Genomic DNA, 57671 nt, shown 5'->3' with positions numbered 1-57671 from the left:
ATAGCTCTGCTTAATGTTTTTAACTACATTTTCGGTGCGTTCAGCATGCGTATCACTAATAAACAATTGTCCAAAACTTTTATTATCTACCAGTGAAACAATTTGGGAAACCCGATGTTCATCCAGCTTGTCAAAAATATCATCCAAAAGCAGAATGGGTGTGGTTCCGGCCTGTGCCTTTATAAAATGGAATTGGGCCAGTTTTAAGGCAATGAGGAAAGATTTTTGTTGCCCTTGGCTCCCAAATTTCTTGATTGGATGCCCAGCAATGGTGAACTGTAAGTCGTCTTTGTGAATCCCCATACTGGTGTATTGCAAAACCCGGTCTTTCTCGACGGATCCTTTCAGCAACTCCAACAAACTTTTATCTTTTAATTGACTTTCATAGGACAAATTGATTTGTTCATCCTTTTCTGAAATATGGGCATATTGTTCCTTAAAAATGGGAAGAAATGATGCTATGAATGCCAATCTTTTCTCATGGATGTTGGTTCCCAATTCGTGAAGTTGACCGTTGTAAATGGATAAGGTGTCGGGATCAAAGGTATTGTTGGCCACAAAATACTTCAGTAAGGAATTTCGCTGTACCAAGACCTTATTGTATTTGATCAAGTCTTGCAGATATTGTTTATCCGATTGGGAAATGACCCCATCCATGAATTTTCTTCGGGTATCGCTGCCCTCAATGATCAAATCCCTATCCGAAGGTGAGATGATTACCAAGGGTAAAAAGCCAATGTGTTCCGAAAATTTTTCATAGGCTTTACCGTTGCGTTTGATGACCTTTTTCATCCCCCGTTTAAAACTACAGATGATTTTTTCTTCACGTTTTTCCTTTTCAAACTCTCCGTCAATTACAAAAAAATCGGTACCGTGTTTAATGTTCTGGGTCGTTACTGGGTTAAAATAACTCTTGCCAAATGCAAGATGATAAATGGCGTCCAGAATGTTGGTCTTTCCAACCCCGTTATCGCCTACCAAACAATTGATTACGGGGTCGAACTCCATGTTTTTGGAATCGAAATTCTTGTAATTAACTAAGGATAAATGCTTTAAAAACATGAAAAGCTAGTGCAATAATGTGTTTGGGGCGCTATTGAGACCCATAAAAGATTCCAAAAATAACGAATAAATTGCCTTTTGGTTTTGGATAAAAACTTTATTTTTGCGCGATTAATTTAATGAAGAATGGCAACATACAAGAAGCGAGGCTTTAAACCAAAAAATAAGGCTGAAGAAGTATCCATAGACGAAAACAGCACAACGGCAGAGGTGTTTAGCACCTTGGACGAAAGTGCTTCCAAAACGGAGGCTTGGGTACAGAAGAACCAAAATTTCATCTTGGGGGCCATTGGAGTTATTGCCATAGGTGTATTGGGATACTTGGGTTACAACGAGTTTATTCAAAAACCGAAAGAAGCTTCTGCTGCCAATGAACTTTTTTATCCGCAGCAGTATTTTGATCAAGCATTGGCCAATGAGACCGCCCAGGATTCTTTGTTTGGGTTGGCCTTGAACGGTGCGGAAGGGAAATATGGTTTTTTGGATATCATTCAGGAGTATAAGGGAACCAAAGCTGCAAATTTGGCCAAATATTCTGCTGGAATGACCTATTTGAACCTACAACAATATGATGATGCCATTACCCAATTGGAGGATTTTTCTTCCGATGATGCTGTTTTAGGTGCCATGGCCAAAGGTGGAATTGGGGACGCTTTTTCCCAGTTGAACCAAGAAGAGGATGCCTTGGGTTACTATGAGAAAGCCATTGCACATAGTACCAATGAATATACCACACCTCGATTTTTGTACAAGGCGGGTGTATTAGCCATGAATCTTGGCCAAAAAGATAAAGCCATCAGTTTCTTTGAGCGAATCAAGGAAGAGTTTGAGGGTTCGCAAGAAGCCAATGGCATAGATGTGCTTATTGGTTTGGCCCAAAACTAACAACATGGCCACTGAAAATAAGAATCTTTCGATTTACGATAAATCCAAAATCCCAAATGCGAAGTCACTTCGGTTTGGGATTGTTGTTTCTGAATGGAACGAAGCGATTACGGAAGCCCTCTATAAAGGAGCTTTTGATGCATTAGTTGACTGTGGTGCGCAGCAAGAGAATATTATTCGTTGGAGCGTCCCTGGAAGTTTTGAACTGACATTCGGTGCTAAAAAAATGCTCACCACGGAAGAGGTAGATGCTGTAATTGCCATAGGAAGTGTCATTAGGGGGGAGACCAGCCATTTCGATTTTGTTTGTAGTGCCACGGCCCAGGGAATCAAAGACCTTAATGTTGCATACGATGTTCCGGTCATCTTTTGTGTACTTACCGACGATACGCTACAACAGGCGGAGGATAGAAGTGGTGGTAAACACGGGAACAAGGGTACGGAAGCGGCTATAGCTGCTATTCAAATGGCAGTGCTGGGGAATTAGCCAAGACTTCAAATTCAAGTTCTTTCAATATTTAATTTTCAGTTTTCAATGTTGAATGCTAAATGGCAAGTATTCCCATTCAAAATCCAGAATTAATCCTTTAGTATTATTCTTGAAGCAGCAAGCACCAAGCTACAAATTGTAATTTACGGTTATCCATTTTTCATTTTCAATTTTCAATTCCACCAAGCACGTATTTCCAATAATCCAACCATCCAATTGTCCAACGGTCAGTTCGAGCGCAGTCGAGAACTATATTAAATTCTAAGCACCAAACCCCAGACTACAAACACCAAACTACAAATTCTAATAGTCCAACAATCCAACAATCCAAAAATCTGGTTGCACTTGAACTTGTTTTTTGATTTTGAACTTGATCATTTCCCTTGTTAACATTTTTTGGCATACGCCCCAAGCCATGTTTTTCGATTTTAAGTACCTTTGAAGTTACACCGAAAAGGATGCAATGCGAAATTTTCTAAAACTTAGAAAAAACAAGACGTTTGACTACTCGCCACGTTATTACAAGGGAGAAGGCAGTCCTTATAAAATTGAACATAAACTTGATAAATTCAGAAGTACGGCGCATACACAAAGAGGGATAAAAAGTAAGGTGACTTCCGCAATGGATGATTTGAAAACACAGGGGGATAGAAATCTAAGAATCCGATTCCTAATAATTGTTGCCGTATTAATATTGTTGTTTCTCTACATCATCGACTTTGATTTATCCATATTCCTGAATCCCTAATGGCGGACATCATTAAACTTTTACCAGACCATGTTGCCAATCAAATTGCAGCAGGGGAAGTGGTTCAACGCCCAGCTTCAGTGGTCAAGGAATTGTTGGAAAATGCCATTGATGCCGGAGCTACCCTGATCAAGTTGATCGTGAAGGATGGAGGCAAGGCGCTTTTGCAAGTGGTAGACAATGGCAAAGGTATGAGCGAAACAGATGCAAGGCTTTCTTTTGAACGCCATGCCACTTCCAAGATTTCCTCGGCCCAAGACTTATTTAACCTTCAAACCAAAGGGTTTAGGGGTGAGGCCTTGGCATCCATCGCTGCTATTGCCCATGTAGACATGTTGACCCGAATTGAGGACATGGAGGTGGGAACCCATATAAAAATAGAAGGCAGCAAAGTAGTTTCCCAAGAAGTGGTGGCTACTCCCAAAGGCACTTCCATATCAGTCAAAAACCTATTTTTCAATATCCCGGCTCGGCGCAATTTCTTGAAATCGAACCAAGTGGAATTGAGACATATTACGGATGAATTTCATAGAGTGGCCTTGGTACATCCCAATATCGAGTTTCATTTTTACAACAACGGTTCCGAGATTTTCAATTTGCCCAAAGTCAATTATAGACAGCGAATTGCCCATGTTTTTGGGAGTAGGATGACCGAGCGTTTGGTGCCAGTAGAAGAGGAAACTGAGGTGGTAAATATCTCTGGTTTTATTTGTAAACCAGAATACGCCAAAAAGAGCAGGGGAGAGCAGTTTTTCTTTGCCAACAATCGATTTATAAAAAGTCCATATTTACATCATGCAGTGGTTGTCGCATTTGAGGGACTGATCAAACCGGATGCTTTTCCAGGTTATTTTATTTATTTGGAAGTGGATCCCAAGTCCATCGATATCAACATACACCCTACCAAAACGGAAGTAAAATTTGATGATGAGCATGCACTGTACGCCATGCTTCGTTCCACCATAAAACATAGTCTGGGTCAGTTTAATGTGGCCCCAATTCTGGATTTTGAGCACGACCCCAATTTGGATACGCCCTATGCCTACAAAGAAAAAGGAGTGGTTTTGCCCAAAGTCACAGTTGATGCAGACTTTAATCCTTTTCAGGATACCCTTAAAACCACAGCGGGGAAACCCGCTTTTCAAAAACAAAGCGCTAAGGGCTGGGAGAATTTGTACCAAGGTTTGGATATTGAGGAGACCGGAAGTTTCAGTAGTGTTGAAATTGAAACAGATACCGTTGTCCAGAGGGTAATGTATTCCGAGGATGAGATGGAGACCCAAGCGGGAACAACCTTTCAATTGCAGCGGAAATATGTGGTCAGTACCATAAAATCAGGGTTGTTGGTGGTTCATCAGAATCGGGCTCATGAACGTATTTTGTTCGAAAAATTCTTGGGGGAGATTACTGTTAAGGAAGGGGTAAGCCAGCAGCTACTTTTTCCTTTGGAACTTTCATTTTCCAACCAGGATTTGGACATTTTGAAAGAGGTACGGGAAAGTTTATATAATGTTGGATTTGCCTTTGAAGACTTGGATCAGGAAACTGTAAAAGTGACAGGGGTGCCAGTCTTGGTGTCTGAAAGTGGGATTGGCACGGTATTGGATCGCTTAATTGCGGATTATAAGGAAGGGTATCAGGAAGGTTCCATTTCACAGGCAGAGTTATTGGCCGAGGCACTTTCCCGAAATTTGGCGGTAAAGACCGGGGAAGTATTGGACCATGAATCGCAATTGGCCTTGGTGAACAATCTTTTTGGTTGCAAGGAACCTACCTTGAGTCCCAGACAAAAACAAATATATACCATCATCTCCGAAGGGGATATAGATAAAAAAATAAATTGATGTTAAGACTTACTGGCACAATTAAGCATATTATAATTATCAATTTTCTTGTGTGGATTGCTACTTTATCATTTGGGAGTTATGGTGAACCATTCAATTCATTGTTTGCGCTCCACTTTCCTTTTAGTAAAGATTTTGAATTTTGGCAGTTGCTTACCCACATGTTTATGCATGCATCCTATGTTCCAGATGGTTTAAACGGATTTAAAATTTATTTTCCACATATTTTAGGTAATATGTTCATGCTTTGGATGTTTGGTAGTGCTGTGGAACAAAGTTTAGGAAAGAGGAGATTTTTATTTTTTTATTTATCTGCAGGATTGGGTGCCGCAATAATTACATTGGGGTTCGATTTCTTCAAGTATTTTTCGATTCTTTCCAATCTAACGGTTGATTTAGATTTAAACGTGATAAAGCAAATTCTAAGTATTGATGCTAGCAACGGTAATGGATATATTGTAAGTGATATTTTCCTGGAAAAATTGAGGCCAATTGTTGAGGCTAACGGAATTCAACTAACAGGTCAAGATTTTCGAACCCTATTCGAGTTAAATGCATCTGGTTTGGGATTTAAATCAATGTTAGGCGCATCAGGGGCAATGACTGGTGTATTGGTAGCTTTTGGAATGATGTTCCCCGAATCCAGATTGATGTTAATCTTTTTGCCTGTGCCAATAAAGGCCAAATATTTTATACCTGCGATTATTGGATTGGATTTGTTTTCGGCCATAACGGGTGTATCTATTTTTAGTCCAAGCAATACCGCTTATATAGCTCATTTAGGAGGCGCTTTTTGTGGATTTATCATGATGTGGTACTGGAAAAAGAATCAGTTCAACCAAAACCGATGGAACTAAAAAATGGCAAGCGGAGGACTTAAATATTATTTGGCCCGGCTTAACATAGCAGAAAAGCTTATTGGAATCAATGTGCTCGTGTTCATTGCTTCCGGTTTACTGGCCGTGCTGATTGGAATTCCCAAGGATGCTGTGCTCAATTGGTTTGAACTTCCTGAAGATGTCAATGAGTTCATCACCAAGCCTTGGACCTTGGTCACCTATTCTTTTTTTCATGGAAGCTTGGGGCATATTTTTTGGAATATGCTGCTGCTCTATTTCTTTGGAAGGATTTTTTTGAACCTTTTTGACAACCAAAGGTTTCTCAATGTGTACTTTCTTGGAGTCATCTTTGGAGGGTTATTGTTTATGCTGGGATACAATATATTTCCTATGCTGTTGTCAACAAACGCCATTTTAATAGGTGCTTCCGCCGGAGTCTCCGCGGTTTTGATTTTTGTTTGCGCATACATTCCTTCGCGTGAGGTACGAATCATATTTTTCAATATTAAACTCTGGCAATTGGCCGTTTTTGTGGTGTTGAAAGATGTTATCTCCTTATCCATGGGCAGTAACGTTGGCGGGATGCTTGCGCACTTTGGAGGCATTTTATTGGGCTATGTTTATGCTACTCAACTGTTAAAGGGGAATGATATTGGATCTGGGTTTACCAAGCTTTGGAATGGGTTGGCTCAACTTTTTAAACCAAGGGAAAAGAAGGCTCCACTTAAAACCGTCTATAAAAAGAAGACTTCCAAAAACAAGACCAAAGTTGATTATGACAAGGCTGCTCATCAAAAGAAAATAGACGACATCTTGGATAAAATAAGCAAATCGGGCTACGAGAGTTTATCCAAGGCCGAAAAGGATTTTTTGTTCAAAGCAGGTAAGGAGGATTAGACTATGGGCAAACTTGCTAAAATCTTTGGAAAACTCTTTTTCGTTTTCAACATGTTAATGGCATTCATGCTGCTGTTTGCCAGCTTGATTTCACTTTCTTCTTCAAAGATTTGGACCCCCTTCTCCATATTGAGTATTGCGGTTCCTGTTCTTTTCCTTATCAATGTTTTGTTTGCGGTATACTGGCTCTTCCGACGTAAGAAAAAGATGTGGGTATCCTTGGTTGTCCTCATGGTCGGATTTTTTACGTTTGGAAGTTTTTTCAAACTGGAAAGTGGGGAGGTCACAAACTCAAGGGAAGAGCTTAGGGTTATGACATTCAATGTCTGGCGTTGGAATAAGAATGGATGGATCAAGAAGCCTAATATTGGAGATAGTATTATTGGCTTGATCAATAAAGAAAAACCAGATGTTTTATGCATTCAAGAGCATACTCGAGTATGGAGAAAGAAATTGGGCCGATATCCTTACAGAACCGAAACGCCATATTCAGTGGAAGGCCGAGCCACTCAGGCCATTTTCTCTGTATTTCCAATCGTTGGAAGCGGATCTCTGGATTTACCTGGTACGGCAAATAATATTATTTATGCTGATATCCAACGTAATCAAGACACGATTCGGATATACAATGTGCATTTGCAATCGTTCAGTATTGTTCCGTCCTCAGATGCTTTCTCAGAGGAGAAATCCGAAAGAAACTACAATAGATTGGTAAGGACGGTTGGCAAACAGTTGGATCAAGTAAAGATTTTCAATGAACATAAAGTGAAAAGCCCATATAAATCTTTGATTTGTGGAGATTTCAACAACACGCAGTTTTCCAATGTATACCGTACCATCAAAGGCGATATGAACGACAGCTTCCTGGAAAAGGGAAGCGGTTTTGGAAGAACGTATAGTTTGTTGGGTTTTCCCTTACGTATTGACTACATCCTTACGGACGCTTCTTTTGAGGTACTATCCCATAAAAATTTTGACGAAAAACTGTCCGATCATTATCCAATTGTGGCCACCTTACGACTCCAGGCAAATCATTAAGCAGTCCAACATGTCGGCAATAATATGAATGATCAAGGCCAGGCCGATAAGTCGTGTGGGTCTAAAGAAGGGTAGTATGCAATACACCAAAATAGCCCAATAGGTATGCAATGGATGAAAATTGATACTGCATCGGTTTGGATCAAATACGGGGTTGGCCCATAAATGATCTATATCTATGACGATTCCTGCCAAAAGGATAAGCGAGATTTTTAGTCTATCCTTTTTAAACCACAGAAAACCTATGAGAAAGGGAATCACGAAATGCACGCCATAATGGATAATAAACCTAAGCATCCAAAAAATTCAATGATAGGTTGTGTAGGTAAGGAGCTGCGTTCGTTCCCTCATTAAAAAGCAAATCCAGAATGCTCAGATTGGACAGAAAACCGTGACGTTCAGCAAACACCTGGGTGTACTCGGGAAATTGCTCCACAAAGGGTTTTTTGGCATTCACTAGAAAGCGCACGTCTTTGAACTCATTGGGAGACATTTCGAAATTTGAGGTTTGCGTACGAGGGAATTCAATCCCCAAACAGTCGGAAACGACCTGAATCGTACTTAAGTTAAACTCAAATAACGATTGTGCCTCCGTTTCAAAAAGAGGCTTTAAATCGTCCTCATAATACTCAAAAAACGGGGAGGTTCGATATGCAGTTTCCAGGGTGCGCCAATGTTGTTTCAACCAATTGGCAGAATGGTCCAGTTGCACCTCCCGGTACTTTTGTCTGCCTTCATTCCCTCCCACATGTTTTATAGGAATATTGAGCATATGCTTGCCCTGATCCGTGCAGATGTAGCAACGGTTTCTATAAGTTTGCTTTTGAAAGTTATCATGAGCTTCCCAAACAATATCCTTCTGGGCAAAAACCGCAAATGTGGCTATGCTTGGAAAATAAGAGGGATGTATGAGAAATTTGGACATAATGTGCTGTTGCCCTATATCAAATTAGCTTATTTCTAACGTCTAACCGTCTTAGTCCGATTTCTTTTTTCTTCGTTTGTTGACAAAATCGAGCACAAATAAACCCAATACCACTGCCACAAAATACCAGCGGTACGAAACAGGCTCTCCACTGCCTCCAACGGTAGTGAAAATCCTTTCCCAACGTGGGCGCCAATTAAAAAATCCGTCCTTAAAGTTGTCAAAACTCATCCATAGAAATACAGGTTTGCCCACTATATGATTGGCGGGAACATAACCCCAAGTACGACTGTCTTCAGAGCTGTCCCTGTTATCTCCCATCATCCAATAGTAATCCTGCTTAAAGGTGTAGGAATTGGCTTCTTGACCATTTATGAATACTTTCTGCCCTGTTACCTGAACATCATTGTTTTCGTAATCCCTAATAATCTTTTTGTAAAGGGGAATGGTAAGATGGTTGATTTCCACAGTTGACCCAGCTTCTGGAAGGTAAATGGGGCCAAAATTATCATTGTTCCAAGGATACAGATTGGGTTTTTGTGGAAAGGAACCTCCATACTTTCCTTTGGGTTCATTGGTTCTGACTACCGAATCTATTTCTTGGTTATTTCTGAGTTCGGTCACCATTTCATCTGTCATATTGGCTAATCTGGATAAAGGCCTTTCCTCGGAAAGCGACAACCTCAATTGCCTTATTACCTCTGTTGGAATTCCCTTCTCATCCGTGATGATTTCAATTTGACCTTTTGGATTTTTATAGGCTCCCCGAATATAAGGGGACAGGCCATTGGCCTGGGCCTCGCTCAGGGAATTTGCAAAGTACTTTCTGGTGTAATCAGCTGCATCAACAGCTTCCAACGCCCTTGTGGAAACACCTTTTTTGGAATAGATCGTATAGAAGTACATTACCTTGGCGCGATCCGAAAGCTTTAGTTTGGTACCATTGACATGCACAAAACCATCAATCACTGACAACGAATCACCAGGGGTTCCTACACATCGTTTTACGTAGTTTGATTTCTTATCAATGGGCTTTTTTACCGCTTTTTCCGCCCTAAAAAACTGATAAAGCGTATCCGATGGCAGGCTAAACACCACAATATCATTCTTTTTCACCGTATTGAAACCCGGTAAACGCATGTACGGCAATTGCAGCTTGTTGATCCACGAAGTTTTGTAGGTTTCAGGATTTACGTCAGCCAGATAGCTCCGCTTTCTTACCACTGGTAGCGTATCATGTACCATAGGTGCGGCAAGCGTGGTCATGGGAACACGGGCCCCATAATGAAATTTGCTCACAAAAAGGAAATCCCCGATCCGAAGGGTTCGTTCCAAAGACCCCGTCGGAATCACATAGGGTTGGATAAAATAAGTGTGCACAAAAGTGGCCGCAACAATAGCAAAAACAATGGAACTTACCCACTCACCTAAACCTGTCCTGGGTTTTAGGCTTCGGTTTTCAATATAGCTTACATCTTCTGCATAGTTGATATAATAAATATAGAATCCAAGGGTAAGTATAACAGCCCAAGTATCCAGGAGCTTGTTTTTTCCAAAACTTCGGATTGTTTCTACCCAGACCACCGGGAACATCAATAGGTTAATAATGGGTATGAAAAGCAATGGAACCCACCACCAGGGCCTATTGATAATTTTCATGAGCACAACACCATTATAAATGGGTATTGCTGCTTCCCAGGCTTTACGCCCTGCTTTTACATAGAGTTTCCAAGTGCCCAAAAAATGGATGACCTGAATGATCAAAATAAAGATGATCCACTGTGTTCCGTCCATAAAAAAGTTTATTTGTGAGACTTAAAGTCTTGCTAGTTGTTACTTTGTTAAGTGAGATTTAACACATCTTTCATAGAAAAGATGCCCGTTTTTCCCTGAATCCATTCAGCAGCAATTACAGCTCCCAAAGCAAATCCCTCCCGGTTATGGGCGGTATGCTTTATTTCAATATCATCCACCGGGCTCTTGTATAAAATGGTATGCGTGCCTGGAACTTTGCCTTCCCTTTTGGACGTTATGGGAACTATATGTTCGCCATCCTCGTCCAATTTCCAATCTGCATAATTGGTATTCCCTATAATTCCTTCTGCCAGGGTAATAGCCGTTCCACTTGGAGCATCCAATTTTTGCGTGTGGTGGATTTCTTCCATCGATACTTTATACTGATCTAGCCCCTTCATAATTTTGGCCAGATAGGCATTCAATTCAAAAAATACATTTACGCCCAAACTAAAATTGGAGGCATATATGAAAGCGCTTTGGTGTGTTTCACATTGAGCCACCGCTTGGCCAAACTGATCTAACCAACCGGTAGTCCCTGATATCACGGGAACCTTATGTTCAAAACAGCTGGTAATATTGCCAAATGCTGCATCTGGGGTACTAAAATCTATGGCAACATGCATATTTTCAAAAGGGATGTCGGTGGTATCCACATCTACTCGAGCAACAACGGTATGCCCCCTATCTTGAGCTATTTGCTCTATCATCTTGCCCATTTTACCGTAGCCAAACAATCCAATCTTCATACATCAGAATTTTATGACCAGAGCCATGCCATAATTTGGGTCATTGGTCAGGGGGTTAAGGTCCAAGTAAGGTTTAAAGTCGATAGCCAAGTTCTCATCCACGTTGTATTGCTTCAGGTGGGCATCCACATTGGCATCAATAATGTTTAGGGCATACATGGCAATCGTAATCAACAATGCCAAATCCCGATCTCGTTGTGCACGCTCTTGGGCATCTTGAAGGGCTTCCAAGGAAAAATCAGGTCCTTCTCCATCACCTGTGATGTCGAAAAACTCATCTTCCAAGCCTACTCGTCTTCTTTTAAAAGCATCACGGGCCCTATTGTATTCCGTATTGTTAAAGGAATACACATATATTCCGGTACCTATGGCACCCCATACTATAGGGGCTTTCCAATACCGTTTGTTGTAAATCTGACCCAAACCGGGTACTATGGCGGAAAAAAAGGCTGCCTTGCTGGGCGCCAATGGATTTATTTTTCTTTTTTCATAGGTCACCTCCTCAATGGTAATACCTCTACCTTCAAGGTCTTGTGCCAAAGAGTCAATTTCCGAGGGATGCTCTTGAATCTGGTCATCTTGGGCAAAAGAAAAGCTGACAAAAAACAGGCAAGTGCCAAATAAAAGGAGGTTTTTAATCACCAATCAATAATTTTTTTAGACGCTGGAATTCTTCTTTGGAGTGGAACGGAATCACAATCTTTCCTTTTCCATTGGCCGAGGTACTGATGTCCACTTTGGTCGAAAGATGGGATTTCAAGGCATCAATTCCTTTGGTTACATAATTGGGGACTTCTTTTGAACTACTGATTTTCTTCCCAGAATCGATTCCTTCTTTGGATTCTTTGTAGGATTTGACCAAGCGCTCCGTTTCCCGAACGGATAAGCCATCTGACACAATTTTTTCGTAAATATTGATTTGGTCTTTTTTCTTGTCAATATTGATAAGTGCCCTTCCGTGGCCCATACTCACAAATCCATCCCGCATACCGGTTTGAATGATGGGATGTAATTTTAGGAGCCGAAGGTAATTGGTAATGGTGGAACGTTTTTTTCCAACCCGATCACTCAATTTTTCCTGGGTCACCTGGATTTCATCGATTAAGCGTTGGTAGGATAACGCAATCTCTATAGGATCCAAATCTTGGCGCTGGATGTTCTCTACCAAAGCCATTTCCAAAGATTCCTGGTCGTTGGCAATCCGGATATAGGCGGGAATGGTTTCCAAGCCCACCATCTTTGAGGCGCGGAAACGACGCTCTCCCGAAACCAGTTGGAATTTGTTGAAATCCAACTTACGTACCGTAATAGGTTGTATAATTCCCAATTCCCGAATAGAACTGGCCAATTCTTTTAGCGTGTCATCATTGAAGTTGGAACGCGGCTGAAATGGATTAACCTCAATGGATTCAATCTCCAGTTCAACTACATTACCAATAACCTTGTCCGCATTTTTATCGGAAACGGATTGAATGTCGTTCTCCGGATCTTTTAATAGAGCGGACAGGCCTCTTCCCAAAGCCTGCTTTTTGGTTGCTTTCGCCATTTAAACTTTCTCCTTGTTTTTCTTCAATATCTCATTGGCCAAGTTCAAGTAATTGGTTGCACCTTTGCTGCTTGCATCATATTTAATGATGCTTTCACCATAACTAGGGGCTTCACTTAGCCTGACGTTTCTTTGGATAATGGTATCAAAAACCATATCTGCAAAGTGTTTCTTTACTTCCTCAACTACTTGGTTGGAAAGCCTTAATCTAGAGTCATACATGGTTAGGAGCATGCCCTCTATGTCCAAGTCGTTGTTGTGTATTTTTTGTACGCTTTTTACCGTATTCAACAGCTTTCCAAGTCCTTCCAAAGCAAAATATTCACATTGGATTGGAATCATTACGGAATCCGCCGCCGTAAGTGCGTTAAGCGTTAATAATCCCAAGGATGGCGCACAGTCAATGAGTACAAAATCATATCGGTCACCCAACTCCTTAAGAGCTTCTTTTAGCATATATTCCCTATTGTCCTTGTCTACCAATTCAATCTCGATGGCCACAAGGTCTATGTGTGCCGGAATCAAATCCACATTGGGAGAATCTGTTTGGATAATTACATCATCCACACCAAGCGTGTGCTCCAATAACTGATATGTTCCATGCTCAACCCCATCAACATCAATTCCCAAGCCGGAAGTGGCATTGGCCTGAGGGTCCGCATCAATCAACAACACCTTTTTTTCCAGTACACCAAGTGAGGCCGCAAGGTTTACCGTAGTCGTTGTTTTTCCAACACCGCCCTTCTGATTTGCAATAGCAATTATCTTGCCCATTTCATAGTAAGTTAGGTGCTAAAAATACGATTATTTAAGACGCTAAAAAATGTATTTTGTTAACAGAGGGTGAATAACCTTAACATCTTGCGTTAAAGAAAGTTAAAGTTTTAATTGCTAATAAGTTAAGGGGTATTATCCTATTAAAATCTTTAGGATTTCAATAGCGGCATTGCTGATTTTGGTACCGGGTCCAAACACCGCTACGGCCCCATGTTCCATTAGGTGGTTGTAATCTTGTTTGGGGATAACCCCACCTACGATGACCATGATGTCTTCCCGACCATGATTTTTAAGTTCTTTGACCACTTCTGGCACCAAGGTTTTATGACCTCCGGCCAAGGAGGAAATTCCTAGGACGTGCACATCGTTTTCAACGGCCTGTTTGGCAACTTCAGCAGGTGTTTGGAAAAGGGGGCCAATGTCCACATCAAAACCAAGGTCTGCATAACCCGTGGCAACCACTTTGGCACCGCGATCATGGCCATCCTGACCCATTTTGGCTACCATGATTCTTGGTCTACGACCTTCTTCCAACGCAAAGTCATCGGCCATTTGCTTGGCCTTCTCAAAGCTTGTATCGTTTTTGATTTCCTTGGAATACACGCCTGTAAAAGATTGGATTTTTGCTCTGTATCGCCCAAAGGCCTTTTCCATGGCATCACTAATTTCTCCCAAGGTGGCCCTTGCTTTGGCGGCTTCTACGGCTAAAGCTAGCAAATTTTCACGATCACTTTCATTTTGCATGGCTTTTTCAGCCGCCATTGAAATACGCTCTAAAGCAAATTTTACCTCTTCTTCTTTTCGTGTTGACCGTAGTTGCTGCAATTGGGTAAGCTGTTGTTTCCTTACCTTATCATTGTCCACTTCCAAAATTTGGAGGTCGTCTTCATTCTCGAGCTGATATTTATTCACTCCAATGATCACATCTTGACCGCTATCTATTCGAGCCTGTTTTTTAGCAGCTGCTTCCTCAATCCGCATTTTGGGTATCCCCGCTTCTATAGCCTTGGTCATACCGCCTAATGTTTCCACTTCCTGTATCAGTTCCCAGGCTTCCAATGCAATTTCATGGGTCAACTTTTCAACCACAAGGCTTCCAGCCCAGGGATCTACCGTTTTGGTGATATGCGTTTCCTGCTGTAGATATATCTGGGTGTTTCTGGCTATCCTTGCTGAAAAATCAGTGGGCAGCGCAATGGCTTCATCCAAGGCATTGGTATGTAGACTTTGGGTGCCTCCAAATGCCGCCGCCATGGCCTCAATGGTGGTACGCGCAACATTGTTGAAAGGATCTTGCTCGGTCAAACTCCAGCCACTGGTCTGACTATGGGTTCGAAGCATCAAGGATTTTTCATTTTTCGGATTAAAATCCTTGACCAATTCAGCCCAAAGCATGCGTCCAGCCCTCATTTTGGCGATTTCAGTGAAATGGTTCATCCCAATTCCCCAAAAAAAGGACAATCGTGGGGCAAAATCATCGATTTTTAGCCCAGCCTTTATTCCAGTCCGGATATACTCGATACCATCAGATAAGGTGTATGCCAACTCCATGGCCGCTGGAGCTCCCGCCTCGTGCATATGATACCCGGAAATACTAATACTGTTAAATCGGGGCATGTTTTGACTGGTGAACTCAAAAATATCGGCAACCAATTGCATGGAAGGAGCAGGTGGGTAGATATAGGTGTTCCGCACCATGAACTCCTTGAGAATATCATTTTGGATAGTCCCGGAAAGCTGCTCCATGGATACTCCCTGTTCCAGTGCCGCGACAATATAAAACGCCATAATAGGAATAACGGCCCCGTTCATGGTCATGGATACGGACATTTTGTCCAAGGGAATTCCATCAAACAGCACCTTCATATCTTCAACGCTGTCAATGGCCACTCCGGCCTTACCTACATCCCCTACCACACGCTCGTTATCACTATCATAACCTCGGTGGGTGGGAAGGTCAAACGCTACCGAAAGCCCTTTTTGACCTGCTTCCAAATTCCTTCGGTAAAAAGCATTACTCTCCTCGGCTGTGGAGAATCCAGCGTATTGACGAATGGTCCAGGGCCTGCGTACGTACATGGTAGAGTATGGCCCCCGAAGAAAGGGAGGGATGCCCGCCGCAAAATCTAAATTCTGTTGGGGATCTGTATTGGTATTTGGATATTTTACATCCGCTAATTCAAGTTGGGAAACGTCTTTTCTACTCATCGTCCAATCGTTTTATTTCCATCTGTTCCGCTAGACGTCTAGCTATAATCGGCTCAATCAACGTCTTACGGGCATGGGTTTTTACAAACGGGTAAAGCTCCATATCCACCTTCATTCTGTCTTGGGGATTTTGGAATTTATTGGTCCCTAAAAGAACGATGTTCCCGTCGTCGAACAAGCCTTGTTCCTTGTCGGCACTTTCCTTGATTTTTCGCTGTATGTTGCCCTTTTTTAATTCATTTAAAAATCCCCCTGAACTTTCAATTTGTTTGAACAATGCCAAGGCTTTTTCTGCAAGCTGTTGGGTAAGCGACTCTACATAATAGGCGCCACCTGCCGCTTTGGCCCCTTCACCAAAATAGCTTTCATCCTTTAAAAGCAGGAGTTGATTCCTTGCTATTCTGTCCCCAAATTCATTGTCCTTATGGTAAATGGCATCGTAGGCTTGGTTAAGTATGGTATCCGCGCCACCCAAGACAGCAGACATACATTCGGATGTGCTACGAAGCATATTTACATTGTAATCGTACAGGGTTTTATTGCGTTGGGTGGGAAAAGCCAAAATATGACAATCTGAGGATATGCCGTACGTTTGGGCCAGCGTCTGCCACAACCATCGGAGAGCTCTTAATTTGGCAATTTCGAAGAAGTAGTTGCTTCCCACAGATACTTTAAAAGTGATGGGAAGTGATTCGCTTGATGAAGTTGAAGTGGTATTGGAAAAATGATTGAGATACTCGTTGGCATGGGCAAGGCCATAGGCCAATTGCTGAACCATGTTCGCTCCTGAATTTTGATAATGGGAAATGGCTACACTTAAAACACAACAGTTTTTATAATTGGACACCATGGCATAGACCTCTTCCAGCAGTTGGTGGTCCTTTTCCAAATTTTGGTACCAATTTCCGGTTTTCCCCAAATGACCAATGAGGTCTATGTGAAAGTAAACGGAGCTGGATTTTCCCTTCAGAAATTCCAGGAATTCCTGTATGACATTTTTATCAAGGGTTTCAAAGTTTAAATGCAACGGATGTTCTGATAAATCAATGCCTTGAAACAATGTGGCTACATCCAAATCCTGACCTGGAATGGTGAAAACAAGGCTTTCGGCACCACGTTCCAAGCTGTCTATCGCTTTTTTGTTGGCCAAAGAAAAATTTCCAGCGTAAATGGGCTGCCCAATCTTCCATTCCGATGGTACTATTGGTTGAAACGATTTTAGGTTTTCCAGGTCTTCCGAATGGTAATAAGGTTTAACCTTGATACCCTCCAAGGATTCCCAAACCAAGGTTTCATTATAATCTGCCCCTTTAAGATCATACTGGATTTTTTGCTTCCACTGTTTGGAAGACACTTGGGGGAATTCATCAAATAAACTGGGACTATTCATTTTTTTTGATCTTAAGACTATCCTCGTATTCAATAAGAAAAATTTCCTCGTTTTCTTTCTTCATATAGTATTTTTCCCGAGCAAATTTTTCCAGTTCTTCATTGTCGGAGAGCTTGTCCAGGATTTGCTTGTCATGTTCAATTTCCCCTTCCAAAAACTCCCTTTGCTTTTCCAATTTTTTGATTTCCTGATTCAATTCCCGATGAATTAATAAGGAGTTGGCATCAAAGAAAATCATCCAGATGGCAAATGCTGTCAGCACCAGAACATAAATGTTCCGCATAAATTTGAACCACTTCTTGTTGTACAGATCACGAATCAGCATATTAGCCTAACCTTTCATTAATTATAGTTCGAACCATGTCTACCGCTACCGTATTGTAGTGGTTGTTGGGGATGATGATGTCCGCAAACTCCTTGGAAGGCTCAATAAACTGCTGGTGCATAGGTTTTACCGCCGTTTGGTAACGCGTCAGAACCTTGTCCAGATCATGTCCTCGCTCTCTTATATCCCGTTGTAATCTCCGAATCAGACGCTCATCGGAATCGGCATGGACGTAGATTTTGATATCAAACATTTCTCGGAGCAATGGATTGCTCAATACCAAAATGCCTTCCACAATCATCACCTTTCTTGGATGGGTCAAAATGGTATCTTCCAAACGGGTTTCCTCCACAAACGAATAAATGGGTTTGTCGATGGATTTGCCCTCCCTTAGTTGCTTCAAGTGGGAAATCAACAATTCAAAATCTATAGAGTTGGGGTGATCAAAGTTGATTTGACCGCGTTCTTTCTTGGTCAAATGGGAAAGGTCATTATAGTAGGAATCCTGTGAAATAACACCCACCTCGTTATCGGGCAGTTCTTCAACAATTTGATTGACCACTGTGGTTTTACCACAACCGGTGCCTCCGGCAATTCCCAAGATCAGCATAATGATAATTTTAACCCCAAAAGTAAGCATTTGATACGTTTTTCAATCTGCCATTGCAACTGCATAGTTAGCCCCTTTTTGCCATTCCATGAATGATTATTGTCATGATTCCAGAAAGGAATTAACCATAGCTTTGCCTTGGAATACCGCTTTAATCTTATATTTATATTGACAACCCATGAGCACATTCTTTATGGACAATTCCTTTACTGTCAAGGTCGATGGAGACCTTGAATTTCAATTATCCAAAGACGATATTTCTTCTATGGATTCCCTAAAAACGGGGGATGGCACTTTTCATATTTTGAAGGATGGCATCTCTTATCATATCCAGATTCCTGAGACTAATGGCAATCGGCGACTGTATACCGTCAAGGTGAATGGCACTGAGTATCAAGCGGAAATTCAAACCCCATTGGACAAGCTTATCCAAAAAATGGGATTTGCTTCCAACGGTGCCAAAAGTATCAACTCCATAGCTGCACCCATGCCCGGATTGATATTGGATATTTCAATTGAAGAAGGCCAGGAAGTGGCTGAGGACGACCAGTTGGTAGTTTTGGAAGCCATGAAAATGGAAAACATTATTACATCGCCCAGAAAAGGGGTCATCAAAAAAATTGCTATTAAAGTTGGGGAAGCTGTGGATAAACAGCAACTGCTTGTAGAATTTGAATAAGTCATAACATGAAAAAAATATTAGTTGCCAATCGCGGTGAGATTGCCCTTAGGGTAATGCGAACCGCTAAAAAAATGGGAATACGCACCGTGGCGGTCTTTTCTACAGCTGATAGAAATGCGCCTCATGTGAGGTTTGCTGATGAGGCTGTTTGTATAGGGGAAGCACCTTCCAACCAATCCTATTTACGGGGAGATAAAATCATCGCTGTGGCCAAAGAGCGTGATGTGGATGGAATACATCCGGGATATGGGTTCCTAAGTGAAAATGCAGATTTTGCAGAGGCTGTAGAACAAAATGGAATTACGTTTATCGGCCCAAAATCAAAAGCAATTCGAATCATGGGAAGCAAACTTGCCGCCAAGGAAGCGGTCAAGGCCTATAATATTCCAATGGTTCCGGGTATTGATGAAGCCATTACCGATGTGGCAAAGGCCCATGAAATTGCTAATGAAATTGGATATCCGGTATTGATCAAGGCTTCTGCTGGTGGTGGAGGTAAAGGAATGCGTATCATAGAAAAAGAAGAAGACTTGGAATCAGGAATGGAAAGGGCCATTAGTGAGGCCACTTCTGCTTTTGGTGACGGTTCTGTTTTTGTGGAGAAATATGTCACGTCTCCGCGCCATATCGAAATTCAGGTTATGGCGGACACCCATGGAAATGTGCTGCATTTCTTTGAACGGGAATGTAGTATTCAAAGACGGCACCAAAAGGTTGTGGAAGAAGCCCCGTCATCCATTTTGACCCCAGAACTTAGGGAGGCTATGGGCGTGGCGGCCACCAAAGTGGCAAAAGCATGTGATTATATTGGCGCTGGTACCGTGGAATTTTTAATGGATGCCGACCTTAATTTCTATTTCTTGGAAATGAACACCCGATTGCAAGTGGAGCATCCGGTTACCGAGCTCATTTCGGGAGTTGACCTTGTGGAGCTGCAGATAAAAGTGGCTAGGGGAGAAGCATTGCCCTTGAAACAGGAGGATTTAAAAATTCATGGACACGCTATGGAACTAAGGGTTTACGCCGAAGACCCCCTAAACGATTTCTTGCCCAGTGTGGGAACACTGGAAACCTATCAATTGCCGTTTGGTGAGGGCATTCGGGTAGACAACGGTTTTGAAGAAGGAATGGATATTCCCATTTACTACGACCCTATGCTCTCCAAGCTCATTACCTATGGAAAAACCAGGGAGGAATCCATAGAACTGATGCTGGAAGCCATACGGGATTATAAAGTGCAGGGTGTGCAAACCACCCTACCTTTTGGTGCCTTTGTTATGGAGCATGAGGCATTCCGCTCTGGGAATTTTGATACTCATTTTGTAAAAGACCATTATTCGCCAGAGTTGATTTTGGAACAAAAATCCAAAGAAGCGGAAATGGCTGCGATAATGGCTTTACGCCAATTTTTAGATGATCAAAAAATTGTTCAACTACCTACAAACTAATGCATATGGATTCCAAAATAAAAACGCTTAACGAAAAGCTGGCCGAAGCCCATTTAGGCGGCGGGGAAAAACGTATAGAAAAACAACATCAAAAGAAAAAACTAACCGCGAGGGAGCGAATCCATTACTTGCTTGACGAAGGCTCATTTGAGGAGATGGGCATTTTGGTCACGCATCGGACTACTGATTTTGGCATGGACAAGGAGCAATATTATGGCGATGGGGTGGTCACTGGATATGGAACCGTTCACGGCAGATTGGTCTATGTATATGCCCAGGATTTTACGGTTTTTGGTGGGGCCTTGTCTGAGACCCATGCGGAGAAAATCTGTAAGGTGATGGATTTGGCTATGAAGGTAGGTGCTCCCATTATCGGTTTAAACGATTCTGGAGGTGCGAGAATCCAGGAGGGGGTACGGTCTTTGGGAGGCTATGCGGATATTTTCTATAGAAATGTCCAAGCTTCAGGAGTTATACCTCAAATTTCGGCAGTGATGGGCCCCTGTGCGGGAGGTGCGGTGTATTCGCCGGCCATGACAGATTTTATTGTAATGGTGGAAGAAACCAGCTATATGTTTGTTACCGGACCAAACGTGGTTAAAACTGTGACCAATGAGGAAGTAACTTCGGAAGAATTGGGTGGGGCCACTACCCATGCGGTTAAATCCGGGGTGGCGCATAAGACGTCGACCAATGATGCATCTTGTTTGGACGATATAAGAAAACTGTTGGAGTATCTACCTCAAAACAACAAGGAAACTGCAGCGAAGCTGGATTGCGAGCTTGGGGAAGAATTGAGAGAGGAACTCTCAAATATTGTTCCTGACAACCCAAACAAACCTTGTGATATGCACGATGTGATCAATGGTATTATTGACCACGATTCGTTCTATGAAATCCATAAGGATTATGCAGAAAACATTATTGTTGGCTTTGCTAGGCTAGGGGGCAGGAGTATTGGAATTATTGCCAATCAACCTATGTTTTTGGCTGGAGTTCTTGGCGTAAAAAGTTCCAGAAAAGCTGCCCGTTTTACCCGTTTTTGTGATGCCTTTAATATTCCATTGTTGGTTTTGGTGGATGTTCCTGGATTTTTACCGGGCACGGATCAGGAATGGTCAGGAATTATCATGCACGGTGCCAAGCTTCTCTATGCGTTAAGTGAGGCAACTGTGCCGCGGGTTACCGTGATTACTCGTAAGGCATACGGCGGAGCCTATGATGTGATGAACTCCAAACACATTGGGGCTGATTTTAACTTTGCATGGCCCACTGCCGAAATTGCAGTAATGGGTGCCAAGGGCGCCAGTGAGATAATTTTTAGAAGGGAAATTGCCGCAGCTGAAGACCCAGAGGCCAAATTAAAGGAGAAAGAAGTGGAATATGCGGACAAGTTTGCAAACCCATATAGAGCGGCTCGCCGAGGATTCATTGATGAAATAATCCTGCCCAAAAATACTAGAAGAAAATTGTTGAAAGCTTATGCAATGCTTGAGAAAAAGGAAGTAGCTGCCCCAAAAAAGAAGCATGGCAATATTCCGCTGTAATCCATATGCGCTTTATGTCTCGACTGCCTGTCTGTCTGCAGACACGGCGCTCGACCTGACATGGAAATAATTTCGAGTCACCTCAATAAAACCGTTTTACCCGTTTTTACAGATTCATCCGCGGCCAATACAATTTTTAAGCTATTTACCGCATCATTCAAATGGTTGGTAAGGTCACGGTTGTTTGCGATGGCATCCAACAGGTATTCTTGTTCCAGAAGACAAAGTTGGTCATGGTCAGGTTCATTCGCAGTGTTTACTATCTCGTCTTTTTTGGCAAAGTGACCATCCTCGTCCAAAGTACTGTGGTGTAGTTTTAAACTACCTGTTTTTGTATGCCCCTCAATATCCTCAGAGGCTCCCTTGTCTGCATCACTGATGGAAACACAACCCTTTGGCCCAATCACATCCTTGATAAAAAAGGCATTCTCGCTCATCATAGGTCCCCAACCTGCTTCATACCATCCTACGGAACCATCTTCAAATCGGACTTGCAATTGTCCGTAATTGTACATTTGGGTATCAACTTCATCGGATAAACGAGCGCCAATTGCGGAAACACTTATGGGATTGGAGCGGGTCATGGAGCACATGATATCCACGTAATGCACACCACAGTCCACAATGGGGGACATGGATTGCATCAATTGCTTATGGGTGTACCATTGCTCCCCAGCACTTTGCTGATTTAGGTTCATCCGCATCACCAATGGTTTACCCAAGGTTTGCGCCATTTGGACAAATTGGGTCCAGGTAGGATGAACACGAAGAATGTACCCAACTACCATCTTCTTCTTTTGCTTTTGAGCCAGTTCCACCAAACTCTGGGCCTCTTTCACCGTAAGGGCAAGGGGCTTTTCCACAAATACATGGGCGTCGCCTTGCAACGCCTTCTTCACGTAATTAAAATGGGTGTCGGGATAGGTATTGATGGAGACCACATCCGGTTTTGTCTGTTCTAGGGCCTGGTCATAATCGGAAAATGTTGGGATTCCGTTTAATTCTTGGGACAGCCGTTCCCGGCTTTTGGCACCACGACTAACCAATCCAACGATTTCAAATCCTTCCAATTTATGATAGGCTCGGGCATGGGAGGTTCCCATGTTACCGCAGCCCACTACCAATGTTTTTAATATATCCATCAACCTGTAGTTTAAATCAAATATAGGCATTAGCACACTGTTTTTGGAACCGCACGCGCCGACTAAGTGTTAGATTTTGGTTTGAACAACCAAGGATTGTGAAACCATAACTTTTGACTATAAACCATAACATTAATACTATCATAATTACTTCATTGGTTTCTTGAGGTTGCCTAATTTTGCCAAATGCAAAAAGAGACGCAAAAACCCAACTTCGAATTTATTGCCTTAATGGCCGCATTGATGTCTATTGTGGCCTTGGCCATAGACGCCCTTTTACCTGCGATTTCAAATATTGGGGAGGCCATACACAGCTATAGTTCAACAGATAACCAGCTGTTGGTGACCATGATTTTTTTAGGCCTTGGTGTGGGACAGTTAATTTTTGGTCCCCTCTCGGATTGCTATGGTAGAAAACCTGTGGTTTATTTGGGATTTGTTTTGTTTGCTATTGCCAGTGTAATCTGCGTTTGGGCCCCATCTTTGGAGGTAATGGTTTTGGGTAGAATTTTGCAGGGTATAGGATTATCAGCGCCAAGAACTTTGGCCATTTCTATCATTAGAGATACGTATAAAGGGGATTACATGGCCAAGATAATGTCATTTGTAGTCGCATTTTTTATTCTGATTCCGGTGATAGCACCGGCCATAGGAAAGCTCATTTTGGACGCTTTTGGATGGGAAGCTATTTTTTACATTCAGCTCTTTTTTGCCCTTGTGGTGGCCCTATGGTTTTGGAAAAGGCAACCGGAAACCCTAAAACCGGAATACAAGATTCCGTTCACTCGTCATGTATTTGTAGATGGAGTTAGGGAGTTTTTCAAGTATAGGGATACTGTGATTTTTACGTTTATTTCAGGTTTGGTGACTGGGGCATTCCTGGTGTACTTAAGTTCTTCCCAGCACATTTTTGAGAATCAATACGACCTTAAGGAGGCCTTTCCGTACATATTTGCTGGTTTGGCGATTTCCATTGGCTTGTCAACTTTTATGAACGGAACACTTGTAATGCGTTATGGAATGCGAAAACTTTCGGTGTTGGCACTTTCTGTGTTCTGTGGAATTGCCATTCTTTACGTGTTGCTATTTTGGGGAACACCCAACCCAAACATTTATGTTTTGGTTGGATTCCTTTCCATTCAGTTTTTCTGCCTTGGTTTTATGTGGGGAAATTATCGCTCCATCGCTATGGAACCCATTGGGCATATAGCTGGGATTGGTGCTGCCATAAATGGTTTTGTGTCTACCTTGTTGGCCATACCAATTGCCACTTTTATCGGAGACTTTATTGCTGAAAGTGTTTGGCCTCTTTTCGCTGGATTGGCCATTTGTGGAATAGCATCCTTGCTTTTAGTCCTTTCCACCAGAAAAGGCAGCCGGGTGGCATTGACCAACTAGGCCTGCGGGTAGAAAATTTCACCACTGCAGGAATCTATTTTTGCCCCTGTTACGGAGCTCAACACATTGGTTTTGCCCTGTTCTTTAAGAACACTCATTAAGGCAAAAACGAGTGCTTCCTTATAGGCAATGAGGGTTGCGGATGGCGCACTGACTTCTATGGTTGGCCCCAATTTTACTTGCAGCGTTTCTTTAAAGAAACCATTTAGCGCTCCCCCTCCGGTAACCAGCATTTTTTGGGTTGGTCCAGAGGCATGTTTCTGTGCTTCCAAAGCAATTTGTTCGCAATTGTGATGGATGAAGGTGTGAAGCAAATCGGCTTGGCTTGCCTTTGAAGATTCAATTAGGGGAACAATTTCTTCAGTGAACCATTCATAACCAGTGGATTTGGGATAGGGTAGTTGGTAATAGGACAATGCGTTGAGTTGCTCCAATAGCTGATTATCCAAGTGTCCAGATCGGGCCAATCTCCCATCTTCATCATAAGCCATTTCCAGCTTTGCGGTGATAAAGTTCAAGGGCATGTTGGCCAGACCAATATCATAGGCAATTCTTTGACCATCTTTTTCAAAAGACATATTGCTGATTCCTCCCAGATTAAGGCAAAAATCATATTCGTGAAACAGCAATCGGTCCCCTATGGGAACCAGCGGAGCACCCTGACCACCTAGAGAAACATCCTTGGTCCTGAAATCACAGATGACCTTCTTTTTTGAGTTATTGGCCAGCAACTGGCCATCTCCCAACTGGAAGGTGTAACCTTCATCAGGTCTATGGTGCGAGGTATGTCCATGACTTGCTATAAAATCAACATTCAAATTTTTTTCAGTAATGAACTTCAAGGCCTGTTCTCCCAACCAAACGCCATAATCCTTATGTAACTGCTCATGATCTTGTTCGGAAAGATGTATAGCATCCTTTAGTTGGTCTCGTAATTGAGGGCCATAGGAAACATCTTTTGTATTTTCCAATGAAAATTCCCATCCCTTCGCACCTTCCCATAAATGGCAAAAGGCTAAATCCAACCCATCTAGGGAAGTGCCCGACATTAAACCTAAAACCTGATACTTTTTCATATAGATGGTTTTAATTAACTGTGAGAAGCTGATTTCATCTGAAATGGAAGCTTTCCTTTGGCTTCAAATTTATCTTGGAAATGTTCAAAGGCCACTTCTTGGAATACTCTAAAATCTTGATAGGCGATGACTAGGTTCGAATTTGCTTCCGATTCGAGGATGTTGCATACATAAGGATTCCCGAACAGATAGATCAAGACATTTTTCTGTGCAATTAATTTGCGGATAAATTCCAGTATCGCAGTTTCAAATCCAAACACCCCCTTAGGTTTAACAGCTGGTGGAAACAATGCCAAAACCACATTTTCATTGGAAGCAACCAATTGCGTTATGTCCGTTAAGTTTTCAGATTTCACTTGATGGTGTTGTCTTTCCAAAGTGTTTTCAACGGATTTGGAAAACAAATTTTCAACAGGGCTACCAATAGAAAGGTTGAGAAATTGACCTGCTTTTAGCTTCTGGATTGTCGCTTCATCTCCATAGCATTCCGTCAACGAGAAATGTGCCAATTTTCGATTCAGCTCCTCGAACTCCATGGGATTTGATGCCTGTTTGGAACCGTTGCTCAAAAATGCTTTTTCCTTCAGTTGCCATACCCTTCTGAAGCTTTCTTCTATGCGTTCCGCGGTAGCAGCGTTCAATATTTCAGCTATACCCTCCGTTGGATTTTCGGTAAAACACATCATATCCATTCCAGCCTTGAATGCGGCGGCTTCCAAGGTTCCCTTTTCGGTATAATGTTTGGAAACGGCATGCATGTTCAATGCATCAGAAATGATCACTCCATTAAATCCCAATTCGTTTCGGAGAAGTTCTGTGATTATGGGATACGAAGTTGTGGACGGATTTCCCGATTCATCCAACGATGGTATCGATAAGTGTCCCACCATGACCGAATCAACACCTTCTTGAATGTGCTTTTTAAAAGGGAAAAGCTCATTTTCCATCAGGGTTTCCTTGGATTTGTCTATGACCGGAAGTCCCAAATGGGAATCCGTTGCGGTATCCCCATGCCCTGGAAAGTGTTTAACGGAATTTAGAACCCCAACGCTGGACATTCCTTGGATATAGGCTAAAGATTTGGAAGTAACTGTAACCCTATCATCACCAAAGGATCGATACCCTATGACCGGATTTTCTGGATTGTTGTTAATGTCGACCACGGGGGAGAGGTTCCAATGCACACCAGCATTTAGACAATCCAAACCAATATGCTTTCCAACATCAAACAGCAATTTAGGCTGTTCCTGAATAGCCCCCAAGGTAATGGCATACGGATATTGTGGTGTGTTTTCGATACGCATGGCTAACCCCCATTCGGCATCTATGGCAATAAGCAGAGGAATATTTGCTGCTTTTTGATACCGCTCGATAAGCTGCAGTAAACGATCGTAACTTTTCTCGTTGTGAACTACTTTCTTTTTGCCTTCAAAATTGGTCGCAGCACTGGCCCTGCTATGGAAGAAACATATGGCACCAATGTCCAGCGTATTGATTAAATACTCCAATTTTTGAACCTCCTCTTCGGTATCATTTATAAATGCCGCAGGCATAAACAATTGACCCACTTTTTGCTTTAAGGTGAGCTGGTTTTTGGCTTCTTCGTATTTGGGTAGTAGATCATTCATGGGATATGGCACTTTTCTTTCCGTAATCGGCAGGGTATTTTAAAAATTTGAGCAACAAAAATGCGGGTAAGGCTGCAATGACAACCCAAACAAAGAATCCATCATAGCCCAGCCATTCTTGGATATAACCGCTCAACATTCCGGGAAGCATCATTCCCAAGGCCATAAAACCGGTTGCTATGGCATAGTGGGAGGTTTTGGAAGCTCCTTCGGCAATATAGATGAGATAAATCAAAAAAGCAGCGAACCCAAATCCGTAACCAAATTGCTCCACCACAACGGTTCCCACCACAGCAACCAGACTGGAAGTTTTGGTAATCGCCAATAGGGCGTATAGGATATTTGGCAGGTTTAGGGATAATAACATGGGTAGCATCCATTTTTTCAATCCATCCCTAGAAATTAATATTCCCCCAATAATACCGCCCAAAGAAAGCATAATGACCCCCACTGTTCCATAAATGGTTCCTACGGCCTCTGTGGAATAAGCCAATCCACCGACTTCTTTTTCATCCAAAAGAAAAGGGGAGGCCATTTTTACCAATTGCGATTCTCCCAACCGATAGGTTAGTATAAACAACAAGGCGATGCCAATCTGTTTTTTTCTAAAAAAGGAAGCAAATACTTCCCAAAAGTTATTAGGCTTGTCCGAGTTTTGGTTGGGAGCTATTTCAAACTTGGGCGTAGCAAAGAAATTGGAAATGGTGAGAACAAGCATGAGAACGGCTGCGCAGATCATGGTGAGCGACCAGGCTTTGGTGTTATCCCCATATCGGTTTTCCAGAAAGCCTGCAAAAATGACCAGTAGCCCTTGCCCTGTCACCATGGCCAAACGGTAAAACGTACTTCGCATCCCGATAAAAAAGGACTGTTTTTTTTGGGTCAGACCTATCATATAATATCCGTCCGAAGCAATATCGTTGGTCGCCGAAGCAAAGGCGGCCATCCAGAAAAACGCAAGGGTAATCATAAAGAAAGATTGGGTTGGAAGCGATAGCCCAATTCCCAAAAATGCCAAGGAAACAAGCAGTTGCATGGCCAAAAACCATTTTCGTTTGGTACCATTTAAATCCACAAAGGGACTCCAAATGGGTTTCAAAACCCATGGTAAATAGAGCCAGCTGGTGTACAAACCAATTTCTGCATTCCCAATCCCCAATCGTTTGTACATTATTACTGAAACCGTGACAATTAGGATATAGGGAATTCCTTGGGTAAAATAGAGAATAGGTACCCAGACCCAGGCTCTTTTGTCTTTCTTTGCGATGCTCATCTACGTTAACTTCATTAGATTTTGACTTTATGGTGTTTGAATCAATACAACCTCACTTTCATTTCCATAAGCATCTGTTATGGTAATGCCTATAGGATTTCTTAAGTTTTTTACTTCCAAACATATACTTTGTTCCCTTTCGGATAAATACTTTTTCTGGCTCAGGATAGAATCCTCCCTTTCAAAACCACTTTTTGAACGATAGAGATTAAGGAATCTTGGTATGGAGTCATTGTGCGAAATGCAAAGTTCCAAGGTCTTGTTGTGCCTTTTGTAGGATGCCAGGGATGGTTGGACAATCTCCCTATTGGTTTTGATCAACCCAACCGGATTGTGAGAGGGTGATGGATAAAATTTACGCTTTAGGGTGTTTACGACCCTATCATGTTTGCCCATCAAAGATTTGGCACTAAAAAAAATGTTGCCATCAATTTTATCTTGATTTCGGGCTAGGATAAGTTGTTTGGGGATTTCGTTTCTGCGTTTCCAAGCTTTATCCGCATTATTTTTGATTTTGTAAGTACCATTTCCAATATACAAATTGGAGCCCTTTGAATTATTGGCCCACCACTGGGTAATAATTCGATGTGATGCAAGGGAATAGTCCATACTCCAATACACTTGTGGAGCCAAATAATCCAGCCAACCCTGGTCAGTCCAAAGAAGTGGGTCGGCATAAAGATCTTCATAAGTAGTCTGTCCCGCTTTGGTGTCCGAACCCTTAGGATCAGTATCCTTGTTTTTCCATACACCAAAAGGACTAATTCCAAATTGTACCCAGGATTTGTGCTTTTTTATGGTGGTATGGACATTCTTAACCAGAGAATCCACATTGCTTCGTCTCCAGTCTTCTAGAGATTGATTGGGCAGGCCATATTTTTTGTAGGTGATGGAATCGTTGAAGACTTCTCCTTTGATTTTGTAGGGATAGAAATAGTCGTCAAAATGAATGGCATCCACTTGGTAGTTTCGAACCAACTCGTTAATAATTGTATTAAATTTCTCCCGTACTTTGGGTAGGCCAGGATTGTAGTAATACTTCTTGCCGTACTTCACCATCCATTCAGGATGTTGATAAAAATCGTGCTGATCGGAAAGTGAAAGAGTGTCTAAATCAACGGTTGCACGATAGGGATTCAACCAAGCGTGAAATTCCATGCCCCGTTTGTGTGTTTCCCCAATCATCCAGTGCAAAGGGTCGTCAAATTCCTTTGGAGGCTTACCTTGTTCCCCTGTTAAATATTTGGACCAGGGGGAAAGTTGGGAGGGATAAAAAGCATCTCCAGCTGTCCGAATCTGAACAATGGCGGCATTAAAATTGAGGTTTTGGTAGAAATCCAAAATACGAATAAAATCCGCTTTCTTTTTGGCTGTATTATCATTGGGGTTTTTGGGCCAGTCAATGTTGGCTACCGTTGCGATCCAAACCCCTCTAAATTCAGTTTTAGGGGTGGGTGTTGTGGTTCTGAATACAGAACAGGAAAAGAAAAGAACTGGGAAGATTAAATATGCAATGCTGCGCATGGATAAAGAAAAAGGCCTACTCTTCAATAAAAGTAGGCCTTTTTATACGGATTATTTGAAATTGTATCGTACAAATCCTTCCATGGCTTCGTACTCTGCCATTCCCAGTTGGTTGTATTTTCTTGCGGTATCCTTATTACGCTCTTCGGCTCTCATCCAGAATTCCCTGGAATCATCGCCCTGGAACATCACCCCATCTTTTTGCGATTGGTGACAGAATATGGCCAATCTTTTTCGGAGCACTTGATCCGGACTCATGGGCACGGCCATTTCAATTTCGTGCGTGTCCCATTCGTGCCAAGCGCCTCTGTACAGCCATACCCAGCAGTCGTCCATATAGGATTCCTCCTTTAACTCTTCCAAGGCAGCAAACAAGGCATCCAAACAGGTTTTGTGTGTACCATGCGGATCAGCCAAATCACCTGCCGCATAAATCTGATGCGGTTTAATATCCTTGATAAGATCCACCATGATTTTCACATCGGCATCCGAAAGGTCATTTTTCTTGATAGCTCCAGTTTCATAAAAAGGAAGATCTAAAAAGTGTACGTTGGCATCATCCAATCCGAAGTAACGGGTGGCTGCGAAAGATTCCCCTCTTCTAATGTTACCTTTGAGTTTTCGTATTTTAACCGGGTCAAAGTCAGCTTCTTTTTTAGCCTTTATGGAATCGATTATGCTTTGGGCTTCCTTTGAAGGATTGATGGATTTGGCGATTTCTGCAAATTTTAAAGCTTCGGTATCCGAAACGGCGATGTTTCCTGATGTTTGATAAGCAACATGAACATCATGCCCCTGTTGCACCAAACGATCAAAAGTTCCTCCCATAGAAATGACATCGTCATCTGGGTGGGGGCTAAAAATGATGACCCGTTTACTTTCCGGTTGTGCTCTTTCAGGTCTATTGGTATCATCAGCATTGGGTTTACCTCCCGGCCATCCAGTTATGGTATGCTGGAGTCGATTGAACATTTTAATATTTAGATCATACGATTCTTGGGAGGTTAGAAGACCTGACATTCCATTATCGTTATAATCCTTATCAGTCAAGCTCAGAATGGATTTTCCGGTTTGTCTGCATAACCATACTATGGCCTTGGCGGTCAATTGCTCGCTCCATGTAAGGGACTCATCCACCAGCCACGGGGTTTTATGCCGTGTAAGTTCACTAGCCGCTCCTTTATCCAAAACAAATGTACAGTTGCTATGTTCTTGAAGATAGGTAGCAGGTACTTGGGAGGAAATCTCACCTTCAACAGTTTTTTTGATGATATCTGCTTTATTAGGCCCCCATCCAAGTAATACGATCCTTTTGGCGCTCATTACTGTGGCGATTCCCATGGTAATGGCCCTTCTAGGAACATTGTCTATACCCAAGAATGCGGGTGCGGCGTCTACCCGGGTAATGTGATCTAGGGTAATAACCCGAGTTGCTGAATTGTGGTGAGAACCTGGCTCGTTAAATCCAATATGTCCTGTTCGGCCAATGCCCAAAAGCTGAAAATCCAGTCCGCCAGCTTCCTTTATTTTTCGTTCATAATCCAAACAGTGCTCAATGATGGCATCACCAGTAACCGTGCCGTTGGGGATATTGACGTTTTTGGGATCTATGTCAATATGATTGAACAAGTGCTCATGCATAAAGTAATGGTAGCTTTGTCTATTATCCTTTTCCATGGGTAGATATTCATCCAGGTTAAAAGAAATGACATTGGAAAAACTAAGTCCCTCATCTTGGTGCATTCGAACCAGTTCGCGGTAAACTCGAATGGGGGAGGAACCTGTGGCCAAACCAAGGATACAGGATTCACCCTTTGCCTGCTTTTCCTTAATCAAGTCCGCAATTTCCTTGGCAACCACGGCGGAGCCATCTGCAGAATTATCAAAGATGATGTTGTGAATTTTTTCAAAACGGGTTTCCTCAAATCGTCCTGCTGGTTTGAATGAGATATCCACTTTTCCGTTTTTTACTGTTACTGTTTCCATGAAACCTAATTTTCGATGTGCTTAGTTACTATTATTTGCTGGTTTTGAACTGCAAAAATAGAAAATAAAATCAAAAACTGCTGTTTTTTGCAAGTATTTTGCAATATTTTGCTTTTTTTAATCATTTGGCAACATTAAATTCGAATTAAACAGCATAAAATGGGATTGTTTTTTTTACTTTTGATCTTGAATTAATACGCTGCTTGCATGCTTAAAGAGGAAAGACAGCATAATATTTTAAATGAAGTGGAGCTTCATAACCGGGTTCTACTTACCGATTTGGCTGAAAAACTGGATGTTTCCATAGACACGGTTAGAAGGGATGTCAAGGAGTTGGATGGAGAAAACAAGTTGGTCAAAGTTCACGGCGGGGCGGTTTCCACGGGATTTGCAAACCACAGCCCCACCAGAAATAATGTTTACGCCCTGGAAGAAAAGATTGTGATTGCCCAAAAGGCCACTTCCTTTTTAAAAGAGAACAGCGTTATTTTAATTGATGGAGGCACAACTTGTCTGGAACTGGCAAGACTGCTCCCCGCCAACATCAACTTGACTTGTTTTACGCTTAGTCTTCCTGTGGCCATGGAATTATTGGGAAAGCCCAATGTGGAGACCATCTTCATTGGAGGGATGCTGTCCAAGGATTCGCAAATTGCCATCGGTTCCAATGCCATTCATAATCTATCCCAAATAAAAGTGGATTACAGTTTCATTGGAACAGGCTATGTGGATTCGGCTTTTGGACTGACAGAATTTGACTGGGATATTGTCCAAACCAAGAAAGCGGTAATCCAGGCTTCCAAGAAAACAGTGCTTTTATGCATTTCAGAAAAATTGAATTCGCAGCACCGGTTTAAAACCTGTGATTTAAATATGATCGATACCATGATCACCGAACTGGAACCTGAGCATCCATTGTTGGAAAGTTTTAAAAACCAAGACCTATACCTATTATAATATGACAGATTACATTAAAATTACCGAGCGTTCTTCCAACCATGATCATTTGGAAAAAATGTCCACCAATGAAATTTTAGAGGGAATCAACCAAGAAGATAAGCGAGTTGCAGAAGCTGTTGAGCAAGTGTTGCCCCAATTGGCTCAACTTATTGATGGTATTGTGGAACGTTTTGAGAATGGCGGACGTCTGTTTTATATCGGAGCCGGTACCAGTGGTCGGTTAGGAATCCTGGATGCTTCAGAAATTCCTCCCACCTTTGGGATGCCGCATGATCGGGTTATAGGTCTAATGGCTGGAGGCGATGTTGCGATCCGTAAATCTGTGGAGCATGCAGAGGATGATACGCAACAAGCTTGGAAAGATTTAATGGAATATGATATCAATGCCAATGATTCTCTAGTGGGCATTGCAGCTTCAGGAACCACCCCGTATGTTTTGGGAGGAATTGAAGATGCCAAAAAGCATGGCATTCTTACAGGTGGGATTACCAATAATCCGGGATCACCTTTGGCCCAATTGGCAGATGTACCCATCGAAATCAATGTGGGACCGGAATTTTTGACAGGGAGTACGCGAATGAAAAGTGGTACCAGCCAAAAACTAGCACTAAACATGATTTCCACTGCTTTGATGATTCGGGCAGGTAGGGTGAAAGGGAACAAAATGGTGAACATGCAGCTGAGCAACAATAAGTTGGTGGATCGTGGGACCCGTTACCTGGTGGAAGCGCTGGGAATGGATTATGACGAAGCGCAAAAAGCTTTGAAAGAGCATGGCTCAGTAAAGAATGCTATTGAAGCATTGAAATAGCGGGCACTATTTAGGATCCAAACGATAGATTCCCTTTCCTTCTATTCCAACGTAAATAAAACCGTCCGGGGCCTGTCTCACGTTTCGAACACGGCCCATGCCATCCAGTAATTTCTCTCGATAGACTACTTTGTCGTTTTCAATCACCAAACGTTCCAAATACTGAAAGGCCAAGGAACCCACTAGTAGATTTCCACGCCATTTGGGATATTGCTCTGAGGATACAAAAGTCATTCCGCTAGGGCCGATGGAGGGTGTCCATTGATATACTGGTTGTTCCATACCTGGTTTGGAGGTTTCATCCGTAATTTTTGTTCCACTATAGTTGATACCGTAGGTAATCACTGGCCAGCCATAGTTCTTGCCTTTTTGTACCAAGTTGATTTCGTCACCTCCCCGGGGACCGTGCTCATGTTCCCAAAGCTTGCCAGTATTGGGATGAAGCGTCAAACCTTGCGGGTTTCGATGTCCATAGCTGTAGATAGCAGTTTTCGCCCCTGACTTATCTGCAAAAGGATTGTCTTTGGGAATACTGCCGTCATCATGGATACGATAGATTTTTCCACCATCCCTTCGGATGCTTTGCGGGTTAACATCCCTGTTTCCACGATCGCCTACTGAAAAGTATAGGTATCCTTCCCGATCAAATTCCAATCGGGAGCCAAAATGCTGTCCCTTGGTGGTGTTGGGTTCGGCTTTATAAAGTAGTTGGTGGTCTTTTAGTTGATTGCCTGAAAGTTTTGCTCGCGAGATTGCAGTGTTGCCACCCTTGCCATTTCCTTCGGAAGAAGCATAGGAAAAATAAATCCAGCCATTTTCCCGAAAATTGGGATGAAGTTCAATATCCATAAAACCACCTTGTCCACGGACATAAACGTCAGGAATATTTGAAATTTGAGTGGTGTTTCCATCCTTATAATGGAACAACTTCCCTGATTTTTCAGTAACAAGAATTTCCCCATTTGGCAAAAATGCCATGCCCCAAGGGTTTTGAATGTCCTTAATTAGCAAATGTGTAGTAAAATCAATGCTTTCGGGAAGATTTATGCCCTTATCGGAATTTTGGGCACAAGATGTATTAAGCATTACAACGAATAAATAGGGAAGAATGGCACTTTTTTTCATAATTTAACGTTGAAATTATAGATTTTATAGATGAACTGCGACTTTCTGTAGTCGAAAGATAAAGAGAATATATAAGTTTAGACAATTACAATCTAGAATATTAAGACCCCAAATCTGAAGTATTCTTCCATAACAAGACTTAACCTATGCTCCCACAGAAAACAAGGCATTTGCTATATGCCGTGCTGTTGGTGTTTATATCAATTTTTTGTTCCACAGTACTTGCAAAAACAGAGGTGAATAAAGTATTTGCCAAGGTGGTAGATGCCGTCTCTGGAACTAGCAAAGCAAAAACCGCTGAGTTGCCTGAGGTACAATCCTCGAAGGTTCATACTCACGATGTAATCACAGCTTCAGCTCCTATGTTCATGACGATCATTCAGGGAGCCAACGAGGAAGTGGTATGTCCCAATGATGGTAGTACCCTAGCCAAATTCTTCTTATGCGGTACCAGCGATATTAGAACTTTAACCCTAAGTCAGTCGGGAAGTAGTTATGAGTGGCAACAATTGGACACCAACACTTGTGCCCCAACCGTTGTTGACGATTGTCCTACTATCAATGCGGCCTGTACATGGAATACTGTAGGAACCGGAGCTACCTATAGCCTGTCAACTGCCGGTGAATTTAGGGTACGAGTGGATTCAGGTCAATATTTTTATTTCAAATCCACTTTGAACCCACTGGATCCCCAATTGATCCATGAAGATATCATCTGTGGAAATCCTGGTAGAGTGGAAGTTACCAACGTACCTGCTGGATATGAATATAGTATCAGTGGTGCGGCAGGACCATATCAGGACGATCCTTTCTTTGATGTTACAAGCGCTGGTAATTATATGGTATGGGTTCGTTTGAAAAATGTTTCCGCTAGTGCCTGTGTCTTCCCATCCAATACAGTTAATGTTCAAGATTTGGATATAACAGTAGATGTTACCGCCAACGATATTTTGTGTAGTGGTGAATTGGGAAGTGTGGATGTACAGGTTTCCGGCGTTCCAGGATTCTTTACCTACAGGCTGATCAAAAATGGGGTAACAGTAGATACGTTTGGACCCAATGCCACTGATAGCTATACCTTTGCCAATGTTGGTCCCGGCACATATTCCATTCGCGTGGATACCAATGACTGTTCTGAGACCGTGACCACGGTTTCTGGTGGTGGCCCCATCGAAATTGGAAGCGGTATTAGCCCATTGGATGTTTCCGCAACAGCTTCTGATAGTTTTGGTTGTGGAGCCGCTTCGGTAGATGTCAATTTAACCACTACAGGAGGGACTGCTCCTTACCGCTTTAGCGTGGATGGAGGTCCATTCAGCTCAACATATACAGGTTCGACAACTTTTTCGGTTACTTCCGCCGCTACCTATAATATTTTAGTGGAAGATGCCAATGGATGTCAAAGAACTGCCTCGGTAGACGTTCAAGATATCCCACCACCCTTGTTCAACTTTACAGAAGAAGATGCCAATTGTGGTGGTGCGAATGATGGAAGAATTACCATAAATGTAACCAATGGTTATGGTTATGAGATACAGTATAGTATTGACAATGGAGCCAACTATCAAATAAGTAATGTTTTCTCCAATTTGGCTCCTGGAACCTATGACATTGTGTTAAGGTACGAACAGGATTCATTTACCTGTACCACAACGCCACAAACGGCAACCGTGGGTACTCCTTCAACGATTAACGCCACTGCTACTCCAGATTCCTCTCCAACTTGTTTGGACGAAAATGGTGGCCAAATTACCATTTCAGGGGTTTCTGGTGGAACCGCTCCATATGAGTATAGTGTTGGTGCTGGCTTTGGATCTGGTAATGTATTTACAAATTTGGGTGTTGGGACATATACCCCTTTGATTAGGGATGCCAATGGTTGTGTACAACCTTTACCAGATATTGTTTTCAATACCCTGAATAAACCTACCGATTTAACCTTTACCATTTCCAGTTTGGATTGCATATCCACTACAGCCAGCGTTGGTCTTGTAGTAACAGGGGGGACAGGACCTTATACTTATGAAATTATCGCTCCTGCGTCAAGTGCAATCAATAACGGTAACAACGATACCTTTACCGGACTTGGATTGGGAACTTACACCTTTAGGGTTACCGACAATGAAGGTTGTTCCTATGATGAAAATTATGCCATAACCGATATCAGTTCTATTGCAGTTCAAGCCCAACAAACCAAAGTGGTTACCTGCGTGGGCGATTCTGATGGGGAAGGAAGGTATTTGGTAGATGGATTTAACACCACCTATAGTTATAGTATTGATGGAGGACCACTATTTACCGGGCAAAATGCAGGAATAATTCCTGTTACCGGTTTGGCGGCAGGTAATTACGTCATCTCTGTTACTGACGAGGATACCAATTGTACGGACACAGCTACCCTTACCATAGAAGAGCCCTCCACGGCCTTCGCCATTTCCAGTTTGGATGTAACCGACATGAGTTGTCAGAATGGAAATATTGGCTCTGTGCGAATCAACACTGTTGGTGGTTGGGGAGGTAATAGATATACGTTGACCCAGCCAGATGGATCCACCCGTGGTCCAAAAAATGGAAGGGTTTTTTCCAATCTTTCACAAGATGGTTTGTATCAAGTGAGCGTAACTGATGCCAATGGTTGTACCATTACGGATAGTTTTACACTAACCTCATTACAAGCCCCTGCTTTGACCTTGGATTTGGGTGCTTCCGATTTTTGTTATGATAACTTTAATGCAGCAACCTTAGTGGTCAATGCTACATTGGGCACGGCACCTTATCAATATCGTATCAATGGGGGAGCTTTAGGAGCTAGCAATACTTTTTCTGGCCTTACACCTGGCAATTATACAATAGAAGTGGTGGATGCCAATGATTGTAGAGATACTGTTTCTGCAACTATTGAACCACAGGTGATGGCTACAGCGGTTACCATTCAGGAATTGGACTGTGCAGGTCCTCCTGGACAGATTCAAGTGAATATAAGCAACGGATACACTTCCGGAGGAGACTATGACATTTACGAAGTCAGTATCAATGGAGCACCATATACCTCGGACAATAATAATATTACAGGAACCTCTTTCATCTACAATGTACCCAATGATGGTTCGATCGTATCAGACACCACCTATCAGTTTATGATAACCGATGCTAATGGTTGTACTACAGAATCTAACGTGATAACCATAACGCCACCTGAAACCATCGCTGGTTCTGTGGTAGGGACGGACACGCAATGTGGTGACCCCAGTAGTGGTATTGTGGAACTGATTCCAGATACTTCCCAGGGAATACCTCCATACGAATTCAGTAATGATAACGGAGCGACTTTTGGAACCCAGAACATTTTCTCTGGATATGGACCTGGAACACACGGTGGGTTTGTTATTCGGGATAGCCGAGGGTGTGTTAGCCCTGCTTACGATGTAACCATTGGTGGAAGCGCTGCCTTGGATGCCACGGCTACACCGTCTCCAGCAGTTTGCTCGGCTGGATCGGTATTGGGTTCCATCTCAACCACAATCAACAATGGCGTTGCGCCTTTTGACTATGTGTTACTTGATGTTGCTGGAAATTTAGTGGCATCTTCAATGGGAACCGCCAGTACAACGGTGAATTTCCCAAACCTTCCAGCCGGAAACTATACCGTGGTGACCACGGATTCCACAGGATGTGAGGACAGGGACCCTGTAATCATTGATCAGAATACACTGGATTTGATTCCATTAGATCCACCACCGGCCCTTTGTACCGATCCTTTCATATCTTATCGTGTACAGGCCACTGGAGGTACGGCTCCCTATGAATTTAGATTGGTTGGGGACCCAACTTTCGTTCTTGCCAATGTCAACGGGGTAGATATCCATGATTTCTCCGCAGTAGTAACCTTTGGAGTGACCTATTTTGTTGAAGTAAGGGATGCTTTGGGATGTACATACATTGAGGAAATAGACCCTATAACTGCTCCAAGTCCAGTAACTGTAACGGCTACAGCTACAACAGCCTCCTGTAACGTTGCGGGAAGTGGTGCAATTGATTACGAAGTGACAGGAATTGCAAGCCCCGCAGATTTAACCATTACTCTTCAAAATACAGATACAGGAGCCACAATTACAGGTCCGACCCCACACAATAATGTGGCAATTCCTTTCAATGATTCATTCACTGGTCTGGCACCGGGGAATTATCAGATTTTGGTAACAGACAACAATACTGGCTGTACGGGAAGTACCTTGGTTTTTATTGATTTTAGTTCCCCATCCATCGTTATTGATAGCAATGTACAAGCAACCTGTAATGCGGGGGCCTTTGTAACAGTAAGAGGTATTGGTTCAGGAACTCCATTCGGATATGCCTATGTGCCATCAGGAGACCCTGCTCCAACAGTATTTAATACGGATACTACTTTTGAAATTCCAGGGCCATACCCCACCAACTACGATTTCTATGTGCAGGATGCCAACGGCTGTACAGCTCTGACAACAGCTACCGTGAGCCAGGAGGCCGGAGTGCCCAACCCAACCATTGATGTCACTAATCAGTGTACGGCAACCAGTGGATATCAGATTGAAGTACTTTCTCCTATTTCAACAGGTTCTGGACTGCCACATGAAACCTATATGTATGATATTGGTAGTGGATACCAAACCAGCGTTAATTTTGTAGTTCCCAACCCGGGAAGCTACGTGATTACGGTAAGGGATGGTAACGGATGTACCAATACAGTAACTGCAGATGTATTCGATTTCTTTGCGATTACCGCGGATGCAACTTCATTCCCCACCTGTAATGCTGGTGATGGAGAGATTACCGTGAATACCACAGGGGGTAGTGGAAACTTCGAATTCCAATTGCGGGATGCCGGCACCTTGGCCAATGTAGGTCCGGCCCAAAGTTCCAACGTATTCACCAATGTAATGCCAGGGGATTACAACGTTTTGGTGACGGATTTAAGCTCTAATACTACCCCATTATGTTCCGATGAAGCCATTGTGAATGTTTCAACGGTGAATACTCCGGTGATTACCGCAACCCCAAGTACGGATATCTCCTGTAACGGAGCTGATGATGGTACGATTTCGGTAGAACTTCAACCTGGTTCGGATACGGATACTCCGTTGAATTATATTCTTTATGATGGTGCTAGCACAACCGTAATTGCAGGCCCACAACCATCACCTGTATTTGATAATCTTACTCCAGATACATATCAAGTGGAAGTGGTTTCGGATAGAGGTTGTACGGATCGTTCGGGAGACATCATTATAGCGGAACCCACATTGTTGCAAGTGGATGCCATCAATACGGAATTCAGCTGTAACCCTTCCAGTAACCAGTTTAGTACGGCTACCATTACCGTTTATACGGATACCAATGGGGATGGAACCGGAACACCTACAGGAACGGGACCTTATACCTATAGCTTAAACGATGGTACCCCCCAGTTTGATGGTACCAACTTCCAAACCAGTAATGTTTTTGAGGTGATCGATAATGGTACAAACCAAACCTTTATTTTGACCGCTAGGGACCAGAGTGGGTGCGAAGAGACCACCACGGTCAATATCAATACACCAACAGATATCACTTTTAGTTATAATGTTGGACCCATATCCTGTGATGCTTCCGGAAGTGGTGTTAACCCAGGATTTATCGAAATTATTGTCAATGAGGGACCAGGAAACTACGAAGTTGAGATCTTGCCATTGGGTTCCGAACCAGCCAGAAGTTCGTCTGGAACGGATAGGGTGACCTGGGACATATCTACCCCCGGAGACTACATCTTTGCAGTAACAGATGTGGGAAGTGGAGGTTGTTCGTATTTGACCTCTACCATCAACATGCCGGAATACAATACCATTGAAGCTGTAATAGCTGAGGTGCGACCGGTAACCTGTTTCAATGGAAACGACGGTGAAATCAGCCTGGCAATCAACAATTATAGCGGTACTTATAATTATGAAGTCTTCTCAAGGGATAATTCAGGGGTAGAAACCACCACCGGAGTGACCGGTAGTTTTGACACCAATGCCCCGATCAATAGCCCAGAGATTATTTCAGGACTTCCAGCTGGAAACCTGATAGTTCATATAGAAGCGTTGGATGACCCATATTGTGATGTGGTGAGTAATGTGGTGACCGTTAGATCTCCAGACCGACCACTTACCGTAACAGCGGTGCAAACCACTGAGGTAACGTGTAATGTTCCCGGATTTGGGGAAATTACGGCGACCGGAGACGGCGGTTGGGGAACCTATGAGTACCAATTGATTGCTCCGGATGGTGTTACCGTGTTGGTAGATTATCCCAATACCAATCCTATATTCCAAGATTTGTCAACGGGAACCTATACGGTGAACATCCGTGATTTTAGGGGTTGTGAGGAAAGTACAACCATAAACCTACCATTGCCAGTACCGATTTCCGCAGATATTCAAGTGGTTCAACCCTTGCGTTGTAACAATGACAACGACGGAATTATTGAAGCCTACAATATGGCAGGTGGACAAGGTCCAGGGAATTATCTATATCAATTGAATAGGATAACGGATGGAACCAATAGTGGACTTCAGACCATTCCAACATTTGCCAACTTGTCTGCCGGTGACTATACCATTACCATATTTGATGGTTGGAATTGTAGTTTTACCACAGTTCCCATAACCGTTCAAGATCCAGAAATTGTAGTTGCAGAATTGGTGGAGCTACAGCCTCCAGGTTGTGGGGATTTGGGTAGAATGCAATTAACGGTTACGAACCCAGAAGTTGGTGTGGATTACTTCTACCGCAGAGCGGGAACAAGCGACCCCTTTACGCCGTTTGGTGCAGGATTGAGCAGTGTTGAAATTGCCGCGGACATTACCATAGATCCCGGACCTTTCCAATACGACGTTCAGAATTCCAACGGCTGTCCGTCAGAGAAATCCAATCAGATTTCCTTGGATCCAGCAGCGCCTTTGGTTATCGCGCTTGATTTAACCAACGCAACCATCAATTGTGCTGGTGAAGCAACAGGTATTATACGATCCGAAGCATTTGGAGGTATCGGAAGCTATATCTATACCCTTTTGAACTCAAACACACCTCCAGTACCTACACCTTCAACAACGGTGAGGTCTGCGCAAAGCTCTGGGATTTTTAGGGACTTACTACCAGGTACCTATTATGTATATGCACAGAGTGGGGGATGTGAGGCCATATCCGACCCTATCATCATAGAACCAAAACCGCCATTGGTATTGGAGTACTTGGAAGCCGTTCCTGTAGCCTGTTACGGTGATACCAACGGACAGATTATTATCGAAGCCAGTGGAGGAACAGGGGCTATACGCTATTCCATTTCTGATACCTTGAGTGAGTTTTTTGAGGGGGACGACCCGGCCAATCCAAATAGAAAGACTTTTGATGATCTTTCACCAAGAACCTATGATGTAATTATCCAGGACGATTTGGGTTGTACCATAACACGAACCGTGGAAATAACCCAGCCGATGGAATTGATTGCGGCAGTGGCATCAACAACTCCTGAAGTTTGTTTGGGGGATATGGACGGTACCATGACATTGGAAGTAACTGGAGGAACTGCGCCTTACTTCACCAGTGTAAATTCCGCTGATGATGCTGACTTTGAGCAAAACGACACCTTGTTCTTTGATAATCTTCAAGGTGGTGAAACCTATGTGGTTTTTGTTCGGGATTCCAATGGTTGTCAAACTAATGTAACTGCAGACATTGGACTCGGTATAGAATTGATGGCAGAACCCATTGTGGAATATGGTTGCGAGGGGATTTTCCCTTATAGCACTGCCACCGTTTCCATTGCTGATGATTCCATGCTGAACGATTTACTCTTTTCATTGGATGTGGACGATATTAGTTTGGCAACGGAGCAAAGAACCTTTGGAGATCTTCCGGAAGGAGAACACACGGTTTTCATTTATCATCAAAACGGTTGTGTGACCTTTGTTGAATTTGAAATTGAGGTTTATGAGCCTTTGACTTTAGAAGTGCTTAAAACCGGCCCAACAGAAATTAAGGCTATTGCAACAGGAGGTTTTGGAGGTTATGAATACTTCTTTCAGGGCGAATCCTTTGGGGAGACCAATACATTTACCATTAATCAAGATGCCAATGTGAATGTTATGGTCCGTGACCGTAATGGTTGTGAAGCTAACTTTATGATGGCTTTTGATTTTGAGGGAATGCCTGAAATGCCTCCGTTTTTTACACCGGATGGAGATGGTATGAACGATAACTGGTACCCTAGAAATAGGGAGTTCTTCCCCAATATTGATGTGATTATCTACGACCGCTACGGTAGGGTAATAGCCAGACTGGACCAAGTTCAGAAGTGGGATGGTACCTATGAGGGACACCCACTTCCAACAGGGGATTATTGGTATGTGGTCTATGCCAATGATAGGGAAAAGCAACAATATGTAGGGCATTTCACCTTGTACAGGTAAGTGTAATCTAATTTTTGTTATATTTACTCATCTAAGACTCTGTTTGCAGAATTATTTTGATTGGAGTTATAACCTCGCCTCTTTTTATTCAATGTATATGCACAAAATAGCTGTTGGCCAGTAAATAGTTGGGCTTTATGGTTTTTGGGGTCTTGAAGACTAATCCAAATCTTAAATTCGGGACCACCATGGATTCAAAGAAATTTGACCTGCAATTACCCTCTTTTTTGCCTATCGAAACCAAAACATTGGAATATTCACTGTTTCTTTTGAATCTATATCTTAACGGGTATGGTGAGAAACACAAACCCTACAAAATCGATTACCACACATTGCTGTTGAGCTATCATTTTTGGGGAAAGAGGAATTTGGATGAATTTTGCCAAAATCAAACATTGAGCTATTTTTTGCTGCACCCAAATGATGATTCCGCTGAGGCCAGGGAAGCTTTTTACATTGAAATCAGGGAGTTTTTGACCGGGAATTAATTCCTTTCAAACTATCGCTTTAGTGTAAAATGACCTTTGAAAGACCGACCGTCCTCCAAAGAAACACTAAACCAATAATCCGAAGCGGGTAAAGGCTGACCATTCCAGCTGCCATCCCAACCGGGAGAGGCTGGATCTACTTGGGCAAGGAAATTCCCATACCTATCAAAGATATATACAATGGATCCGGACTGAATATCTCCGCTGATACCTTCAATTTGCCAATAATCGTTCACATTGTCATTATTGGGAGTAAAGAAAGCAGGATGCCCTATGACCGAGAATTGGAATTCCACCACTTCACAGCCATTAATATCCCTAGCGTAGGCCTTATGGATGCCAGGAGGTACATTGTCAAATACGTGACTTCGCTGGAAAGGGCCAAAGGGTGCATCCACCGAGAACTCAAAGTCCCCAAATTCTGCCAATTCCACAGTTGCCGTAGTTTGCAAACTGACCAATCCATCAACATTCACAGTTAAAATTTCTGGAGGTTCTATGGTTGTGACCTCCACCGTTTTGAAAGCCTCGCATCCTGTGCCATCTGTCATGGTCGCCTTTAGCGTATAGGTCCCTTCATCAGGAATATCAAAAGTTTGGTTGGTACTCAAAATATTTCCATCGGCATCTATCCATTCATAAGTATAAACGCCTTGGACATTTGTGGGATCAATGGAATATGGTAACTGATTTCGGCAGACCTCCAAACTAGAGTCCAAATCAAAAATTGGCCCTTCATCCACTACCAACGTAATATGCTGGCCAAGTCCAATACAGGCATTTTGATCTTCACTATCTACCCTTACCCAAAGATCCTGCCGACCAGGTGATAATGCGTTTCTATAACGCGTTGGGTCGATGGCTTCCAACTCAGACAAAGCATCCTCCGCCGAAGCGTAATAGCTCACCTCAAAATTGCTGCCTGGTGGGAACAAGGCAAGAATAGTGTTGGTGGCATTACTAAATTCAAAAGTTCCTATTCCATCCGTGTAGTTTTCATTAACATCATCATCGCAGGCCTTGACTTCGATATTAAAATCACTGGGAATGGCCGTGCTTACCACGCTTAAATCTAAAGTTGTAACGCCAAAACAACCTAATTCATTTTCAACTCTCACAAAAAGTTGCGAGTTTAAGGCATTGGAATAGGCCTCAGGACTGGCAACGGGACTGGATCCACCTCTTGCCCCACGTTCAGTATCATGAAAGCTAAAAGTGAGTCCCTCTGAGGCATTGATCAGGGAACCAGCTTCAAAGAGATTAAATTCCGAGAATCCGTCCCCATCGGGATCGCACTGGACCAATTGAGCTGGATTGGCCAATGGCAAAGCGGTTACCTCAACCTCCTTGGTATAAGATTCCACTTCTGCACCTTTGGTTATGGTGGCTGTAACAAGATAGGTTCCAGGAACGGCATAAACATGCTCGGGAGATTTATCCAAAGTGTTTAATACAGGGGATCCGTCTCCAAAATTCCAGGCAATGTTATCCGGGTCTGGGAGATAGTTGGTAGACAGCTTTGTATTGTCTCCAACACAAGCTTCCTCATATTCTACCCGAACTTGAAAATAGGACTGGACAAAGGAAGGAAGTCCCTTATGGCTACCACGATCTATGGGGAGACCATCTTCCACATAATTGCAGGCTGCCCCCAGTTCCTTTGGATTGTTGATCACTCCCAGATGTCGTCTTTGCACATGTGCTTGATAAATTTTACCGTCAATCGCCAATTGCAGGGCAGTAGGGTCAACAGGAGACTCGGCTATCCTTTGATAATCGTTGTTTCTCTCCAAATCTATCTGGACCAATATACTTCCATCATTATCATGGCCACTTGGAGGTACGTCACCATTGTTAAAACTACTGACTGTTGCATACAATTTTTTTGAGTCAGGAGAAAACTCAACTCCGTAAGCAAATACAAAGTCATCATCCATCAATTGTTGGGGATTGGAAACGGTTCCTGTTAAAATATCGAAATCAAAAAGGTACAGACTGCCTGGGGAGTGTCCACTGGGATCTATGTTGTTCATAAAGTTCGCCATGGCAAGCTTGGTTCCGTCGGGTGACAACTTTATCTGCCCTTTGGCATTTCCTGGATAGGCTCCCAAATACATCAGTGGACCTACTTGTGAAACAATGGGAGTTTCATTAACTCCATTTTCATCTACTTTAAAGGAATAGAATTTATCATGAAAATGTGCAATTACCCAATAAATATCCTCGCAAGGGTCCTTGATGGCGGTAAGTTTTTGAGAACATTTCAAAGCCCTTTCAAATCGGTTATCTGGATCATAAGTGATTAAGTGTGCTCCGCGACTACTAATAGTTCCCGGACCCGTCATATTGACCTCAAAAAAGTTGAGGCCACTCCCATTCCAGATAATGGTATCCACCGTTTCGTAGTCATCTGTTATAAAAAGATAGTAGAAATTTGGAAAGCCAGGCTTTGGTACAATTATCGAAGACTGGGTACTGAAGTTACTTCCTGATAGCGCCCTGCTACCCGGCATACGTCTATGCAACCTGTTGTACGCAATTTCCGAATCTGTATAAAAAAGAAGATTACCTTCGTCGGTGGCTATGGTAGCGCTGCCTTCATAGGTGTCCATATTACTTCCAATCAAGGAACGGGGAGTTAGGCTATTGAAATCGAGCCCTGCATATTGCCCAAAATGCCATATGGCTGCCTCCCTGTCTTGGGCGCACACCACACCAAACCAACATGCCATAAGCAATGTAAGTGCTCTTTTCATAGCGCAATCGGAGTATTATTCCTTCCGTATAGTGATGAAAGTAAATAGCTATCAACTCTAAATATAGTGATTTCAGTGTTTTGGGCATAAAGAGGTGGACAAAAATGGGTGTTCATCTGATTTTATAGATGAACAGAAAGGATTACCGTTTCAAAGTAAAATGACCCTTGAAGGATCTGCCATCTTCCAAGAAAACCGTGAACCAATAGTCCGAAGCTGGGAGCGGTTTACCGTTCCAACTACCATCCCAACCTTCGGAAGCTGCATCAACTTGCGCAAGGAAATTGCCATATCTATCATAAATGTAGACCATGGATTGGGATTGGATGTCCGCGCTTATTCCCTCTATCTGCCAGAAATCATTTACACTGTCATTGTTTGGGGTGAAGAAAGCAGGATGCCCAATTACGGAAAATTGGAATTCCACCACTTCACAGCCATTTATGTCCCTGGCATAGGCCATGTGCACTCCAGGAGGAACATTTTGGAATACATTGCTACTTTGGAAAGGGCCCAGCGGGTCGTCCAAAGAGAACTCGAAATTGTCAAAGTTTGCGAGTTCCACGCTTGCAGTTGTCTGCAAGCTGACCAATCCATCCACCTTAACATCCAAAATTTCGGGAGGGTCGATGGTGGTGACTTCGATAGTGCTGAAGGCTTCGCATCCTGTGCCATCCGTCATGGTTGCCATTAGTGTATAAGTTCCGGCACCTGGAACGCCAAAATTTTGGTTAGTACCCAAAATAGTACCGTCAGCGTCCGTCCATTCGTAGGTATAATTGTCCTGTGGATTTCGGGCACTTATGGGATAGGGTAATTGGTTCAGGCAAACTTCGATGGAGGGCTCCAAATCAAAAATTGGGCCTGCATCAATAGCTAGGGTAATATGTTGCCCAAGTCCAATGCAGGCATTCTGATCTGCCCCATCAACCCGAACCCAAATATCTTGTCTGTTGGGTGACCCCACATTGCGATACTGCGTTGGGTCTAAGGGATTGGTTTCTGAAAGCGCATCCTCCGAGGATTCATAATAACTTACTTCGAAATTACTGTTTGCAGGAAACAATGCCATAATGGTACCGGTGGCACCGCTAAAGTCAAAAGTTCCGATACCATCTGCATAATTGTTGTCCACCCCATCGTCGCAGGCCCTAACCTCCAATTGAAAATCACTAGGTATAGCAGTACTTACTACCCTTAGGTCCAGTGTGGTGACATCAAAACATCCCAGTTCGTTCTCTACCCTCACAAAAAGTTGGTTGCCCAATGCATTGGAGTACATTTCTGGATTGTCTATTGCAACAGAACCGCTTCTGGCGCTCCTTTCGGTATCATGAAAGCTATAGATTAGCCCTTCTGTAGCATTTATAAGGGAAGATGCTTCAAATAGGTTGAATTCAGAGAATCCATCCCCATCTGGGTCACACTGCACCAGCTCAGCAGGGTTTGCCAAGGGTAAAGAGGTCACTTCCACTTCTTTGGTATACGTTTCCACTTCCGCACCTTTGGTAATGGTGGCCGTAACAAGATAGGTGCCTGGAGCGGAATAAACATGCTCCGGAGATTTATCCAAAGAGTTCAAAATAGGAGATCCATCCCCAAAATCCCAGGCAATATTATCCGGGTCAGGGAGATAGTTGGTAGAGAGTTTTGTATTGTCTCCTACACAAGCTTCTTCATATTCAACTCTTACTTGGAAAAAAGACTGTACAAAAGCTGGAAGCCCTTTTTGACTAGCTCTACCCATTGGAAGACCATCTTCCACGTAGTTGCATGCAGTTCCTATTTCCTTGGGATTGTTGATTACACCCAAATACCGTCTTTGAATATGGGCCTGATAGATTTTACCATCAATGCCCAACTGCAAGTCAGTGGGGTCAACTGGTGAATCTGCAATTTTTTGATATCGGTTGTTGTCCTCCAAATCCACTTGGACCAACATGCTTCCATCATTAAAAAAACCACTGGGCGGAACATTTCCGTTATTAAAACTACTTACAGTGGCGTACAATTTTTTAGAATCTGGTGAAAACTCCACTCCATAAGCAAACACAAAATCGTCATCCATCAATTTTTGCTCATTGGAAACCACACCAGTTAATACGTTAAAATCAAAAACATACAAACTCCCTGGTGCATGACTTTCCTTGTCTACCCCATTCTGAAAATTTGCCATGGCCAAGCGGGTTCCATCTGGAGACATTTTAATCTGCCCTTTAAAGTTCATAAAGGGTCGACCGAGTTCTACAGCAGGCCCCACTTGTGAAACAACAGGTGTTTCGTTTACCCCATTTTCATCAATCCTAAAGGCGTAAAATGAATCCTTAAAATGAGTGACAAGCCAATAAACCTCTTCACATGGATCTTTGATGGCTGTAAGTTTTTGCGAACATTTCAATGCCCTTTCAAAACGATTGCTGGGATCATAGGTCACAAGATGATTGACCTCACTCCGAATGGATCCTGGTCCTGCCATGCCAACAGAGTAATAGTTCAGCCCTGAGCCGGTCCAAACAACAGTGTCCACTGTTTCGTATTCGTCTGTGGTGAACAAAAAGTAGTTTGTGGGATTAGACGGGTCCGGGACTATAATTGCAGACTGGGTACTTCGGGTACTACCTACCAGAAACCTACTTCCTGAAATTAGCCTATGTGAGCTGTTATGGGCACTTTCCCCATCTGCATAAAAAATCAAGCGTCCTTCCTCGGTAGAAATGGAAGTTGTGCCCTCAAAAGTATCTGTGGCGGAGTCTGCCAAAGAACGAGGAACCAAACTATTGAAATCCAACCCTGCAAACTGTCCAAAATGCCAAATTGCTGCTTCCCTATCTTGGGAAAAAGCCAGGCTGGTCCAAAATGCCATAAGTATTAGTAGTGCTCTTTTCATGGTCAAATTGGATAACTACAGGGAACATAAATCCTTGAATTTGAGTAGCTATCAAAAATAAATATAATGAATTCGTACTACTGGATTGAAATTAGCTGACAAAAACAGTTGGGCGTCCAAAAAATTGGACGAAATGAATAGTTTGATAAATCTGCCCAAATTGTATATTTGCACTCCCAATTTGTTAAGCTAAACTTGGAAATTGGGTATTGTTTATTGAAAATTATTGATCAAAGGTCAATTACGGGATGTGGCGCAGTCTGGTAGCGTACACGCATGGGGTGCGTGTGGTCGCTGGTTCGAATCCAGTCATCCCGACAAGCTAAAGCAGAAAAGCTCACGTAGAAAGTTTACTTTCTTAAGAGAGCTTTTTGCGTTTAGGGTAAATTAAAGCCTGCTTTAATTTGCAACAAAACCCGTTCTGGATGCACAAAGTGAATCCAGTCATCCCGACATAAAAAGCCGAGCTACATTGCTCGGCTTTTTTATTTAGTCTTAAATCTATTTACGTGTTCAAAATATGAGCGGGCGCATATTGAATTAAAAAGATGCTGTCTATATATGGATACAACCAAAATGTGACCTATCTTACAGTGTCTAACACTTTCATTATGAATTAAATGTGTTGGGAAGTAAATAGGTCAGATGAATAAAATCAATCTGTTGTTAGCGTTGGTGGTTTGTACCTCGGCTTGGACCCAGTCCAAGATTGAAGGTCATATATATGATGAAGCGACCAACACCCCCTTGCCCTATTGTTCCATCAAAATATATGGATCCAAGGAGGATTATACCATAACAAATGAGGATGGGAAGTTTGCTATTGGTCAGGAGTTTGCCAATGATTCCCTGGAAATAAGACATATTGGATTTAAACCAAAAAAGGAAGCCCTGTCCTATTTTAAATCAGAATCCAGACTGTATCTTGAGACCGATGTTTCCGCCTTGGATGAAGTGGTGCTAACTGCTGGAGAGGACAAAGAATATCCTTATAGATTGTTGGCCCAGGTAGTGGAAAAGTACCGTGCAAAAAATAGTATAACCCACAGCAAGGCCTTTCTTAAGTTGAGTTCGTCAGCTCGGAACATCCCAATTGAACAAATAGAAGGCTTTTATAACAGTGATCAAAGCTTGTCAGGAGGAATCTTGGATTTGAAGGTAAAAAGTGGTCGGTTTGGACAGAATAAAAAGTTTGCCTTTTACAGCCTTGATAACACCAAAATTCTAAGTGACTTTGAACTATTTGGAACTACAGGCCAATTATTACCGAATTATCCAGGTAATATGAATTACGAGGCGATTTCCAGAAAGTACAAGGTGAGGATTGACCCATGTACTTCCTGCAATGAACAGGATGTGGCCATTGCCTTTTTTCCAAAAAGACCCAATGGTAGATTGTTTTATGGGAAGCTGATAGTGGATCATGCTCGCTTGATTGTCAAAAGAATTGAATTGGGCGTTAAGGAACCGAATATTACGGATTTGGCCTCCATTAATGAAAACATTGAGCTTATACCCATAGAAATGCAACTTGATATTGCCTTTGATCCTATGGATTTGGATAAAATCCAATACCTGAATCTGACATTGCGAATGGATTATAGGTTCGATGGCATTTCTGAAATCATTGATTCCCGTACTTTTCTCTATGCCTATGATTATGATTTCACTTTTGAGGCACCTTACTTTACCAAAGAACTAACCTTCAATAATGACTACGATAAAATTATCGCATTACAAGCCTCTGACCACTTTTGGGAATCAAACTATCAATTCCCCAAAAGTTTTAAGGACAATCGTTCCATGAACTTCATGAAGAAACATGGCTATTTGATCAACTATAACAGTTATATTCCTTTAAGTGACCTAATGTATGCGAAACCTTCGGTATTGTCCTGGCATAAGGACTATCGCTTGCAGTGGGAACATCTCACAAACTTTACTCCAGTAAAGGAAGAGGAAGTAGGGCGAAAAAATTCGAGGGGCAAAAGGGATGTTACTGTGGGCCAGTCCTTTGATTCGCCGGTAGCTGCCCACATACAAAGTACAAGCGTTAAAAATAGCACCGGACTTAATATTACCTATGTGGTGGATAGCTATTTCGATGGGGAAGGTAAAAATAAAACGGAAAGCCGTACTTTATTAGATTTAACTGCTTCCCAATTTAACAATGATGGCTCTAGAAACAGGTTGGCGTATATCAATATAATATTTGATATCTATGAGGTTTACCGTCAATTGGCATCTTCCCGTATTACCGATAGTATGAATTCTGATGAGGCAAAGGCCATATTCGATGAAATATATCAAGGTGCTGCAATCGAGGTCAAAAAAATGCAAAAAGAAACTCAGCGAGGTGCGGATCAGGAAGCACTACAGCTATGGAACCGAAGAATCAATGCTCGATTGGGGGTGGATAATATATCTTTGAACCGTTAATGGTATAAACGGGTCATTCAATAATAGAATCTTTTTGGGTATTTATGGAAAATAGATGATTGCCTTGGTAATCTGGGCTAAGTTTAAACAGCATCTGTTTTTGGTGTTGGGAGGGAAGCCCATAATCAAAATAAGCAGTTATCCGAAGATAGGTATAGGTTCCTTCAAAGTACTGCAAATTTACCTGCCATTCCCCTTGGGGTTCTTCTTCAAAAAAGAATTGGGCGGTGGCCAAACCCTCCTTATTTTCGCTATTGTTCCAAGTTCTGTATTGCGACTCAGGATTTATGATCTGAATGCCCAAGTTGATCTCGGGATGGCTCCATGCCATAACAATTCTGGTGGTGGACTTTGCTGAAGGCTCAATCGTTCCTGAATCAAGCTTTCCAAACAGTCCAAGCTCTTGGGGTTCCAAATTAAAGAGCCGATTGATTTCAGCACTTTCAGGAATACTGCCATTCTTGACCTGGTCATTGTATTGACCGTATACCTCTGCCGCTTTTTCCCGATTTCCAAGAGCAACATAAGCATTGGCAAGATCAACATAGGATTCCGGAGCTGAAGAATCTTGTAGTAGAATTTGAAGATAAGTTTCCAATGCTTGATCATTTTGCCCCAATGTTTCCTGACTGTAAGCGAGTGATCGTAATGCCGTAATATTTTGCCCAAACATTTGGCGGACATCCTTTAGCAATTGATTGGCTGTTTTTTGGTCATCCCAACGTCCTCTAAAATACTGGGCCAAGTCCAAGAAAAAATAAGGTTGGGATGCATAAGCTTCAGCATGGGTTTTCAGTAATGCTCTGGCTTCCTGATGCGATGTCGCTCGGCCAAAGACATCCATATATTCAGGATTTTCCGGCGCATAGCTGTTTTTACTATCGAATATGTTATACAAGCTATCCCGCATTTCAGAGTTGTCGTATCGTCTAACAATCCCCATTTCGTCCATCCGGTTTTTGCCCTTTGTGTTGACTATTATTACGCCTCCAATTCCTCGAGGGCCGTATCTGGATATTGCGGCATTGCGCTGCAGAACAACCAAACGGTCTATGTCACTTGATGAAAGATAAGTTGGTGTGCTTTCGAAAATCATTCCGTCCACATCAAAAATGGCCTTAGGAGAGCTGGCGGAATCGGCATAGGCTATTCTCCTTAGATAAACCTCTACATCTGGTACATCATTATGTGGCGGTCTAACAACCCGCATGCCGGGAATGTGGTTCTTCAATGAAGTCAAAAAATCCGGCCCCACATTGATAAGATCCTCACCTTCCACAAAGCGCATGGAAGCGGAAGAACGGTCTTTGTCCAGAATTCCAAAAGAGGTCTTGATTAAATTGGTGTTTTCTTGGTAATCCGCAAGCAATTCTTTTTGCCGTTTGCGTTTCTTTTTTTGTACAACAACTTCCCTTAATTTGGTAGTTTGTGGAGATAAGACCACTTTTAAATCTTTCATTTGCCCGTCAACAAATAGCTCAACAGGGCCAAAGCCAACCGAGGAGATGACCAAAATTTCACCGGTCGTCGCTTGTATGGTGAACTGCCCCTGGGCATCTGAATTTGTGCCACGCTGCGTATTCTTGATTAATATGTTCGCATCAGGAATAGGGGTTTCCCACACATCGGTAACCTTCCCTGAAATTGTTACTTCAGTGGTCTGGGCATACAAAGGTAGGGCAAGCAATATTAAAATATAAACCAAGCTATTTTTCATGTGCCTATGATTTAAACCGATTAGAAGTCAGAGGATTAAGCGGGACAATTACTTCCTTATAAAAGTAAGAAAAAAGCTTAGGAATGGATTAATTTAATTTTTGGAAGCGCAGTGTTTATTTAAGTTTTTGGAAAGTTTCAAGAATTACATCCATTGGATTTGGATACAGGGAGTGTTGCATATCCCATGGTAATTGACCGCATGACCCAAAAAATATGGTTACATTTAAATACTATGGAGCATATACCGGTTAGGATAAACCTAATATCCCAAATTTTGATTTTGGGGGTAATTTTTGGAATATACCTCTCCTACTTTTTCATCAAAAAATCGATTAGGACTAAGTCCCCCAATTTTTTTATGGGGCTTTTATTGCTGATTTTATCACTTATCATGCTGGAGGGCTGGTTAAATTATACGAGTTACATTTTTCAGGTGTTGCCCTTGACCAATTTTTCAGAGCCCTTAAATTTTGCTATTGCACCTATCATTTACTTGTTTATGTTGTCACAGCTGGGCGATAAGAGGACCAAGTGGGATGGATTTCATTTTGTTCCCTTTGCCCTGTGGTTGGGCTATTGTGTATTCTTTTTTATTCAAGCAGATGTTTTTAAGTACAACGACAATCTGGCTGTAATGAACTTAAACGTGCCCGCGGCTAAGACATCCATACCTTATGCTGGAGATCCCTTGGGACTTCGGAATTATGTAAACCTTGCAACCATCGTCCATATAATTATATATAACATCATCTTAGCTAGAAGGTTGCTTTTGGCTGTGGGTAAAAAGGGGGAAACTATTTTCAACACTCAGGATAAAAACCTTCGTTCCATAAGAAATTCATTTAACCATTTTTTAATCATAACCATCATCTTGGTTTTTGTCAAAGCGAATTACGAAAGTGATGTGGGGGATTACTTGATTTTTCTATACATGTGTTTTATGATTTTCTTGACTTCCTATCAAATCATGAATTCCTCTTCGTACTATTTGCAGACCTCTTCTTTTTTGGAAGGCCCTGTGCTGAAGTATAAAAAGTCTTCCTTGGCCAATGAGGACAAGGTCATCATTTTGGAGGCCATTTCCAACCAAATGAAAAATGAAAAGTACTTTTTGAGGAGTACTGCCTCTTTATCGGGTCTGGCCAAATCCATTAATGAAAGTTCGCATCATGTTTCCCAGGTTATCAATGAAAAGCTCGGACTCTCTTTCTTTGAGTTATTGGCCACTTATAGAGTGGAGGAAGCCAAGTCCATTTTAAATACCGAAATGGGAAAGAAATTGACCATTGAAGAGGTGGCCGAACGCGTAGGTTACAACTCCAAATCTGCTTTTAATACTGCTTTCAAAAAAATAACTTCCCACACACCTTCTTCCTATAGAAACCTGTAAGTATTTGATTATCAGGTAAAAATTGTTCTTCCTTATAAACTCGAACACCTTACTTATCGGGAAAGTCGTTCATAGAATATATCTGTCAATACTTTTGGGTCAAATCAAAAAAACGAACAGTCATGAAAACCCAAGAGATACCAAAAAAAGATAGAAAATACTTTATTGATTGGCTGCGAATCGCATTGATCATTAGTGTTTTCTTTTTTCATGTTGGAATGATTTTTAGGCCCGAACAATGGCATGTGAATAGCAAGGAAACTTTTGCATTCCTAGATCCCATTATGTGGTGGTTGCACTTATGGCGAATGCCCCTACTTTTTCTGGTTTCAGGTGTGGGTACTTTTTATGCCATTGGGCATAGGACCACCTGGCAATACATAAAGGAGCGCCTTAGAAGACTCTACATACCATTCTCCGTTGGCTTTTTTACCCTTGTGCCCCTAATGGTCTATGTGGAGCGAATAGATCAATATGAATCTTTATGGAGCTTTATACCCCATATGTTTGACGGGGGACCTTATCCTGCGGGTAATATTTCATGGCACCATCTCTGGTTTATTCTATACTTGCTGCTGATTTCCTTATTGATTTCACCATTTCTGAACTATACCAAAAGTGGTCACTACAATATGATCAGGGGCAAATTAATCTCCATTGCCTCCAATAGGATGGGCTTGAACTGGTTGTTGCCAATTCTAATCTTGTCGCAAGTGGTATTGCGGCAATACTTTCCATACAGCACCCATGCACTATATAATGATTGGGCTTATTTTACGTACTACTTGCTATTCTTTTTAAGCGGATTTATGCTATTTACAAGCAATAAAGTGGTTACCGCACTTGCCGATGACAGACGATTATATTTGTATCAGACATTGGTTTTTACCGTACTCCTCTTTTCATTGCCATCCATTTTTGGTGAACCATCAATAATTCAAGACTATGCACGTGGAATTACTGAAATGATCATTTCACTATCTTGTGGATTAACCGCAATAGGCTATTTCAAAAACTACTTCAATAAAGACCATAAATATAGAAAAGAGCTGAACCAAGCTATTTACCCCTTTTATTTGCTACATCAGCCCATGCTGATATTTGTGGGTTATGTTGTGCTCCAATGGGATATTTCTTATGGTCTCCAAGCCGTACTAATTACCATTTTATCCCTCTTTTTTATTTTAGCCAGCTACATCCTTATCAAAAAGTTCCATGTCCTTCGAATTGCATTTGGTTTGAAAGGAAAACCTAAAGCCAAAGTATCCAGAAAACCTAAAGCGGAACCTGCGCCGGCTTTGGATAAATGAAATAACCTAAAAACGACAATACAAATGACCTTGTTTCGAAAAATACGCAAAGACCTTTTGATAAAGGGACGACTAAAAAAGTACGTAATGTACGCCATAGGAGAAATCCTCCTGGTTATGATTGGTATAAGTCTGGCCTTCCAAGTAGACAATTGGAACGAGGAACGGATCAAGGAAAAGGCGGAACTTGGCCACTATAAAAATATTCAAGACCAGATAAACACAGATAAAAGCTTGATTCTCGGGCTTATCCAATTTAATAATGCGTACACGGAACAATTTAAGTACGCTAGCAAAATAATCCATGCCAACGACCGAAGCCAGATAGATACACTTGGCCTCATTGTCCGTAATCTTACGCAATACTCAGATTTTGACCGTCAGGGGAATATTTATGAGACCATGATCAACAGCGGGGAGGTTAAATTGCTCAAGAATGATGCTATAGTAAATGGTCTCCGGATTTTGGAAGAGAAATACCTTTACATCAACCGCATGGAAAATATCCATTATGACGCCATGATTGCTTATGTAGTTCCAGCATTAAACCCCAACCTAAAGTTTGCCACTGCCGAAATCATGAAACCCGATGTATTATACACCTTTGAGTTTCAAAATTTGATTATATCCCTATTGCAAATCATGTCCGAAAAAGACAAGGTTTACAATGAGGCCTTACATGAAATTGATATAATAAATAAATTGGTGGATACTGAACTGTTTAATCAATAGAGTTTCCATAGCGTAAATTTGACGGATATCAAGATTTGGGACAGTTTACGCTACCTAATTCAAGCAGCTGGTTACTTATTCCAGGCATAATTTTAGGTTCAAAAAAAGCATTCTGGGATTTAATCCGACATTATAATTACTCACGCATGGGAATATCATGGGAGGAGTATGGACAAAGTAATGGAATAGGTGCTCAATGCTATACAAGATTAGTGGTTCCATTCATATCAAGTTCATCTATTCCCTTCAACTGTAGTTAATTAAAAAAGATACTTTTGTGAGTAGCCCAACAATGAGGATTTGATCTCCTTTTGGCAGTCAAATTAGGTTGATGTTTTTTGTATTAGGAATTTTTATAGCCATCTTTTTGGAGTTGCTATTGGTGGCCAAGAAAAGCAAATCCCGCGCAGACAAAGTACTCGCTATCTGGCTGTTGCTCATTGCTCTAAACCAGATATTCAATTATTTCCTTTATGAAGGTGTCATCTTTAAGCACCCCCATTGGCTTGGGGTTGATTTTCCGTTGCCGGTATTAAATGGACTTCTTCTTTACTTCTACGCAAGGGAGATTACCGGAAATACCAATACGAATGGATGGATAGTATTACTCCATCTTCTTCCAAGTATATCCCTTGTTCTTCTTGCCATTCCTTTTTATGGTCTATCAGGTTCCGAGAAAGTCCAAGTTTTCGAAAATGACGGAGCAGGTTTCGAATGGTATGTTGTTTATAGCAATATTTTAGTGCCGTTGTCAGGAT

General features: G+C 42.3%; 42 protein-coding genes and 1 tRNA gene (2 of these 43 cut by a window edge). 21 read left to right on the top strand and 22 right to left on the bottom strand.

The window, feature by feature from the left end; genetic code table 11:
• Positions 1-1062 carry the 5' portion of a DNA replication/repair protein RecF gene (recF, locus tag FGG15_RS05990; protein ID WP_138834221.1) on the bottom strand. 18 nt of this gene lie to the left of the window's left edge, so 1062 of the gene's 1080 nt are visible here — the first part of the coding sequence; its start codon is at positions 1060-1062; its stop codon lies off the left edge, out of view.
• 126 nt (positions 1063-1188) lie between these two features.
• Between recF and FGG15_RS05985 the strand changes: the two genes are divergently transcribed.
• The 7 genes from FGG15_RS05985 (at position 1189) to FGG15_RS05955 (ending at position 7803) form a co-directional block, all read left to right on the top strand.
• On the top strand, positions 1189-1947 hold the full coding sequence (locus FGG15_RS05985; RefSeq protein WP_138834218.1) for a tetratricopeptide repeat protein: 759 nt from the start codon (positions 1189-1191) through the stop codon (positions 1945-1947).
• 4 nt (positions 1948-1951) lie between these two features.
• Positions 1952-2434: a 6,7-dimethyl-8-ribityllumazine synthase gene (gene ribH / locus FGG15_RS05980; protein ID WP_138834216.1), complete on the top strand. Its 483-nt coding sequence runs from the start codon at positions 1952-1954 to the stop codon at positions 2432-2434.
• 466 nt (positions 2435-2900) lie between these two features.
• Entirely contained in the window at positions 2901-3185 is a 285-nt protein-coding gene (locus FGG15_RS05975) for a riboflavin synthase subunit beta (RefSeq protein ID WP_138834214.1), read from the top strand.
• The gene (gene mutL, locus FGG15_RS05970; protein ID WP_138834212.1) at positions 3185-5029 is read left to right on the top strand and encodes a DNA mismatch repair endonuclease MutL; all 1845 of its coding nucleotides are present in this window, start codon (positions 3185-3187) and stop codon (positions 5027-5029) included. The genes FGG15_RS05975 and mutL overlap by 1 nt, the downstream gene beginning before the upstream one ends.
• Positions 5029-5886 (top strand): rhomboid family intramembrane serine protease, encoded by an 858-nt coding sequence (locus tag FGG15_RS05965; protein ID WP_138834210.1) that lies wholly within the window; start codon positions 5029-5031, stop codon positions 5884-5886. Before mutL ends, FGG15_RS05965 begins: the two co-directional genes overlap by 1 nt.
• 3 nt (positions 5887-5889) lie before the next feature.
• Positions 5890-6765, top strand: coding sequence for a rhomboid family intramembrane serine protease (locus FGG15_RS05960; protein ID WP_138834208.1), 876 nt, complete (start codon positions 5890-5892; stop codon positions 6763-6765).
• Positions 6766-6768: 3 nt separating this feature from the next.
• Positions 6769-7803, top strand: a complete 1035-nt coding sequence (locus tag FGG15_RS05955) for an endonuclease/exonuclease/phosphatase family protein (RefSeq protein ID WP_138834206.1) — start codon at positions 6769-6771, stop codon at positions 7801-7803.
• Here FGG15_RS05955 and FGG15_RS05950 read toward each other — a convergent pair.
• The 11 genes from FGG15_RS05950 to udk all read right to left on the bottom strand — a co-directional run bounded on the left by FGG15_RS05950 (position 7780) and on the right by udk (position 18127).
• Positions 7780-8100: a DUF6122 family protein gene (locus FGG15_RS05950; protein WP_138834204.1), complete on the bottom strand. Its 321-nt coding sequence runs from the start codon at positions 8098-8100 to the stop codon at positions 7780-7782. The two genes, FGG15_RS05955 and FGG15_RS05950, sit on opposite strands and share 24 nt — an antisense overlap.
• Positions 8093-8728, bottom strand: a complete 636-nt coding sequence (locus tag FGG15_RS05945) for a WbqC family protein (protein ID WP_138834202.1) — start codon at positions 8726-8728, stop codon at positions 8093-8095. Before FGG15_RS05945 ends, FGG15_RS05950 begins: the two co-directional genes overlap by 8 nt.
• 51 nt (positions 8729-8779) lie before the next feature.
• Entirely contained in the window at positions 8780-10522 is a 1743-nt protein-coding gene (gene lepB, locus FGG15_RS05940) for a signal peptidase I (protein ID WP_138834200.1), read from the bottom strand.
• A 47-nt stretch (positions 10523-10569) separates the two neighbouring features.
• The gene (gene dapB / locus FGG15_RS05935) at positions 10570-11271 is read right to left on the bottom strand and encodes a 4-hydroxy-tetrahydrodipicolinate reductase (protein ID WP_138834197.1); all 702 of its coding nucleotides are present in this window, start codon (positions 11269-11271) and stop codon (positions 10570-10572) included.
• A gap of 3 nt (positions 11272-11274) precedes the next feature.
• On the bottom strand, positions 11275-11913 hold the full coding sequence (locus FGG15_RS05930) for a DUF5683 domain-containing protein (RefSeq protein ID WP_138834194.1): 639 nt from the start codon (positions 11911-11913) through the stop codon (positions 11275-11277).
• On the bottom strand, positions 11906-12817 hold the full coding sequence (locus FGG15_RS05925; RefSeq protein ID WP_138834192.1) for a ParB/RepB/Spo0J family partition protein: 912 nt from the start codon (positions 12815-12817) through the stop codon (positions 11906-11908). Before FGG15_RS05925 ends, FGG15_RS05930 begins: the two co-directional genes overlap by 8 nt.
• Entirely contained in the window at positions 12818-13591 is a 774-nt protein-coding gene (locus tag FGG15_RS05920; RefSeq protein WP_138834190.1) for a ParA family protein, read from the bottom strand.
• 135 nt (positions 13592-13726) lie between these two features.
• Positions 13727-15802 carry a methylmalonyl-CoA mutase gene (gene scpA / locus FGG15_RS05915; RefSeq protein WP_138834188.1) on the bottom strand — a complete coding sequence of 692 codons (2076 nt, stop codon included), beginning with the start codon at positions 15800-15802 and terminating at the stop codon, positions 13727-13729.
• A complete protein-coding gene (locus FGG15_RS05910; RefSeq protein WP_138834186.1) occupies positions 15795-17192 on the bottom strand; it encodes a methylmalonyl-CoA mutase subunit beta in 1398 nt (465 codons plus the stop codon). The genes scpA and FGG15_RS05910 overlap by 8 nt, the downstream gene beginning before the upstream one ends.
• Positions 17185-17517: an FtsB family cell division protein gene (locus FGG15_RS05905; protein WP_138834184.1), complete on the bottom strand. Its 333-nt coding sequence runs from the start codon at positions 17515-17517 to the stop codon at positions 17185-17187. The genes FGG15_RS05910 and FGG15_RS05905 overlap by 8 nt, the downstream gene beginning before the upstream one ends.
• Position 17518: 1 nt before the next feature.
• On the bottom strand, positions 17519-18127 hold the full coding sequence (gene udk / locus FGG15_RS05900) for a uridine kinase (protein WP_138835404.1): 609 nt from the start codon (positions 18125-18127) through the stop codon (positions 17519-17521).
• Between the two features lie 178 nt (positions 18128-18305).
• Between udk and FGG15_RS05895 the strand changes: the two genes are divergently transcribed.
• Genes FGG15_RS05895 through FGG15_RS05885 form a run of 3 tightly spaced genes read left to right on the top strand, consistent with a single transcriptional unit; the run spans position 18306 to position 21804 of the window.
• Positions 18306-18806, top strand: a complete 501-nt coding sequence (locus FGG15_RS05895; RefSeq protein ID WP_138834181.1) for an acyl-CoA carboxylase biotin carboxyl carrier protein subunit — start codon at positions 18306-18308, stop codon at positions 18804-18806.
• Between the two features lie 8 nt (positions 18807-18814).
• Positions 18815-20257: an acetyl-CoA carboxylase biotin carboxylase subunit gene (gene accC, locus FGG15_RS05890; RefSeq protein WP_138834179.1), complete on the top strand. Its 1443-nt coding sequence runs from the start codon at positions 18815-18817 to the stop codon at positions 20255-20257.
• Between the two features lie 5 nt (positions 20258-20262).
• Positions 20263-21804, top strand: coding sequence for an acyl-CoA carboxylase subunit beta (locus FGG15_RS05885; RefSeq protein WP_138834177.1), 1542 nt, complete (start codon positions 20263-20265; stop codon positions 21802-21804).
• A gap of 77 nt (positions 21805-21881) precedes the next feature.
• Here the strand turns inward: FGG15_RS05885 and FGG15_RS05880 are convergent, their stop codons facing one another.
• Positions 21882-22946, bottom strand: a complete 1065-nt coding sequence (locus FGG15_RS05880; RefSeq protein ID WP_138834175.1) for a Gfo/Idh/MocA family protein — start codon at positions 22944-22946, stop codon at positions 21882-21884.
• A 186-nt stretch (positions 22947-23132) separates the two neighbouring features.
• Here FGG15_RS05880 and FGG15_RS05875 point away from each other — a divergent pair, with 186 nt between their 5' ends.
• Complete coding sequence (locus tag FGG15_RS05875) at positions 23133-24344, top strand: multidrug effflux MFS transporter (RefSeq protein ID WP_138834173.1); 1212 nt, start codon at positions 23133-23135, stop codon at positions 24342-24344.
• On the opposite strand, the gene FGG15_RS05870 is transcribed toward FGG15_RS05875, so the two are convergent.
• Genes FGG15_RS05870 through nagB form a run of 5 tightly spaced genes read right to left on the bottom strand, consistent with a single transcriptional unit; the run spans position 24341 to position 31831 of the window.
• Positions 24341-25420: an anhydro-N-acetylmuramic acid kinase gene (locus FGG15_RS05870; protein WP_138834171.1), complete on the bottom strand. Its 1080-nt coding sequence runs from the start codon at positions 25418-25420 to the stop codon at positions 24341-24343. The two genes, FGG15_RS05875 and FGG15_RS05870, sit on opposite strands and share 4 nt — an antisense overlap.
• Before the next feature lie 14 nt (positions 25421-25434).
• Entirely contained in the window at positions 25435-27048 is a 1614-nt protein-coding gene (locus FGG15_RS05865) for a glycoside hydrolase family 3 protein (protein ID WP_138834169.1), read from the bottom strand.
• Entirely contained in the window at positions 27041-28321 is a 1281-nt protein-coding gene (locus FGG15_RS05860; RefSeq protein ID WP_138834166.1) for an MFS transporter, read from the bottom strand. Before FGG15_RS05860 ends, FGG15_RS05865 begins: the two co-directional genes overlap by 8 nt.
• Positions 28322-28348: 27 nt before the next feature.
• Positions 28349-29845: a glycoside hydrolase family 10-like protein gene (locus FGG15_RS05855; RefSeq protein WP_138834164.1), complete on the bottom strand. Its 1497-nt coding sequence runs from the start codon at positions 29843-29845 to the stop codon at positions 28349-28351.
• A 51-nt stretch (positions 29846-29896) separates the two neighbouring features.
• Positions 29897-31831 carry a glucosamine-6-phosphate deaminase gene (gene nagB, locus FGG15_RS05850; RefSeq protein ID WP_138834162.1) on the bottom strand — a complete coding sequence of 645 codons (1935 nt, stop codon included), beginning with the start codon at positions 31829-31831 and terminating at the stop codon, positions 29897-29899.
• A 207-nt stretch (positions 31832-32038) separates the two neighbouring features.
• Between nagB and FGG15_RS05845 the strand changes: the two genes are divergently transcribed.
• Positions 32039-32788: a DeoR/GlpR family DNA-binding transcription regulator gene (locus FGG15_RS05845; RefSeq protein WP_138834160.1), complete on the top strand. Its 750-nt coding sequence runs from the start codon at positions 32039-32041 to the stop codon at positions 32786-32788.
• Between the two features lies 1 nt (position 32789).
• Positions 32790-33602: an N-acetylmuramic acid 6-phosphate etherase gene (gene murQ, locus FGG15_RS05840; protein WP_138834158.1), complete on the top strand. Its 813-nt coding sequence runs from the start codon at positions 32790-32792 to the stop codon at positions 33600-33602.
• 6 nt (positions 33603-33608) lie between these two features.
• Here murQ and FGG15_RS05835 read toward each other — a convergent pair whose 3' ends face one another.
• Positions 33609-34727 (bottom strand): PQQ-dependent sugar dehydrogenase, encoded by a 1119-nt coding sequence (locus FGG15_RS05835; RefSeq protein WP_138834155.1) that lies wholly within the window; start codon positions 34725-34727, stop codon positions 33609-33611.
• A gap of 146 nt (positions 34728-34873) precedes the next feature.
• Between FGG15_RS05835 and FGG15_RS05830 the strand changes: the two genes are divergently transcribed.
• Together FGG15_RS05830 and FGG15_RS05825 are read left to right on the top strand one after the other, a co-directional pair.
• Positions 34874-43192: a T9SS type B sorting domain-containing protein gene (locus tag FGG15_RS05830; RefSeq protein WP_138834153.1), complete on the top strand. Its 8319-nt coding sequence runs from the start codon at positions 34874-34876 to the stop codon at positions 43190-43192.
• A gap of 188 nt (positions 43193-43380) precedes the next feature.
• The gene (locus tag FGG15_RS05825) at positions 43381-43680 is read left to right on the top strand and encodes a hypothetical protein (protein WP_138834151.1); all 300 of its coding nucleotides are present in this window, start codon (positions 43381-43383) and stop codon (positions 43678-43680) included.
• A gap of 11 nt (positions 43681-43691) precedes the next feature.
• Here FGG15_RS05825 and FGG15_RS05820 read toward each other — a convergent pair whose 3' ends face one another.
• Positions 43692-46436: a T9SS type B sorting domain-containing protein gene (locus tag FGG15_RS05820; RefSeq protein WP_138834149.1), complete on the bottom strand. Its 2745-nt coding sequence runs from the start codon at positions 46434-46436 to the stop codon at positions 43692-43694.
• A 142-nt stretch (positions 46437-46578) separates the two neighbouring features.
• The gene (locus tag FGG15_RS05815; protein WP_138834147.1) at positions 46579-49323 is read right to left on the bottom strand and encodes a T9SS type B sorting domain-containing protein; all 2745 of its coding nucleotides are present in this window, start codon (positions 49321-49323) and stop codon (positions 46579-46581) included.
• A gap of 244 nt (positions 49324-49567) precedes the next feature.
• On the opposite strand from FGG15_RS05815, the gene FGG15_RS05810 reads away from it, so the two are divergent.
• Both FGG15_RS05810 and FGG15_RS05805 read left to right on the top strand, forming a co-directional pair.
• Positions 49568-49641: transfer RNA gene (locus tag FGG15_RS05810), tRNA-Pro, on the top strand.
• Between the two features lie 327 nt (positions 49642-49968).
• On the top strand, positions 49969-51762 hold the full coding sequence (locus FGG15_RS05805) for a carboxypeptidase-like regulatory domain-containing protein (protein ID WP_138834145.1): 1794 nt from the start codon (positions 49969-49971) through the stop codon (positions 51760-51762).
• 13 nt (positions 51763-51775) lie between these two features.
• On the opposite strand, the gene FGG15_RS05800 is transcribed toward FGG15_RS05805, so the two are convergent.
• Entirely contained in the window at positions 51776-53479 is a 1704-nt protein-coding gene (locus FGG15_RS05800; protein ID WP_138834143.1) for a tetratricopeptide repeat protein, read from the bottom strand.
• 360 nt (positions 53480-53839) lie between these two features.
• On the opposite strand from FGG15_RS05800, the gene FGG15_RS05795 reads away from it, so the two are divergent.
• The 4 genes from FGG15_RS05795 to FGG15_RS05780 all read left to right on the top strand — a co-directional run.
• Positions 53840-54871 carry a helix-turn-helix domain-containing protein gene (locus FGG15_RS05795; RefSeq protein WP_161991927.1) on the top strand — a complete coding sequence of 344 codons (1032 nt, stop codon included), beginning with the start codon at positions 53840-53842 and terminating at the stop codon, positions 54869-54871.
• Positions 54872-54993: 122 nt separating this feature from the next.
• Positions 54994-56181 (top strand): acyltransferase family protein, encoded by a 1188-nt coding sequence (locus tag FGG15_RS05790; protein ID WP_138834139.1) that lies wholly within the window; start codon positions 54994-54996, stop codon positions 56179-56181.
• Between the two features lie 24 nt (positions 56182-56205).
• Positions 56206-56913, top strand: a complete 708-nt coding sequence (locus tag FGG15_RS05785; protein ID WP_138834137.1) for a DUF6090 family protein — start codon at positions 56206-56208, stop codon at positions 56911-56913.
• 331 nt (positions 56914-57244) lie between these two features.
• Positions 57245-57671, top strand: partial view of a helix-turn-helix domain-containing protein gene (locus FGG15_RS05780; RefSeq protein ID WP_138834135.1) — the start only. It continues 692 nt past the right edge of the window; the window shows 427 of its 1119 coding nt (coding positions 1-427); the start codon lies at positions 57245-57247; its stop codon lies off the right edge, out of view.

Source organism: Flagellimonas algicola (genome assembly GCF_005937185.1).
Classification (GTDB): Bacteria; Bacteroidota; Bacteroidia; order Flavobacteriales; family Flavobacteriaceae; genus Flagellimonas; species Flagellimonas algicola.
This window is presented reverse-complemented; position numbering and strand designations above follow the sequence as displayed.

Excerpts from the sequence above, each read along its gene's own strand:
- FGG15_RS05985 (WP_138834218.1), top strand. The coding sequence starts at position 1,189 with ATGGCAACATACAAGAAGCGAGGCTTTAAACCAAAAAATAAGGCTGAA.
- ribH (WP_138834216.1), top strand. The coding sequence starts at position 1,952 with ATGGCCACTGAAAATAAGAATCTTTCGATTTACGATAAATCCAAAATC.
- FGG15_RS05975 (WP_138834214.1), top strand. The coding sequence starts at position 2,901 with ATGCGAAATTTTCTAAAACTTAGAAAAAACAAGACGTTTGACTACTCG.
- mutL (WP_138834212.1), top strand. The coding sequence starts at position 3,185 with ATGGCGGACATCATTAAACTTTTACCAGACCATGTTGCCAATCAAATT.
- FGG15_RS05965 (WP_138834210.1), top strand. The coding sequence starts at position 5,029 with ATGTTAAGACTTACTGGCACAATTAAGCATATTATAATTATCAATTTT.
- FGG15_RS05960 (WP_138834208.1), top strand. The coding sequence starts at position 5,890 with ATGGCAAGCGGAGGACTTAAATATTATTTGGCCCGGCTTAACATAGCA.
- FGG15_RS05955 (WP_138834206.1), top strand. The coding sequence starts at position 6,769 with ATGGGCAAACTTGCTAAAATCTTTGGAAAACTCTTTTTCGTTTTCAAC.
- FGG15_RS05950 (WP_138834204.1), bottom strand. The coding sequence starts at position 8,100 with ATGCTTAGGTTTATTATCCATTATGGCGTGCATTTCGTGATTCCCTTT.
- FGG15_RS05945 (WP_138834202.1), bottom strand. The coding sequence starts at position 8,728 with ATGTCCAAATTTCTCATACATCCCTCTTATTTTCCAAGCATAGCCACA.
- lepB (WP_138834200.1), bottom strand. The coding sequence starts at position 10,522 with ATGGACGGAACACAGTGGATCATCTTTATTTTGATCATTCAGGTCATC.
- dapB (WP_138834197.1), bottom strand. The coding sequence starts at position 11,271 with ATGAAGATTGGATTGTTTGGCTACGGTAAAATGGGCAAGATGATAGAG.
- FGG15_RS05925 (WP_138834192.1), bottom strand. The coding sequence starts at position 12,817 with ATGGCGAAAGCAACCAAAAAGCAGGCTTTGGGAAGAGGCCTGTCCGCT.
- FGG15_RS05920 (WP_138834190.1), bottom strand. The coding sequence starts at position 13,591 with ATGGGCAAGATAATTGCTATTGCAAATCAGAAGGGCGGTGTTGGAAAA.
- scpA (WP_138834188.1), bottom strand. The coding sequence starts at position 15,802 with ATGAGTAGAAAAGACGTTTCCCAACTTGAATTAGCGGATGTAAAATAT.
- FGG15_RS05910 (WP_138834186.1), bottom strand. The coding sequence starts at position 17,192 with ATGAATAGTCCCAGTTTATTTGATGAATTCCCCCAAGTGTCTTCCAAA.
- FGG15_RS05905 (WP_138834184.1), bottom strand. The coding sequence starts at position 17,517 with ATGCTGATTCGTGATCTGTACAACAAGAAGTGGTTCAAATTTATGCGG.
- udk (WP_138835404.1), bottom strand. The coding sequence starts at position 18,127 with ATGCTGATCTTGGGAATTGCCGGAGGCACCGGTTGTGGTAAAACCACA.
- FGG15_RS05895 (WP_138834181.1), top strand. The coding sequence starts at position 18,306 with ATGAGCACATTCTTTATGGACAATTCCTTTACTGTCAAGGTCGATGGA.
- accC (WP_138834179.1), top strand. The coding sequence starts at position 18,815 with ATGAAAAAAATATTAGTTGCCAATCGCGGTGAGATTGCCCTTAGGGTA.
- FGG15_RS05885 (WP_138834177.1), top strand. The coding sequence starts at position 20,263 with ATGGATTCCAAAATAAAAACGCTTAACGAAAAGCTGGCCGAAGCCCAT.
- FGG15_RS05880 (WP_138834175.1), bottom strand. The coding sequence starts at position 22,946 with ATGGATATATTAAAAACATTGGTAGTGGGCTGCGGTAACATGGGAACC.
- FGG15_RS05875 (WP_138834173.1), top strand. The coding sequence starts at position 23,133 with ATGCAAAAAGAGACGCAAAAACCCAACTTCGAATTTATTGCCTTAATG.
- FGG15_RS05870 (WP_138834171.1), bottom strand. The coding sequence starts at position 25,420 with ATGAAAAAGTATCAGGTTTTAGGTTTAATGTCGGGCACTTCCCTAGAT.
- FGG15_RS05865 (WP_138834169.1), bottom strand. The coding sequence starts at position 27,048 with ATGAATGATCTACTACCCAAATACGAAGAAGCCAAAAACCAGCTCACC.
- FGG15_RS05860 (WP_138834166.1), bottom strand. The coding sequence starts at position 28,321 with ATGAGCATCGCAAAGAAAGACAAAAGAGCCTGGGTCTGGGTACCTATT.
- FGG15_RS05855 (WP_138834164.1), bottom strand. The coding sequence starts at position 29,845 with ATGCGCAGCATTGCATATTTAATCTTCCCAGTTCTTTTCTTTTCCTGT.
- nagB (WP_138834162.1), bottom strand. The coding sequence starts at position 31,831 with ATGGAAACAGTAACAGTAAAAAACGGAAAAGTGGATATCTCATTCAAA.
- FGG15_RS05845 (WP_138834160.1), top strand. The coding sequence starts at position 32,039 with ATGCTTAAAGAGGAAAGACAGCATAATATTTTAAATGAAGTGGAGCTT.
- murQ (WP_138834158.1), top strand. The coding sequence starts at position 32,790 with ATGACAGATTACATTAAAATTACCGAGCGTTCTTCCAACCATGATCAT.
- FGG15_RS05835 (WP_138834155.1), bottom strand. The coding sequence starts at position 34,727 with ATGAAAAAAAGTGCCATTCTTCCCTATTTATTCGTTGTAATGCTTAAT.
- FGG15_RS05830 (WP_138834153.1), top strand. The coding sequence starts at position 34,874 with ATGCTCCCACAGAAAACAAGGCATTTGCTATATGCCGTGCTGTTGGTG.
- FGG15_RS05825 (WP_138834151.1), top strand. The coding sequence starts at position 43,381 with ATGGATTCAAAGAAATTTGACCTGCAATTACCCTCTTTTTTGCCTATC.
- FGG15_RS05820 (WP_138834149.1), bottom strand. The coding sequence starts at position 46,436 with ATGAAAAGAGCACTTACATTGCTTATGGCATGTTGGTTTGGTGTGGTG.
- FGG15_RS05815 (WP_138834147.1), bottom strand. The coding sequence starts at position 49,323 with ATGAAAAGAGCACTACTAATACTTATGGCATTTTGGACCAGCCTGGCT.
- FGG15_RS05805 (WP_138834145.1), top strand. The coding sequence starts at position 49,969 with ATGAATAAAATCAATCTGTTGTTAGCGTTGGTGGTTTGTACCTCGGCT.
- FGG15_RS05800 (WP_138834143.1), bottom strand. The coding sequence starts at position 53,479 with ATGAAAAATAGCTTGGTTTATATTTTAATATTGCTTGCCCTACCTTTG.
- FGG15_RS05795 (WP_161991927.1), top strand. The coding sequence starts at position 53,840 with ATGGGGCTTTTATTGCTGATTTTATCACTTATCATGCTGGAGGGCTGG.
- FGG15_RS05790 (WP_138834139.1), top strand. The coding sequence starts at position 54,994 with ATGAAAACCCAAGAGATACCAAAAAAAGATAGAAAATACTTTATTGAT.
- FGG15_RS05785 (WP_138834137.1), top strand. The coding sequence starts at position 56,206 with ATGACCTTGTTTCGAAAAATACGCAAAGACCTTTTGATAAAGGGACGA.